Consider the following 55872-nt stretch of genomic DNA (forward strand, 5'->3'; position numbering starts at 1 on the left):
TCGTTTCCGTCGTTTGAATGGAAGGGAGGTTATTCGGCGGCCGCTGGCGTGGCGGGCCCGACCAGGGTCACCTGCTGCTGCGGCGCCTGCGGCCGCGGTTCGACCCGTGCCCCCTTACGCCACAGCCGCAGGGCCTCCCAATGGATGGCGGCGATTATCTTCACGGTCATGAGCGGGTAGGCGAAGAAGGCCCGCAGCAGGTTGCGGTCGCTGAGGTCGCGGCGCCGGCCGCTTTGCCGCGCCAGCAGCTGGCCGCCCTCGGGCACCTCCTGGCGGATGGCCACGGCCAGCTTGTCGCCCGGCACCGTCAGACGGAAATCGTAGCGCGAGGCCATGCCGATGAAGGGAGAGACGTAGAAGCGCTTTTCGGCGCTCTGGAGAACGGGGCCGCCACCGCGCTGCGCCGCCTCGACCGGCAGCAGGTAGCTGTGGCTCTCCCCGAAGGTGTTGCTGACTTCGTACAGCAGGGCGCGCAGGCTGCCGTCGGCGTGGTGGCAGAACCAGATCGACAGGGGATTGAAGACGTAGCCGAGCAAGCGCGGATAGCACAGCAGGCGCACAGGGCCGCCGGCCAGGTCGATCCCGGCCTCTTCCAGGCGGGCGTCGATCCAGGGCCTCAGGGGCTGGCCGTCGCGCGGCCCGTGATCGCGGTCGTGGAAGCTGAAGAGGTTCCAGCGGTTGTGGGAGAGGCAACGCAGCCGGCGGCCGCAGGCCGCCAGGTCGTCGAGGTCCAGGTAAAGCGAGAAGACACGGTAGCTGAAGACATGCTCGAAGGGCCGCAGGCGCTTGTGCACGACCTTGCCGAAATAGAGCGCGGAGTTGGCGGGGAGGGGCGATCGCGACGCCTGCAAGGGTCACTCCGCGGCTTGCAGCGGTTCGAGGGGCTGTACGGTCGCGGCCGCCGGGCTGGCCGGCTCGACCTCGTCGGCCCAGGGGGCGGCGGCGCCGAGGGCCCGGGCGACGGCGAGGCCGGCCTGCAGGCCGTCCTCGTGGAACCCGTGGCCGCAATAGCTGCCGCAAAACCAGGTGCGCTGCTCGCCCTGGATCACAGGCAGGTTCCGCTGGGCCCGCAGCGCCGAGGCATCGAACTGCGGGTGGTCGTAGGTGAACTCGCCAAAAACCTTGTCGGCGGCCGGTTCGTGCAGCGGATTCAGGGTGACGATGATCGGTTGGGTCCCGGGCAGGTTCTGCAGGCGGTTCATCCAGTAGCTGACACAGGTCGCCGCGTCGCCGCCGCGCGTCCGCGATGCCGTCTCGGCCAGGTAGTTCCAGCTCGACCAGACGCTGCGCCGGCGCGGCATAAGGCTGATGTCGCTGTGCAGCACGGCGCGGTTTTCCTGGTAGCGGAAGGCGCCCAGGATCTCCCGTTCGCGCTGGCCGGCATCGTCGCCCAGGATCTGCAGCGTCTGGTCCGCGTGGGTGGCCAGGACGACATGGTCGAAGTGCTCCTCCCCGCCGTAGGGACTGCGCAGCAGGACGCCGGCGGCGGTGCGGCGCAGGCCGGTGACCGGCGACTTCAGCCGGACGCGGTTGCGGAAGCCGGCGCTCAGGCGGCGGACGTATTCCTGGCTGCCGCCGGTGACCGTGCGCCACTGCGGACGCTCGCCGAGCAGCAGCAGCCCATGGTTGACGAAGAAGCGCACGAAGCTGCGGGCCGGGAAGTTGCGCATGTCCGCCAGGGTCGAAGACCAGATGGCCGCGCCCATCGGCAGGATGTGCTCCTCGGCGAAGGCACGGCTATAGCCGCCTTCCTCCAGCATCTCGCCCAGGGTCTTCTCACACCCGGAGGCGTCTTCGAGTATCGCCGGCGCCGAGCGGTAGAAGCGCGCCACGTCGTACAGCATGCCCAGGTGGCGCGGCCGCAGCAGGTTGGAAGGCTGCGCCAGCAGGCCCGGCAGCGAGCCCGCGTACTCCCTGCGGCCCCTGTCCAGCGATACCGAGAAGGACATGTCGCTGGCCTGGGTCTCCACGCCGATATGGGCGAAAAGCTTGGTGAGCTGTGGGTAGTTGATCTCGTTGTAGACGATGAAGCCGGTGTCGACCGGGCAGCGGCGGCCGTCAAGGCAGAGGTTGCGCGTGTTGGCGTGACCTCCCAGACGGTCGGCGGCTTCGAAGACGGTTACCCTATGTTTCTGCGAAAGCGCCCAGGCCGCTCCGAGGCCGGCGATCCCGGCGCCCACAACCGCAACTTTCATTGCCTCTAGTGTCCTTCTCCAACGTCCCAGAAGCCCAGTCCGGCAAAGGCGCGGACGTCGATCGGCTCATGCAGGGGATTACGTCGAGGAGGGGGCGCTGGATCACAAAAAAGCGCATTCCGCAGTGGGTTTTAGCAGAATTCTAGGAGGAGAAAATGCCGCCCGGCGGAGTGATCCAGCCGGGGCGGGGCCGCGTATCATACGCAGGTAGGAAGGGATTACCCGGTATGGACCTGGAGCAAAGCCTCGCCCGCGAGGCCCCTGGATGCGAGGACCGTCCGCCCGTCGCCCTGGCCCCTGGTCACAACGGGGTTTGCCGGGCGGAAGCGGCAGGGACGGCGGGAGCCGCCGTCGCGGCGGATCCGGATCCGGCGGCACTTCTCGCGGCCATCGCCACGCGCCGGGATCGGGAGGCCTTCAAGCAGCTCTTCGCGCAGTTTGCGCCCAGGGTGAAGGCCTTCGCGCGGCGCAGCGGCGCCGATGGTCAGGTGGCGGAGGACCTGGCCCAGGACGTCATGCTGACGGTCTGGCGCCGGGCCGGGCAGTACGACCGCGACAAGGCGGCCGCCAGCACCTGGATCTTCACCATCGCGCGGAACCGGCGCATCGACATGCTGCGGCGGGAAGCGCGGCCGGACTTCGATCCGCAAGATCCGAGCCTGAAGGCGGAAGAGGGGCCGCCCGCCGACGAGCGGCTGCACGGCCGCCGCCAGGCGCGCGCCCTGCGCCGGGCCGTGGACCGCCTGCCGGAAGAACAGGCCGAGCTCATGCGGCTCGCCTACTTTGAGGATAAATCGCACGGCGTTATCGCCGAGGAATTGGACTTGCCTTTGGGGACGGTGAAATCCCGCCTCCGACTGGCGATGCGCAAGCTGCGCGACATGATGAAGGATAGAGACTGATGCCCGCATATCATCCGGAGTCCGAACTCCTGATGGACTATGCCTCCGGCGCCCTGCCGGAGCCGGTGGCCCTGCTGGTGGCGAGCCACGTGTCGTTGTGCCGCGACTGCCAGGCGGAAGTAGCACGCCTGGAGGCGCTGGGCGGCGCTCTCTTCGATGGACTTGAGGGCGAGGCTATGGCGCCCGGGGCCATGGACCACGCCCTGGCGCGCCTGGAGGTGACCGACAACCTGGAGGCTGCGTCCGCCACCACATCGCCGCCGTCGCGGGCCGGGCGTCTGGTGCCGCGTCCGCTGCGCGACTACCTGGGCGACGATCTGGAAGCGCTGTCCTGGAAGACCCGCGCCGGCGTGTCGGAGGCCGCCTTGCTGACCTCTTTCCCTGGCTTCAGGACGCGTCTTCTGCGCATCAAGGCCGGCACCACCCTGCCGCAGCACACCCACGAGGGGAGCGAGTATACGCTGCTGCTGGCCGGCGGGTTTACCGACGCCTCGGGGCACTACCTGCGCGGCGACGTCGCGGTGGCCGACCCCAGTGTCGACCATCGCCCCGTGGCCGACGACGGGGAGGATTGCCTTTGCCTCGCCGTGACCGATGCGCCGCTGCGTCTGACCGGCCCGGTCGGCCGCTACCTGAACTTTCTTGCGCGCCTCTAGCGGGGGGATTGCCGCCGCCGACCGCAGGACTACGAACGTTCTTGCGCTCATTGCCACAAATTCACATGCTTATTGTTGACTAATGTGGGTTTTTCGGCAGAGTTTCCAGGCTGGGTTTTTCACTCGGGTTGTCTGGGGGCTAGGACGTGTCGGGCGCGACTCACTGCAGGTTTCTGATCATCGGCGGCGGCATCATCGGCTGCTCCATCGCCTACCATCTGGCGAAAGCCGGCGAAAAAGACATCGTTCTGCTGGAAAAGGCGTCCCTCACCGAAGGGGCGACCTGGCATGCGGCGGGGTTGGTCGGCCAGCTGCGTTCCTCGCGCAATACCACCCGCATGTTGCAGCGCTCAGTCGAGCTCTACGATCGGTTGGAATCGGAGACCGGACAGGCCATCGACTGGAAGAAGGTCGGCAGCCTGCGCCTGGCCTGCTCGCCCGACCGCATGATGGAGGTGAAGCGCCTGGCGACCATGGCGCGCAGCTTCGGCCTGGAGATGCAGGTCATCACCGCCCAGGAAGCCTATGACCTCTTCCCGCTGATCGATCCCAAGGGCGTGCTGGGGGCGGCTTTCATCCCGACCGATGGCCAGGTCGACCCGGCCAGCCTCTGCCAGGCCATCGCCGCCGGCGCGCGCCGCCAGGGCGTGACCATCGTCCAGGGCAAGAAGGTGCTGGATGCCACGGTGACCAATGGCCGCATCACCGAGGTGCAGACCGACGACGGTGACTACAGCGCCGAGACCGTGGTGCTGGCCGCCGGCATGTGGAGCCGCGAGCTGGGCAAGAAGCTGGGCGTCAACGTGCCGGCCTGCGCGGTGGAGCATCAGTATCTGGTGACCGAGCCGATCCCCGACATGCCCAAGGGCCTGCCGACCCTGCGCGATCCCGACCGCCTGGTCTACTACAAGCCCGATGCCGGCGGGCGGCTGGTCATCGGCGGCTACGAGGACGACACCGTTCCCTTCGGCGATCACGGCATTCCCGGTGAATTCGCGCGCCAGCTGCTGCCGGAGAACTTCGACCGTTTCGAGCCGCTGGCGACCTATGCGGGGCAGGTGACTCCGGTGGTGAACACGGTGGGCGTGCGCCAGCTCATCAACGGGCCGATCCCTTATTCGGCCGACGGCGATTTCGTCATGGGCAAGGCGCCGGAGCTGGACAACCTCTTCGTCGCCACGGGCTTTCTCTACGGCATCGCCGCCGGCGGCGGGGCCGGGGCCATCATGGCCGAGTGGATCCTGGAGGGCCGGCCGAGCCTGGACCTCTGGCCGCTGGACATCCGCCGCTTCAGCTACCACCACGGCACCCGCGCCTTTATGTACCCGCGCGCGGTGGAGCACTACGCCCATCACTACAAGATGCGTTATCCCGGCCAGGAGAGCGAGGTGGCGCGCGGCATCCGGCGCTCCCCACTCTACGAGATCCTGAAGGCCCGCGGCGCGGTCTACGGCTCCAAGAACGGCTGGGAACGGCCCAACTGGTTCGCCCCGGAAGGGGTGGAGCCGGTGGACAAACCCGGCTTCGCCGAACAGAACTGGAAGCCCTACGTGGCCGAGGAGCACCGGTCAGTGCGCGAGGGAGTGGCCCTCATCGACCAGTCGAGCTTTTCGAAGTTCGAGCTGCGCGGTCCCGGCGCGCTGGACGCCCTGCAGCGCCTCGCGGTCTCCAACATGGACAAGCCGGTGGGGTCGGTCATCTACACCCAGCTCTGCAACGAGCGCGGCGGGGTCGAGGCCGACCTCACCGTGACGCGCCTGGGGGAAAATCACTTCTACATCGTTACCGGCTCGGGCTTCGGCGTGCATGACGCCCACTGGATTGAAAGCCACCTTCCAGCGGACGGCTCGGTTTTCCTCATCGAGGTCACCTCCGGCAAGGCGGTGGTGAACCTCTGCGGCCCCAAGGCGCGCGAGGTGCTGGCCCAGGCCGCCGAGGAAGACGTCTCCAACGAGGCTTTCCCCTTCGCCACGGCGCGGCGGATCACCATCGCCGCGGCGCCGGTGCTGGCCATCCGCATCGGCTACGTCGGCGAGCTGTGCTGGGAATTGCACATTCCCACCGAGTACGGGGCGCACGTCTACGAGACGCTGCAGGCGGCAGGCGCACCGCTCGGCATCCGTGACGTCGGATACCGCGCCATCGAGAGCCTGCGCCTGGAAAAGGGCTACGTCTACTGGAGCGCCGACGTGACGCCGGACTACAGCCCCTACGAGGCGGGGCTCGGCTTCCGCGTCCACCTGAAGTCCAAGGGCGACTTCATTGGCCGCGCGGCGCTGGAGCGGCAGAAGGCCGAGGGAGTGGCGCGCAAGCTCTGCACCTTCACGGTGGACGACGCCCTGCCGGTCTTCGGCGGCGAGACCATTCTGAAAGACGGCCGGACGGTGGGCCTGGTCTCCAGCGCCGGCTTCGGCACGACGCTGGGCAAGACGGTGCTCTACGGCTATCTGCCGAGCGGCTTGTCGGAAGAGGAAGACTTCGATATCGAAGCCTTCGGCGAACACTACAAGGCTCGGCGCGCAGCCGGGCCATTGTATGATCCGCAGAACGAGAGGCTGAAAGCCTGAGGGAAGAGCAGAAAAGGGGGCAGGCATGACCGATGGGGGTGTCATGACGGAGGCGAGTGACGGCAAGCAGGTGGCGCTGGAGACGCTGCGGAAGATTCCCGGCTTCGAGGCCACGCGCGCGGAGGACTTCACCCTGGAGCGTCAGGGCGGGATGACCAATTTGGTCTACAAGCTGGATTTCGGCGGAGACCGCCGCTTTATCCTGCGCATTCCCGGCAAGGGCACCGAGGACTACATCGACCGTGAGGTGGAGCTGCACAACGCGCGGGTGGCGGCGGAAGCCGGGGTCTCCGCCGAGGTGATCCACGGCGATGCCAAGACCGGCGTCATGATGACCCGCTTCATAGACGGCATCGTCACCATGTCGCCGGAGCAGTTCCGCGCGCGTCCGGGCTCTCCCGCCCGCGCGGCCCGCGCCTTGAAGCAGATGCACGGCTGCGGCAAGGAATTCCGTTTTCGCTTCGAGCTCTTCGCCATGATCGACGACTACCTGGGCATCCTCGACAAGCAGAAGGCCGAACTGCCGGAGGGCTACCACGCGGTGGTCGAGGCGGCGCAGCCGGTGCGCGCGGCGCTGGACGCCAATCCGGCGGCGTTGGCGCCCTGCCACTGCGATCCGCTGTGCGAGAACTTCCTCGACGACGGCGAGCAGATGTGGGTCGTCGACTGGGAGTATTCCGGCATGAACGATCCCCTCTGGGACCTCGGCGACCTCTCCGTCGAGGCCGGCTTCGACGCGACCCAGGATGCCGAGATGATGGAAGCCTACTGCGGCGGCGCGCCTTCAGCCGCGCAGATGGGGCGCATGGTCATCTACAAGGCCATGTGCGACCTGCTGTGGACCCTCTGGGGCCTCATCCAGCATTCCAACGGCAACCCCGCCGAGGACTTCTGGGCCTACTCCGTCGGCCGCTTCGAACGCTGCCAGAAGCTGATGAACGATCCGGCCTTTGCCGGGCACGTGGCAGCGGTGAAGGCGGGATGACGGCAGGGCTTTCCAGCCGCGGGTCGGTTCTTGGCTGACGCGACAAGCGCGCTGTGCGAACCTGGGCCGGGGTCAATGAACAGCAGTCGTCTCTTTGCAGGGCAAGGGGGGTGACACATGCCAATGCCAAGCAATCCGCTGGTCGGGACCTGGCAGTTGATCCACTGGTACAACGTTACAGACGAGGGCGAAAAGACCTTCCCGCTGGGCGAGGGGGCGACGGGCTATATCAGCTATTCCGGCGACGGTTTCGTCTTCGTCCATCTCTCGGCCGCGAACCGCCGGCTCTACGCGGCAAACGATCCCTTCGGCGGCACGCCGGAGGAAGATACGGCGGCGATGAAGTCGCAAATCTCCTACGCCGGCCCCTACGACTATCGGGGAGACGTGGTCGTCCATAAGGTGACGCAGGCCTCCTGCCCCAACTGGGTCGGGAGCGAGCAGATACGCCGGGTGCGCTTCGACGGCGACCGGCTGGAGCTGAGCGCGACCGGTGCCACCTTCCACGGGCACCCGGGCACCGCCTATGTTCTCTGGGAGCGCGCGGCCCCTGCCTGATCTGCGAGCGGCCACGAAGTGGTCAGGGATGGAAGTTGATGAAATTCCGGCCATTCGATCACGGTACTCACGAAGGGATGACGGTTGGCTAGGGGTTGATGCGGGCGTTAGGCTGACAGTTCTCAGACGCGATATCGGCTTGGCATGCCCTGATTGCGGAGATGTATTTCCGCAGATACTCCGGCGCGCCGGGGGCCTGTTCAGCGAGCTTCAACCTCTCCTTCGACTCTTCTATCCGCCCCACGTATGCCAAGGCATAGGCGAGTACGGAGTTTATATATGGCTTTGTGTTCTCGGGCGCTCGCTTCAGCTCAAACTCGGCTTCGTGAAGCAGTTGATCCAGCGCGATCCGGCTCTCAAAGAAAGAAGCCGTTTCATACCACATCGAATTCTGCAGCAGCCAGAATGCTTCCTCCGTTTCCGATTGGCCGAGATGAACGGCGAGGGCATACGCCCTTTGCCACGGTGGAAGCGCCTTGATTTCCTTAAATTCGGAGGATTTCAGGAACGATGTTAGCTCGGCAATCTGGTCCTCGGTAAATTCATCAAATATCGGAAGCCCGTTCGACGGGCAGACGGGAAGTCTGGTGATGAAATCGCAGGAAGTTTGTGGCCGAAATGACATGGTCCGGCCCATGGTGGTGCAGCTTGCCGTGCCTGTAATTGTGAATTCCTCGCCACCGACAGGGCAGGTTACGGACTTGTCGATAGGTATGCCCGCCCAGGCCGAGCTTCCTGATAGTAGGAAAAGGAGGCAGAAGCGCAGCGTTCTCAGCATCTCAGAATCACTCCAACAGGAACCGGAGGGTTGTGAGTTGAGAGGTCGATTGCGGCGATTGTTTGTTCAGCCGCAGGTAACAATAAGATTACGAAAGCGAGCCAGCGACGGTCCGTAGCAACGCCTCGTGAATCTCCGCGCTGGCCGCCGCGACCACGCGGCCATCGGACTGCAGCGTCAGCGGCCGGCCTTCCCAGTCGGTGATGACGCCGCCGGCGGCTTCGACCACCGGGACCACCGGCAGGTAGTCATAGGGCTGCAGGTTGTAGTCCACCACGGCGTCGATCTGCCCGCCGGCGAGCTGGGCGTAGGGATAGCAGTCGTAGGTCAGGCGCTGGTAGGCGCCGAACTGCATCAGGCGCTGGAAGACGGCGGGGTGGTCGGCCATGAGGCCGTTGGCCTCGTTGATGCAGAGGAAGGCCTTTTCCGGCGGCACGCCCCGGCGGCAGGCGATCGGCGTGCCGTCGCGGTCGCTGCCGCTCTCCAGGGCGCCGCCGTAGCATTCATTCAAGGCCGGCATGCGGATGATCCCGGCGACCGGCTTGCCCGCCTTCAGCACCGCCACCAGCATGCCGAAGAGGGGCGAGCCGGAGATGAAGGACTTGGTGCCGTCGATGGGGTCGACGACCCAGACGAACTCGCGCTCCAGCCCCTCGCTGCCGTACTCCTCGCCGAAGATGCCGTGGTCGGGAAAGCGCGCCGCGATGGCCTGGCGCAGCGCCGCCTCGGTCTCGCGGTCGGCGATGGTGACCGGGCTCTCGTCGGCTTTCTGCTCGACAGAAAAACCGGCGCGGTAGTGGTGCAACGGCTCGGCTGCGGCAGCGGCGGTAATCTCACGGGCGGCTTGCAGCAGCTCCGCGGCGGTGGGCGCGCTCACGGGAGGGACTCCTCTAATCTTAGGCTTTGGTCCGTCGGCTGATCTGAATTGCGGCTATTGCTCCGCCGGCTCGGCGACGACCACATTGACGCCGGCCTCGCCCAGGAAGCCGGCGACGTCCGCTGGCGGTGGCGCGTCGGTGACCAGGGTATCGACCACGCTGGGGTCTTCGATGCGCACCGGGGCGCGGCGGCCGAACTTGGTGGCGTCGGCGGCGATGATGGAGCTCTCGGCGTGTTGCAGGATCTCGCGTGAGAACTCCGCCTCCTGCAGGTCGAAGAGCATGAAGCCGGTCTCGGCGTCGATGGCGGCCGCGGAAAGGACGGCGTACTGCACCGAGAACTGGCGCACGAAGTTGATGGCCTCGCGCCCGAAGGCGCCGGCGTCGTGGGCGCGTAGCTCGCCGCCGGCCATGAAGACACGGTTGTTGTTGCGTGTCGCCAGCATCTGCGCCACGGCCACCGAGTTGGTGACCACGAAGAGGTCGTGGTGGCCGCGCAGGGCGCGGGCGACGTAGGCGGTGGTGGAGCCGATGTCGAGGATCAGCGAATCCCCGTTTTTGATCATCCGCGCCAGTTGGCCGGCGATCAGGCGCTTGGCGTCGGGGTTCTCGTCCATGCGTTGGGCGAAGGGGGCTTCCTGCACCGCATCGGGCAGGTAGACGCCACCGTGCACCTTGCGCACCAGGCCGCGTCCGGCGAGCTTCTTCACATTGCGCCGGATGGTCTCTTCGGAAACGTCGAGGCGCCGCGCCAGGTCCTGGATACGGCAGGACCCGGAGACTTTCAGTTCGTCGAGAATCTCCATCTCGCGGTGGGTTGAATGCATTCCTTGAAACCCATGGGCAGGTAACGACAGCGGCTGCCCCGGGCGTGACGGCCTCCCGCGTGGCATTGCCGCCAGTATTTCGCATCCTGGCCCCGGCGGGCAACTAAAAATGCCTCAAAACCCACAAAACCACATATCCAGCGTTGACAGATGTGGGTATCGGCAGAAGAATATTCCCGCTCCCGGCCGCAACCTCTGCCGGGAGCCGGGGAATATGAGGCTAAGAAGAATCGGAACGGGAAGGACGGTAGGATGCGGACACATCTGAAGATGCTGCTGGGCGCCGGGTTGGGCCTGGCGGTCGGTCTGGGGGCCGCCGGGGGCGCGCTGGCGGAGGTGGAATCCAAGGATCCCATCAAGCTGACGCTGCACGACTGGACGGGCCAACTCATCACCACGAAGCTCATGGGCGAGGTGCTGAAGAAGGCGGGCTACAACGTCGAATACGTTCAGGCCGACTACATCGCGCAGTTCGCGGGCCTGAAGACCGGCGACCTGCACGTCGCCATGGAAATCTGGGAAACCACGGGCCGTGAGGCCATGGATGAGGCCACGGCCACCGGCAAGGTCGAGAACCTTGGCGAGACCGGCATGCAGGCCATCGAGGAGTGGTGGTACCCCGCCTATATGAAGGAGAAATGCCCGGGCCTGCCCGACTGGCAAGCGCTGAACGACTGCGCCGAGGCCTTCTCCACGCCGGAGACCGCGCCCAACGGCCGCTACCTGGGCGGCCCCGTGACCTGGGGCGGCTTCGACGACGAGCGCGCCGAGGCCTTGGAACTGGACTACGAGGTGGTGCACGCGGGCACCGACGCCGCGCTCTTTGCCGAGCTCGAGTCCGCCTACCAGCGTAAGGCCCCGATTCTGCTGTGGGTCTATGCGCCGCACTGGGCGCCGATCAAGTACGAGGGAGAGTGGGTCGAGTTCCCGAAGTATACGGCCGAGTGCTACGGCGACCCCGCCTGGGGCGACAACCCGGACATGGCCTACGACTGCGGCAAGCCGCGCGGGCCGATCTGGAAGGTCTCCTGGGCCGGCGTGAAGGACAAGTGGCCGGGCGCCTACGCGGCCATCAAGGCCTTCAAGGTGAGCAACGAGGAAATGGGCGCCATGGTCGCCGCCGTCGATCTGGACGGCAAGGACCTGGACGGCGTGGTCGCCGACTGGATCGCCAAGAACGAGGCGACCTGGAGCGGCTGGATTAAGTGATCCGCGACGAGATGCGCAGCAGGACCCCCTGCGTGTGTTGCCCCTGAGCGATCAGGGGTCTGGGAGGCGACCGGCGTGATCCCGCGGGAGACGCCGGCCGCCCTCCGGGGGCCGGGCGGCCCGCCGGGGCGGCGGCCGCGGTCAGAGCATCCATCACAGAAAGATTTGGGTTCGGCCATTGAGTTCGGGTGCCGGGTATCTCATCGTTCCCCGGAACAGGGGAACTTCGAGGGTATGATGCAGGAAAAACCCGTCAAACTGGCGTGCCGCGACGTCTGGAAGCTCTTCGGGGAGGGGGCCGAGCGCTTCCTGGCCGCGCAGGCGACGGCCCCCGGCCTGCCGGAAATCCAGGCCGCCGGCCTCGTCGGCGCGGTGCGCGCGGCCAACATCGAGGTCCGCCAGGGCGAGATCTTCGTCATCATGGGCCTTTCCGGGTCCGGCAAGTCGACCTTGGTGCGCTGCCTGTCGCGGCTGATCGAGCCGACGGCCGGCGAGATCCTTTTCGAGGATACCGATCTGCTGCGCGCCAGCGAGCGCGAGATGATCCAGATCCGGCGTCACAAGATGGGCATGGTGTTCCAGCACTTCGCCCTGCTGCCGCATCTCACGGTCTTGCAGAACGTGGCCTTCCCGCTGGAGGTCCAGGGCGTCGCCCGCACCACCCGCGAAGCGCGCGCCCTGGAGATCATCGAGCTGGTCGGCCTGAAGGGCCGCGAGGCCTACTACCCGCGCGAGCTCTCCGGCGGCCAGCAGCAGCGCGTCGGCATCGCCCGTTCCCTGGCGGTGGAGCCGGAGATCTGGTTCCTGGACGAACCCTTCTCGGCGCTCGACCCGCTGATCCGCCGCGAGATGCAGGACGAGTTCCTGCGCCTGCAGTCCATGCTGCAGAAGACCATCGTCTTCATCACCCACGACTTCGACGAGGCCATCCGCCTGGCCGACCGCATCGCCATCATGAAGGACGGCGCGGTGATCCAGGTCGACACGCCCGAGCAGCTGGTGCTGGCCCCGGCCGACGACTACGTGGCCGAGTTCACCCGGCATATCCCGCGCGCCAAGGTGCTGAGCGTGCGCGCGGTGATGCAGCCCGGCCCACCCGGCGGTGAAGTGGCGGGGCAGGTCGCCGCCGGCGACCGCATCGAGGCCGTGGCCGACCAGGTGGAAGCGGCCGGCAAGCCTTTCGCCGTGGTCGACGAGACGGGTGCCGTCGTCGGCAGCCTCGACCGCCGCGCGGTGATCGACACCCTCATCGGCCGGGAGAAGGGCTGATGGCCGAGCCGGCGCTGGACACCACCGCCCCCAAGCCGAAGGCGCTGCCGGTCTCGCCCGCTGCGCTCACCTGGCTGCTGCTCGGGCTGGCCACCTTCGTCCTGGCGCACACCAGCCGCGACCTCTCCAAGGCGCTCGACGCGCGCTGGCTGGTCAAGGTGCCGCGCGAGCTGCGCATCTCCATGAAGACCGACATCAGCGCCTTCATGTCGTGGCTGGTGGAGGATGCCCACTTCGGGCTCTTCAGCTTCACCGACCTGACCCGCGGCATCGCCTGGCTGCTGGAGCAGCCTTACGACCTGGCCAAGGCGGTGCTGGTCAGCGGCTTCGTGCAGGGCCTGGGCAACGAGGCCGTGCAGTGGCTGCCGCCGCTTTCCTGGATCGCCGTCGTCTTCGTGGTCGCGGCCATCGGCCACTACGCCAAGAGCATCGGCCTGGCGGTCTTCGTCGGCCTCTGTTTCCTCTACCTCGCGGTCTTCGGCCAGTGGGACAGCGCCATGGTCACCCTGGCCTCGATCCTCATCGCCGTGCCGCTGGGCGTGGGCGGCGGCCTGCTGCTGGGCATCGGCGGCTACCGTTGGCGCTGGTTCGACCGCGTGCTGACGCCGGTGCTGGACCTCATGCAGACAGTGCCGATCTTCGCCTACCTGGTGCCGATCCTCTTCCTCTTCGGCTTCGGGCCGGTGTCGGCGCTGGTCGCCACGGTGATCTACGCCATGCCGCCGATGGTGCGCATCACCACCCTGGCCCTGCGCGGCGTGCCCTCGGAAATCCGCGAGTTCGGCACCATGGTCGGCTGTACCGGCCGGCAGATGACCTGGCGGGTGCTGGTACCCTCGGCGATGCCCGGCCTCATGGTGGGCGTGAACCAGGTGATCATGCTGTCCCTGAACATGGTCATCATCGCCTCGATGATCGGCGCCGGCGGCCTGGGCTATGACGTGCTGACCTCGCTGCGCCGCCTCGACATCGGCGGCGGGCTGGAGGCCGGCGTCGCCATCGTGGTGCTGGCCATCGCGCTGGACCGCCTGAGCCAGGCCTTCGTGAACCGCCCGCCGCCCGAGCACGGTGAGACTGCACCGTCTTTCGCGAAGCGCCATCCCTACACCCTGGCGACCCTGGCGGTGATCCTCGCGACCGGCCTGTTGGGCCTTGTGCTGCCGGTGCTGCAGAGCTATCCGGCGACGGCGCAGATCACTACCGGGGCCTTCTGGGAAAACCTGGTCCAGACCATCAACGTCAACTACTTCGACCAGCTGGAGGCGGTGAAGACCTTCATGGTGCTGAACCTTCTGGTGCCGGTGAAGCGCTTCCTGGTGGGCGTGCCCTGGCCCTGGTTCATCCTGCTGGTGACGCTCGCCGGCTGGCAGCTCGGGCGCTGGAAGCTGGCGCTGCTCTGTTTCCTGCTGTCCGGCTTCATCCTGGTGAACGGCCTCTGGACCGATGCCATGGAGACCATCTATCTCTGCGGCGTCTCGGTGTTGATCGCCGCGGTGATGGGTATCCCGCTGGGCGTCGTGGCGGCGCAGAACCAGAAGGCCGGGCGCTTCATCGGCGGCTTCATCGACACCCTGCAGACACTGCCCAGCTTCGTCTATCTGATCCCCGTGGTCATGTTGTTCCGGGTCGGCGACTTCTCGGCGATGATCGCCGTGGTACTCTATGCCCTGGCGCCGGCGGTGCGCTACACCGCCCACGGCATCCGCTCCATCGACCCGCAGCTCATCGAGGCCGGCACGGTTTCCGGCTGCACCCGCTGGCAGTTGCTGTGGCGCATCAAGCTGCCGCTGGCCCTGCCGGAGATCATGCTGGGCATCAACCAGACCATCATGCTGGCCCTTTCGATGCTGGTGATCACCGCGCTGGTCGGTACCCGCGACCTGGGCCAGGAGGTCTACATCGCGCTGACCAAGGCGGACACCGGGCGCGGCATCGTCGCCGGCGTCTCCGTCGCCTTCATCGCCATCATTGCCGACCGCCTGATCGCCGCCGGGGCCCGGCGCGCCCGCGCGCGCCTCGGCTTGGCCGCGGAAGGAGGCCGCTGACATGACCGATCCGCGCAAGAAAGTCACGTCGCTGAAGCTCTGGCAGGGCAAGGTCGAGCCGCAGCCGCTTTCCGGCGGGATCACCAACGTGAACTTCCTGGTGGAGGACGCCGGGCGCAGGTACGTGGTGCGCGTCGGCGACGACATCCCAATCCACCAGGTCATGCGCTTCAACGAGCTGGCGGCCAGCCGCGCCGCAGCGGAAGCCGGGATCTCCCCGGCGGTGGTCTATCACGAGCCCGGCGTGCTGGTGATCGACTTCATCGCCGGCAAGACCCTGGGCGAGGAAGACCTGCGCCGCCAGGAGACCCTGGAGCGCGCCCTGCCGCTGGTCATCAAGTGCCACCGCGAGCTGCCGAAGTTCCTCCGCGGGCCAGCCCTGGCCTTCTGGGTCTTCCACGTGATCCGCGACTACGCCTGGACCCTGAAGGAAGGCGACAGCGCCCATGCCAGCCTGCTGCCGGCCCTGCTGACCCTGGCGCAGAAGCTGGAGGAAGCGGTGGGCGACGTCTCCATGGTCTTCGGCCACAACGACCTGCTGCCCGCCAACTTCATCGACGACGGCGAGCGCCTGTGGCTCATCGACTGGGACTATGCCGGCTTCAATTCGCCGCTCTTCGACCTCGGCGGACTGGCCTCCAACAACGGCCTCTCGCCCACGCAGGAAGACTGGATGCTGGAAACCTATTTCGAGAAGCCGGCAGACGACGGCCTGCGGCGGCGCTACCAGGCGATGAAGTGCGCCTCCCTGTTGCGCGAGACCCTGTGGTCCATGGTCTCCGAAATCCATTCCGACATCGACTTCGACTACGCGGCCTACACCGCCGAGAACCTGGCGCGCTTTCAGGCCGCCGTTAAAGAATTTCAGCAAAGCTGATAAGGCTGAGGATAAAGATGGCAGAGTTTCCTTCCACGGCAAAAGCGGTCGTCATCGGCGGCGGCATTGTCGGCTGTTCCACCGCCTACCATCTCGGCAAGCTCGGCTGGACCGATACGGTCCTGATCGAGCGCCACAAGCTGACCTCCGGAACGACGTTTCACGCCGCCGGGCTGGTCGGCCAGCTGCGCTCCAACGCCAATATCACGCAGCTGCTGGGCAACTCAGTGGAGCTCTACAACACTCTGGAAGGGGAGACGGGACTCGCCACCGGCTGGAAGATGAACGGCGGCCTGCGTCTGGCCTGCAACGAGGAACGCTGGACGGAGGTCAAGCGCCAGGCCACCACCGCGCACTCCTTCGGGTTGGAGATGCACCTGATGACGCCGAAAGAGGCGCAGGAGCTCTGGCCGCTGATGACCGTCGACGACGTGGTCGGCGCCGCCTTCCTGCCGACCGACGGCCAAGCCAATCCCGCCGACATCACCCAGGCCTTGGCAAAAGGCGCACGCCAGAACGGCGTGAAGATCTTCGAGGATACCGCCGTGCTCTCCGTCGAGGTTGCGGACGGCAAGGTGAAGGCGGTGGTGACCGACAAGGGGCGCATCGACTGCGAAGTGGTTGTCTGCTGCGCCGGGCAGTGGTCGCGCAGCCTGGCCGCCACCGTCGGCGTCAACGTGCCGCTGGTCTCGGTCGAGCATCAGTACATGGTGACCGAGCCCATCGAGGGCGTGCCGTCGAAGCTGCCGACCCTGCGCGATCCCGACCGCCTGACCTACTACAAGGAGGAGGTCGGTGGCCTGGTCATGGGCGGCTATGAGCCCAACCCCATTCCCTGGGCCATGGACGGCATTCCCGAGGGCTTCCACTACTCGCTGCTGGATTCCAACTTCGACCATTTCGAGCAGCTCATGGAACTGGCGCTGGGCCGCGTACCGGCGCTGGAAACCGCGGGCGTGCGCGAGCTGATCAACGGGCCGGAGAGCTTCACCCCCGACGGCAACTTCATCCTGGGTGAAGCGCCGGAGCTGAAGAACTTCTTCGTCGGCGCCGGCTTCAACGCCTTCGGCATCGCCGCCGGCGGCGGCGCGGGGCAGGCGCTGGCCGAATGGGTTCACGCCGGCGAGCCGCCCTACGACCTCTGGCCCGTCGATATCCGCCGCTTCGGGCGCCCGCACTTCGACACCGACTGGGTGCGCACCCGCACCCTGGAGGCCTACGGCAAGCACTACACCATCGCCTGGCCCTCGGAAGAGCACGACAGCGGGCGGCCCTGCCGCCGCTCACCGCTCTATGCCATCCTGAAGGAGCAGGGCGCCTGTTTCGGCGAGAAGCTGGGCTGGGAGCGGCCCAACTGGTACGCCGATGCGGCCAAGGGCGAGGAGGCCAGGGACCGCTACAGCTTTGGCCGCCCCAACTGGTTCGAGCCGGTGGGGCGCGAGCACAAGGCGGCGCGCGAGGCCGCCGTGCTCTTCGACCAGTCGAGCTTCGCCAAGTTCGTCCTGAAGGGCCCCGACGCCGAGGACGCGCTGTCGTGGATCTGCGCCAACAACGTGGCCAAGCCGGTGGGCTCGCTGACCTACACCCAGATGCTGAACGACAAGGGCGGCATCGAGTGCGACCTGACGGTGGCGCGCACGGCCCACGACGAGTTCTACATCGTCACCGGCACCGGCTTCGCCACCCACGACTTCGACTGGATCAAGCGCAACATCCCGGATGGCATGAACGCGCAGCTCTTCGACGTCACCTCGGCCAACGCGGTGCTGTCGCTCATGGGCCCCAGGTCGCGCGACATCCTGGCGCAGGTGACCCGCGACGACGTCAGCAACGAGGGCTTCAAGTTCGGCACGGCGAAGCGCATCGGCATCGCCGGCTGCCCCGTGCTGGCCCTGCGCGTCACCTACGTGGGCGAGCTGGGCTGGGAGCTGCACCTGCCGACCGAGTACGCGGTCAACGTCTACGAGGCATTGATGAAGGCGGGCGAGGGCCACGGCCTGGCCAATGCCGGCTACCGCGCCATCGAGACCCTGCGCCTGGAAAAGGGCTACCGCGCCTGGGGCAGTGACATCGGCCCTGACCACACGCCCGTCGAGGCCGGGCTCGGCTGGGCGGTGAAACTGAAGAAGAATATCGACTTCAAGGGCCGCGCCGCCATCGAGGCGCAGGTCTCCGGCGGCGTGAAGAAGATGCTGGCCTGCTTCACCGTCGAGAACCCCGAGGTCGTGCTGCTGGGCCGCGAGACCATCTACCGCGACGGCCAGCGTGTCGGCTGGCTGACCTCGGCGGGCTACGGCCACACCGTCGGCAAGCCCATCGGCTACGGCTACGTGCGCAACTCGGCGGGCGTCGACGAGGGGTTCCTCACCTCCGGCAGCTATGAGTTGGAGGTGGCTGCGGAACGGGTTCCCTGTGCCCTGCACCTGGCGGCGCTCTATGATCCCCAGATGGCGCGGGTGAAAACCTAGGCGCTTCACTGGCGGCCCGGGCGGCGCGACGGACGTCGCCTACCTGCACGCCGACCACCTGGGCACGCCGCAGGCCATGACGGATGCCAATGCGCAGGTGCTGTGGTGGCGCGACCAGACGCCCTTCGGGCAGACGGTGACGGCGGGCGGCTTCAGCCAGAACCCCCTGCGCTTCCCCGGCCAGATCGCCGACGCCGAAAGCGGCCTCGCCTACAACTACTTCCGCGACTACGACCCGGCGCTGGGCCGCTACATCCAGAGCGACCCGATCGGGCTCGGGGGTGGGCTGAATACCTATGGGTATGTGGGGGGGAATCCGATTAGGTTTGTGGACCCGCAAGGGACGATATTATTTGAAATCTGTTCCATTATTCCGCAGCTTTGTTTTGGACCGGACAAGGGTGGTGGCGGGGGAAGCTGCCCAGCGCCCGATTGTGAAAAGGTGCGTCAGGAGTGCCTGAAGAAATGCTCCCGGCAGTTCGCAGATGATCCTAGTTCGCTCCCTGGTGGACGCAGCAATACACCCAGCGGCATGAGAGTCTGTATTCGAGACTGTATGGCCGAACAGGGATGTTTCGACTACTAAATGGGAGAAGTGGAATGTGACGGGGATTGAAGATGGAACGAAAGACCGCAATTAAGCTCCTTGCTACAATCGAAGCAATGGCACCACAGTTTGACGAAATCACTTCGTTGACCTATGAGATTGTTGATGAGACGGAGCGTAAGGAATTTAGGGAGAAAGTTGCAGAAGCAATGAGTCTCTTGGCGTATGATCTCGTGATGCAGATTGTTCGACAGTACCCAGATCTAGATCCGGACAAAGAACGCTATAGCCGTTCTTCGTCCAGCAATGAACCCTAACGTGTAGGTCTGCGCGGCGGGCAGTGGAACGAGCTGGGGGTCTTCAGCTTCACCGGCGGGCAGGACTACGCAATCACCCTCACGGACGACGCCAACGGCACGGTGGTGGCCGACGCGCTCTACATCGTGAAGGTGGAGCCGCTGAGCGACGCCGTCACCTGGGCGCCGTCCCTGCCGGCCAGCGGCACTTACCAGGTCTATGCCAAGTGGACCGCCGATGAGACGCGGGCCACGGACGCAAGCTACTCAATCGTCCACAGCGGCGGCACGGCGGCGGTGACCGTGAACCAGCGGGTCGGCGGCGGCCTTTGGCACTACCTCGGAAGCTATGCCTTCGATCCTTTGAGCAACCCGACGGTGACGCTGGCGGCCAAGGCCAACGGCAGCGTGGCGGCCGATGCGATCCGCTTCGTCGGCGGGCCGGGCGGGGCGACGGACGTCGCCTACCTGCATACGGATCACCTGGGCACGCCGCAGGCGATGACCGATGCCAATGCCCAGGTGCTGTGGTGGCGCGACCAGACGCCCTTCGGGCAGGCGGTGGCCACGGGCGGCTTCAGCCAGAACCCCTTGCGCTTCCCCGGCCAGATCGCCGACGCCGAAAGCGGCCTCGCCTACGACTATTTCCGAGACTACGACCCGGCGCTGGGGCGATACATCCAGAGCGACCCGATTGGACTGGGGGGCGGGCTCAACACCTATGGGTATGTGGGCGGGAATCCAATTGGAAGGATTGACCCGCGAGGACTCGATCTCATTCTCATAGGCGAGAATGGTGGGTTGGGCAAATTATTCGAACTGGCAGCCAAGACGTGGGATAGAGAGAACTGCGGTTGCAATGAAATCGTACACGTTGGGACCGGAGATGAAGCTGTTGAAGCGATTGAGAGCTATGCATCTAGAAACAATGGTGTCGACGGCCTTCAAGTATTTGCGCACAGCGCGTCGGACGGCGTCTATTTTAACCAAGGGGTAACGATTAACAGTCTCTATTCTGATGGTGCGGGGTGGTGGCTCTCTTATGTTCCCGGCGGCCAGGCGAGAATCGAGGAGATTGACCCAGATTTGTTTAAGCCCGGCGCGACGATTCAGCTCTTTGGCTGCAACACAGGTGATGGAGATACTTCATTCGCTGAAGCGCTTGCAAAGCATCTTGGAAGGCCGGTGACAGGTTCGCAGAGTCCAACTCATTTTGAGCCGAGTAACATTCGGAGCGACTACAAGGGGGCCGTTCGCATGGTCCCCGATAATCCGAAAAAGGGATGGACGACCTACAAACCTTAATGTTGGTGAGGAATAATGAGAGTCTCCGTTTTCCGACAGGTGCTTTGTGTGATTGCTGTGACGTTCCTTCTCGCAGGGTGTACGCGGCCGCCAGGAGACCTTTTCGACAAGATGATGGCGACAGACAACAATGAGGATTTCAGGTTTCTTTCGGCACAGGCGATGGAGCTTGGAAAGGATTCAATTCCAATTTTTCTTGCCATCCTATCTCGCGAGATCCCGCCAGAACGCAAGCTCTCGGTCATTGAGTTAAGCAAAAATGGCGTTTGCTTGACTCGCTTAAATGATCTGGCCAAGGAAGGAATCTATAGCATCTTTGAGATCCCAATTTTGCTCAGGCATATGGAGCAAGAACCTTTCGACCTCCATGCATCGCTCATTCCGGCGGAGACCCTGAGGTTGATCACCGGGCTGGATGTCGGTTATAGCGAACAGTTCGTGGCAGGCTACACTAAAGCCGATGAGCCGAGACGGAAAAAAATGCTCTCTGCTTGGCGAAATTGGTACGAGGAGAAGATAGCAAGTGAAGGTTAGTGCTGAGTTGTGGGCAGCAATATTACATTGCTGAAGGGCAACGATTTCTACGCCATGGTCACTTGTGAGCCGGTTGCGGCCAATTCTATTCCCCGGCGACGGCTCAGGCTCGGTGGTGCTGACCGACCAGGCGGACGGCAGGGTCATCGCCGATGCCGTGCGCCTGACCGCCGATCCCTCGGCAGTGCGCACGGCGAGCTGGACCTACAGCGCGGCCGAGAGCGGCGACTACCGGGTCTTCGCGCGCTGGCCGGAAGGCGAGGGGCATGCCACCAACGCCCCCTACACGATCGAGCACGACGGCGGCAGCAGCCTGGTCACGGTGAGCCAAGCCCAGCGCTGTGGGTGTTGACGAGGCCTTCCTGACCTCCGGCAGCTATGAGCTGGAGGTGGCTGCGGAACGGATTCCTTGTGCCCTGCACCTGGAGGCGCTCTATGATCCGCAGATGGCGCGGGTGAAAACCTAGCCTGTGCCAAGCCATTCTTCAGAGGAAAACCTCCGTGCGCCTGCTGTGCCTGCTTTTCCTTCTCCTTCTGCCCTGCGCCGCCGCGGCGGAGAGCACCGGCACGCCCAGGTTTGTCGTTTACTACAATTCCGATGTCAGCCCGGCTGAGGATCTGATCGGGCTGCCGTACAGCCATGTCATCCTTTCCTTCGTGACCCTGTCGGGCGGCCTTAAGCTGGCGCCCGATCCACGCCTGGAGGCGCCTCTGGCGGCGGTCGGCAGGTTGCAGGCGGACGGCAAGAAGGTGCTGATCTCCTTCGGCGGCGGCGACATGCGCTTGGAGGCCTACCGTCCGGCCGTCGGCCGGGAAGCCGCGCTGGCCGCCGTGCTTGCCGGCTTTGTTGCCGAGCACGGCCTGGACGGCGTCGACATTGACTTCGAGATTGACGCGGCCTTGCAGCGCCCGCCCGCGAAGGGCGCCTTCGACGGCCGGGCCTTTCTCGTGGCTCTGAGCCGGGAACTGCGCAAGGCCCTGCCGGAGGGCGCGCTGATCACCCATGCCCCGCAGGCGCCCTATCTGGATCCGCGCTGGCACGGCGGTCCCTACCTCGACATTCTGCGCCAGGCCGGGACCGACATCGACTGGATCATGGTCCAGTACTACAACAACCCGGATTTCGACCTCCCCATCGCCAGCCATCTTGTCGGTGCCGAAAAGGACCCTTTCCCGGTTTCCTATGCGGGGATCACCGGCGGCGTCCTGGGCTTTGCCTGGCCGGCGCAGAAAACTCTCGTCGGCCTGCCGATCTACCGGGATGATGCGAGCAACGGTTTTCAGCCGCCCGAGGTGGTGCGGGATCAGATCGTGGCGCCGCTGGTGTCCCGCTATGGCGCGGACTTCGGCGGGCTCGGCGGCTGGCAGTTCTCGACGCACACCGCCGATCATCGCTACTGGAACGAAAGGTTGGCCCCGGCGCTTAGGCCTTGAGGTGAAGCTGTGTCGGCGTTCGTGAAGATCGAGCGGATCACGCGCGGCCCTCGGCCCGCGCGCGTAGCGCCCCGGTGATGAAATCGATGAAGACGCGCAGCTTTGCCGGCTCGAAGGGGGTTGGCGGGCGTACCAGGCTCAGCATGCCGTGGTCGGCCTCGCAGTCCGGAAGGACATGGACTAGGCGGCCCGTCTCCAGATCTTCCCGCACCGTGATCAGCGGCAGCACGGCGAGCCCGATTCCGCGGCGCGCGGACTCCAGCAGAGCGGCGAAGTTGCTGACCCGCAGGCGCGGCCGCAGGGGCGCCTGGACCGGCACGCCGTCGCGGGTGAGTGGCCAGTTGCCGGGCATCGCGCCACCGCACCAATAGACGCAGCGATGGGCCGCGAGGTCTTCCGCCTGCTGAGGTGCGCCGTAGGTCTTCAGGTAGGCCGGACTGGCGCAGAGCACGTAGCGCATCTCCACGATGCGGTGGGCGATCAGCGAGGAGTCCGGCAAGGGGCCGCTGCGGATGGCCGCGTCGTAGCCTTCCTCGACCAGGTCGACCATGCGCTCGGTCAGGTCGAGTTCCAGCTCGATCTCCGGGTAGGTCTCCACGAAGTCGACCGCCAACTCGGTGATCCAGTCGTTGCCGACCGCCGGCGGAGCGGTGATGCGCAGCCGGCCCTGCGGTGTCGCGTCGGCGCTGCTGACTTCGGCGTTGAGGCTGGCCAGTTCCTCCAACAGGGTCGCCGCCCGCGGCAGGTAGCGGTTGCCCGCTTCGGTCAGGCTGACGTGGCGCGTCGTGCGGCGCAGCAGGGTGACGCCCAACTCGCTTTCCAGGTCGGCGACGTGGCGGCTGACCGCCGTGGTCGACATGCCCAGCTTGCGCGCGGCCTCGGCGAAGCCGCCGGCCTTGGAGACCTCGACGAAGACGGACATGGCGGTGTGCAGGTTCATGATTAGTGTCCCAATTTTCGGGATTATCTATTTCGAACGTACCATATTATCCTGAATACGCGGAACGCCTAGATTCCTTCCAAGCCCGATTTCAGTGATGGAGGAAGCCATGTCGCGCTTCGCTTTAGCCCAGGAAACCAACGGTTTCGCCGCAGCTTCGCAGCGGAGCCGCATCACTGCGCAGCTGGCCGCTTTGCTGCGCAGCCTTTCCGGCATAGGCAGAGAGAAGCCGCGGCATTTCGGGAGTCTGGGCCTGGCGGCCCGCCACGACAGCGGCGCCGGGCGCGACCTGCAGGACTATGCCGTGGCGCCAACGACGGCATCGTCGCGGCGTCTGCACGCGATCGCTGAAACCGCGTCCTGGACCTCGCCGCGGCTCTAGTCGCCCGCCGCCTGTGGCCAGAGGTGCCGTCCGGCGAGGTCGAGCAGGGCTTTCACGCCGGGTGCGGTTTCGCGCTCCGGCAGATAGGCCAGCTCGACGCTGCGGTAGAGCCTGGGCTCGACCACCGGGCGCCGGGCGAGGTCCGGCTGTAGCACAGAGAACTCCGGCAGCAGACCGATCCCCATGCCGCTGGCGATCATCGCCTGGATCCAGTCCTCGCGCTCGCTGGCATAGGGGAAGCTGAGTTCCATCTTGTGGCCGCCGACCTCGTCCAGGAAGGTGGAGCGGAACTCGCAGTGCAGGCGGTCGATGTAGCGCTCCCCGTCCAGTTCCTCGAAGCGCACCTGCTTTTGCGTATTGAAGCGGTGGTCGCGGGAAAAGGCGATCATCATGCGCTCGCGGTAGAGCCGTTTGCCCTTCAGCGGCGCCGGCAGCTTGCCGGCGGGGCAGGCGAGGATGGCGCAGTCGACCTCGCCGCCGGTCAGCTTCTCGACGGCGTTGGCCGCCGTGACGTCGCGCAGGTGCAGTTCGATGTTGGGGTGCTCCAGGCGGAAGCGGTCGAGGAAGCCGAGCAGGGGCTTGGGGCCGAGGGTGCACATGACCCCGGCGTTGAGGCGGATCTCAGCCGGCTTCAGGAACTGGCGCGCGGCCTCTTCGGCCTCCTCGCGCGCCGCCACCACCCGCTCCAGCTTTTCGCGCATCACGCGGCCGAAGTCGGTCAGCAGCACCTGGCGGCCCTGGCGCAGGAAGAGGGGCGCCCCCAGTTCCTCCTCCAGCTTCTTCACCGCCTTGGTGAGGGCGGGCTGGGAGACGCCGGCCTCCTCCGCCGCCTGGGTGAAGTGCAGGCTGTGGGCGACGGCGAGGAAGTAGCGGACCTGGTAGAGCTCCACGAAAAGGCCTTTCTGACGATAACTATCAGTTATCGATATGTGAGAAACTTATATTTGTAAAGGCGGGTTTTCGGGCACAGCTTCTGGAGTGGAGTTCCCCCTGTTCAGCCAAGAAAGCCCCCAAAATGCGTACATTTTCCTCAAGATTTCTGGCCCTGGCCCTGGCGCTCATCCTGCTGGGCATCTTCATCGTCGCCGCCGCCACGGCGGCCCAGGAGCGGGGCCCGGCAGGCGCCCAGGAAGGCGGCTATCTGCCCGGCTACGAGGCGGCGGTCGACGCCGAGGGCAACATCCGCGTGCCGGCGGTCGACTACGGCGCCGACTGGCGCCTGCTCGGCAGCTGGTCCATCGCTGGCGAGGAGCCCGGCGGCGGGGCGGCGGAATTCCACGTGGTCTACGCCCAGCCGGGCGTCATCGAGGCCTATCGCCGGACCGGTGACTTCCCCGAGGGCAGCGTGCTGGTGAAGGAACTGTTCTCCACGGTCAGCGAGGACATGACGACGGGCCATGTCTCCCGCGCCGCCGCGCGCGCCGGCTGGTTCGTCATGGTGAAGGATTCCTCCGGACGCTTTGCGGAGAATCCGCTGTGGGGCGAGGGCTGGGGCTGGGCCTACTTCGACGCCACCGATCCCGCCACGCCGGTCACCGAGGACTTCCAGGCCGAGTGCGTCGCCTGCCACGAGCCCGCCAAGGCGAGCGACTGGATCTACGTGGAGGGCTATCCGGTCCTCGGCACGGTCAAGGAAGCGAAGACCGGCCTGCCGGCCCGCATGGTGCAATAGGGTCTGCCCTCTTCCGGGTGTATCTCCTCTACCCCTCGGCTCGACAGCTAGATCTTGCCGGCTTCCGTCAGCACCTTGCGGGCGGCGCGGAAGCACTCCATGGCCTGAGGCACGCCGCAGTAGATGCCGATGACGTGGCAGACGGCGCGGATCTCCTCGACGCTGCAGCCGTTATTGAGGGCGCCGCGGCAGTGGGTCTCCCACTCGTGCATCTTGCTGAGGGCGCCGATCATCGCGAGGTTCATCAGGCTGCGGGTCTTCGGGTCGATCGCCGGGTCGCCCCAGCCGAAGCCCCAGCACCACTCGGTCATGGCTTCCTGAAAGGGCCGGCTGAAGTCGTCGGCCTGGTCCAGGGCCTTGGTGACATACTCATCGCCCAGGGTCGCCTTACGCTGCTTCAGGCCGAGTTCGAAACGTTCCTTGTCCACTGATGTCCTCCCGGTTTTGGCATTGCTACCGTTTTGCTCGTGCAGCCGGATTGTATGGTTTCGTCAGTCCGGGTCGAGGGCCATTTCTCCCCGGTCGCACCGGGCGGCCGCGGAAGGGATGGCAAGGCCTTGAGCGCAGGCGTTTTGATGTTGCAAATGAGAGTCACTCGCAGTATCAAGAGTGAAGCGGCAGACGGCGGGCCGGGCACAGCCCGCTGGAGCTGCCCGCGACGGACGCCATGGCCGGCTGAGTGAGGCCGCCACGCGGGCCGCCGCAGTGGGGACAGTGGAAAGCGCATGAACGTCAAATCTCAGCAAGTCCCGGCAGGGGACGGGCGGCCGGTCAAGGCCGCGCCGCGCCGGCTCCGCAGCCGTGAACTGCTGGCTGACGCCCAGGAAGTCATCATCGAGCATGACGGCGATGACTACCGCCTGCGCTGCACCAGCAAGGGAAAGCTGATCCTCACGAAATAGCCGTCGTTCCGGCTTGCGTGCCGGATAGGGATACATCTGAACAGTCCCAGCCAGCCACCCGGCCTCACCGCCTTTGGCAGCCAGCCCGGACTTTCCGCAACAGCCCGAACCAAGGGGCCGAGGGGGAGTTTACATGGTTGGTCGAAATCGATTCTGGGGGGCGAGCCCCCTCGCGCTGGGCATGGCCCTGGGTCTGGCCGCTGCGGCGCTGACGCCGGGCGCCCGGGCCGCCGCCGGGAGCGCGCAGCCGACGCCGCCGGGCGAAGCGGCGGAGCAGGTGGCGCAGGAAACACCGGTGGCGGAAAGCGGGGAGGCGGCGGAGGCCGAGGCGCCCAGCGACACCATCTCGGTCACCGCCACGCGCAATCCGCTGAAGTCGTTCGAATATCCCGGCATGGTCACGGTGCAGGACCGCGAGGACATCCAGCTTCTGCAGCCGTCCTCGCCCGACGACATCCTGCGCTTCGTGCCGGGCGTGGAATTCTTCGGCGGGCCGCGGCGCACCGGCGAGGCGCCCTCCATCCGCGGCTTCTCCGGCCCCGACGTGATCATTCTCTTCGATGGTGCGCGGCAGAACTACGATTCCGGTCACGACGGCCGCTTCTTCATCGATCCCAGCGTCCTCAAGTCGGTCGAGGTGCTGCGCGGTTCCTCTTCCTCGCTCTACGGCAGCGGCGGCACCGGCGGCGTCATCGAGTTCCGCACCATCGACGCGGGCGACCTGCTGACCGGCGACGAAACCGTGGGCGCGACGGTCTCCGCCGGCTACCAAACCGCCAACCGGGAACGCGCCGGCACCTTTACCGGCTACACCAAGCCGGTCGAGGGCCTGGACATTGTCGGCAGCGTCACCAAGCGGGACTCCGGCTCCATTGAGCTGGGCGACGGCAGCGAGCTCGACAACAGCGACGACGACATCCTCTCCGGCCTCGCCAAGGCGAGCTACACCTTCGCCGAGCACCATCGCATCGAAGGTTCCTTCCTTTCCTTCAACAACACCGCGGAGGAGCCGAGCAACGGGCAGGGCCTGGGCAGCGACGACATCGTCGAGAAGGACATCCAGTCCAACACCTTCCGCGCCGCCTACGGCTACCACAATCCGCAGGACCACCTCTTCGACCTGGACGTCCTGGCCTACTACACACAGGCGCAGGCCGACGAGCTGCGCCTCGACGATCTGGGGGCAGGCCCGGAAGGCGAGGTGCTGAAACGCGACGTCGACACCGTCGGCTTCCGCCTCGACAACCGCTCGCGCGCCATGCTGAGTGACGACATCGGCGCCACCTTCACCTACGGCGGCGAGTTCTACCGTGACGTCCAGGACGGCGCCTCGGCCAGCGGCGACCGGGACGGCGTGCCCGATGCCGACACCACTTTCTTCGGCCTCTTCGCCCAGGGCGAGTTCGCCATCGCCGAGCCCTTCGGCGTGCTGCCCGGCGACGTGCTCATCATTCCCGGGCTGCGCTTCGACTCCTACCGCTCGACCAGCGACCTGGCGGCGGACAACCAGGACCAGGCGGTCTCGCCGAGCATCAAGCTGGCCTACCTGCCGGTCGAGTGGCTGAACTTCTTCGCCAGCTACGGCCACGCCTTTCGCGCGCCCTCGGTGGACGAACTCTACATGAGCGGCGTGCACTTCGAGATTCCGGTGGGCGCCGGCGTCACCAACCGCTTCGTCAGCAACCCGGACCTGGATCCCCAGCGCACCCAGACCTTCGAGTTCGGCGGCGGTTTCAGCTTCGACGATGTCCTGCAGGACCGCGACAAGCTGGAGATCAAGGCCTCCCACTTCATCATCTGGGGCAAGGACTTCATCGATCTCAGCGTCAACCAGCCGGAACTCTTCATCGACTGCAATCCCTTCATCCCCGGGGACTGCGACGGCACCACCAACTCCACCAACGTACCCAAGGCGAAGCTCTGGGGCAGCGAGATCGAGCTGGGCTACGACGGACAGCGTTTTCTGGGGTCGCTCGGCTGGTCGACCATCGACGGCGAGAACCGCGAGACCGGCGAGAAGTTGGGCGTGCTGAAGGCTGACCGCCTGACCGTGATCGGCGGCGTGAAGGTGCCGGAGATCGACTCGCTGGTCGGCTGGCGCAGCACCTTCGCCGCCAAGTTCGACAAGGTCGACGACCCCAGCGAGGAGCGCGACGCCTACAACGTCCACGACATCTTCTTCGCCTGGCAGCCGGCGGAAGGTCCGCTGGAGGGCCTGCGGGTCGACCTGGGCGTCGATAACCTTTTCGACGCCGACTACGAGCGCGTCTTCGTCGGCGTGCCGGAGCAGGGGCGCAATTTCAAGGCACTGGTCTCCTACTCATTGAAGTGGTGACCGGTAGAGGAACAGGAGGAAGAGAAAACCATGCAGGAAGCGGAACTGCAGGGCGGCGGCCCGGCATTGAGGCAGCGCTGGCTGGCGCTGAGGGATGAAGAGCCGGGGCTCAGGGCCCGCGACGCCGCCGCCCGGCTGGGCGTGTCCGAAGGGGAACTTCTGGCGGCGCGCTGCGGAGAGGGGGTGCGCCGGCTGGACGGCCCCTGGCCCGATCTGCTGAAGGAGTTGCCCGGGCTCGGCACCGTCATGGTGCTGACCCGCAACGAAAGCGCGGTGCACGAGAAGACCGGCCGCTTCGACAAGGTCTCGGCCTTCAAGGACATGGGGCTGGTGCTGAACGGGGAGATCGACCTGCGGGTCTTCTTCAATCATTGGCACTTCGGCTTCGCCGTGACCGAGGAAGCCCACGGCAAGGCGCGCCACAGCCTTCAGTTCTTCGACCGCGACGGCATGGCCGTGCACAAGGTCTATCTGCGCGAGGACGACAAGGCCGCGGCCTACGAGGCCCTGGTCACGAAGCATCTGCATGGCGAGCAGTCGCCGGGGATCGAGGTCGCCCCGGCGGCTCCGGCGCCGGCTGACCGCGCGGACCACCTGATCGACCGGGCGGCGCTGCGCGAACGCTGGGAAGCGCTGCAGGACGTTCACGATTTCCGCGAGATGCTCATCGATCTGGGCGCCGGCCGCCTGCAGGCCTTCCGCCTGGCCGGTGGGGACAAGGCCTACCGGGTTGCCCCCGGCAGCTTCCGCCAAGCCCTGGAGCAGGCCGCGGCGGCGGCACTGCCGATCATGATCTTCGTCGGCAGCCCGGGAGTGGTGCAGATCCATAGCGGCCCCGTGAAGACTCTCAAGCAGGTCGGCCCCTGGTTCAACGTGCTGGACCCGGGCTTCAACCTGCACCTGCGCGAAGACGGCGTTGCCGAGGCCTGGGTGGTGCGCAAGCCGACGCGCGACGGCATCGTCACCTCGCTGGAAATCTATGACGGCGAGGGCCGGCAGATCGCCTGGATGTTCGGCGAGCGCGGCGAGGGCCAAGCGGAACTGGCCGAGTGGCGTGCCCTCGTCGACGCCCTGCCGCCGCAAGGCGTGGCCGTCCAATGATCCGCAAGCTCGCGGGGGGCCTCCTGGCCGCGGCCGTCCTGCTGACCGTGCTATCCGGTGTCGGCGCGGCCGGCGCGGGGACGCTGGTCGATGCCACCGGCAAGGAGACCACCGTCACCGGCGCACGGCGCGTTGTCGCGGTCGGCGGCTCGGTGACCGAGATTGTCTATGCCCTGGGCCTGGGCGAACGTCTTCTTGCCGTGGACTCCACCAGCCTCTATCCGGCGGCGGCCAGGCAGCTTCCCAACGTGGGTTACATGCGCCAGCTTTCGGCAGAACCGATCCTGGCCTTGGGACCGGACCTCGTGCTGGCCATCGAGGACGCCGGGCCGCAGGCGGCGCTCGACCAGCTGCGTGATGCCGGGCTGCCGGTGGTGCTGATCCCGGACGAGCCGACGCCGGAAGGCGCATTGGCCAAGATCGATCTCGTGGCGGCGGCGCTGGACGCCGGCCCGGCGGGCCGGGCTCTGCGTATCGAACTCGAGGTGAAGCTGCAGGCGGTGCGCGAGGCCTTCGCGCAGGTCGACGCGCGCCCGCGGGTGCTGTTCCTGCTGTCCATCGGCAACGGCCGCGTGCCCATGGCCGCGGGACGGGATACCTCGGCGGCCGGAATCATCGAGCTGGCCGGCGGTGAGAACGCCATCGACGCTTTCGAGAGCTACAAGCCGCTGTCGCCCGAGGCGGCGGTGGCGGCGGCGCCGGAGGTGCTGCTGGTCACCACGCGGTCGCTGGACCTGCTGGGCGGCCGGGAAGGCCTGCTGCAGATCCCCGAGATCGCGCTCACCCCGGCCGGGCGCAAGGGCAACATCGTGGTGATGGACAGCCTGCTGCTGCTCGGTTTCGGGCCGCGCACGGCGGCAGCTGCGGCCGAGCTGGGCAAGCGCCTGCACCCGGCGATCACCGTTCCTCTGAGATCTCCCTAGCATGGCGATGAGTTCCCTGGCGGTGGATATTTCCGTGGTGGCCCGGGCCCGGCAGCGCCGCGCCCTGCTGGCGCTCTGGCTTTTCGGCGCCGGGCTGGCCGCCGCCTTCCTGCTGGCGGTGGGCTATGGCGCCCTGGCCATCGGGCCGGAACAGGCGGTCACGATCCTTGCCGCCCAGGCGGGGGTCGAACTGCCGTGGGGTTTCACGCGCCAGCAGGAAGCGGTGCTGCTGGCCATCCGGCTGCCGCGCGCCGTCGCCGGCATCCTGGTCGGTGCTGCCCTGGCGGCTTCCGGCGCGGCGTTGCAGGGCCTGTTCCGCAATCCCCTGGCCGATCCGGCGTTGATCGGGGTCTCCAACGGCGCGGCCCTGGCGGCCGCGGCCATGATCGTGCTGGGCGGCAGCCTTTCCGGGGTGACGGCCGTCGTGCCGCTCGCACTGCTGCTGCCGCTCGCGGCTTTCGGCGGCGGGCTGATCGCCGTGTTCCTGGTCTACAGCATCGCCAGTCGGGACGGCCGCACCGACGTGGCGACCATGCTGCTGGCAGGGGTGGCGGTGACGGCCATGACCGGCGCCGGCATCGGCTTCATGGTTTTCCTCAGCGACGATCAGCAGTTGCGCGACCTGAACTACTGGATGCTGGGCAGCCTGGGGGGCATCACCTGGAGCCGCCTCGGCGCCGCGGCGCCCTTCATTCTGGCCGGCACCTTGTCGCTGACCTTCTTCGCGCGCCCGCTGAACGCGCTGCTGCTGGGCGAGAGCGAAGCCGGGCACCTGGGGTTTCGGGTCGAGCGGGCCAAGCGCAGCATCGTCGTGATGGCGGCGCTGGCGGCCGGCGCCGCGGTGGCGCTGACCGGTGTTATCGGTTTCGTCGGTCTGGTGGTGCCGCACGTGGTGCGCCTCGTCGCCGGGCCGGACCACCGGCTGCTGCTGCCCGCCTCGATCCTCTTCGGAGCGGCGCTGATGCTGCTGGCCGATCTCTTCGCCCGCACCCTGGTGCTGCCGGCGGAGCTGCCCATCGGCATCCTCACCGCCTGTGTCGGCGGGCCGTTCTTCATCTGGCTGCTGCTGCGCCGGCGCGGGAGTGGTGGCTGGTGACGCTGCGGGCCGACGACATCCACGTGCGCTTCGGCACCGCCGAGGTCCTGAAGGGACCCTCGCTCGCGGTGGCGCCGGGCGAGGTGGTGGCGGTGCTGGGCCCCAACGGTGCCGGCAAGTCGACGCTGCTCTCGGTGCTGTCCGGCGCGCTGACGCCGCAGGGCGGGCAGGCGGCGCTGGAGGGCAAGGCGCTGGCCCACTGGCCGCCGTCGCGTCTGGCGCGGCGCCGCGCCGTGCTGCCGCAGCACTCCGAGCTTTCTTTCGGCTTTCCGGTGCTGGAGGTGGTGCTGCTCGGCCGCTCGCCCCACGCCGGCACCTCCTCGCGGGAGGAGGATCTGTTCATCGCTCAGGCCTGCCTCGCGGAAGCCGAGGTGACGCATCTGGCCCAGCGTGTCTACACCACGCTGTCCGGCGGCGAGCGCCAGCGGGTGCAATTGGCCCGGGCACTGGCGCAGATCGATTTCCCCGAAGGCCAGCGGCACCACCATGACCGCTACCTGCTGCTCGACGAGCCGACCTCCAGCCTGGACCTGGCCCACCAGCACGCCACCCTCAGGACCGCCCGGCGGGCCGCCGCGCGCGGCATCGGCGTCCTGGCCATCCTGCACGACCTGAACCTCGCCGCCATGTACGCCGACCGCCTGGTGGTGCTGCACGGCGGCGCCCTGGCCGCCGCGGGAACCCCCGAGGCGGTGCTGACCGAGGACCTGGTGCGCCGGGCCTTCGACCTGCAGGTCGTCCTTTCCCGCCATCCCACCCGCGGCTGCCCCCAGATGATGCCGGTCTGAGCGCCGCCGCCGCTATGGCGAAAGCGGGCTGAACGCGGTATATCCTTGGGTTCTTCGGGGCCTGGCGACCGGGCTTCGGGCAGAATCAAAAGGCGCCCGCCAAGGCGCCTCTCGGGGAGAACCGGAGGTTTAATATGAGGAACGGATACAAGGGCGCCGTGCTCGCCCTGGCGGCCGGCACGGCCTTGGGGCTGGGTGTGGCCCTGGGCGCGGCCCAGAATACGGCCCAGGCCGCAAACCTGAAGATCGGCATGATCACCACCCTGTCCGGCGGCGGCTCCAGCCTGGGCATCGATGTGCGCGACGGCTTTCAGCTGGCGCTGAATGAGGCCGGCGCCGGCGATGTGGAGCTGCTGGTCGAGGACGACGCCCGCAAGCCGGACATCGCCAAGCAGATCGCCACCAAGTTCATCCAGCGTGACAAGGTCGACATCCTGACCGGCATTATCTGGTCCAACCTGGCCATGGCGGTGGTGCCGGCGGCGGTGAAGGACGGGGTTTTCTACATCAGCCCCAACGCCGGTCCTTCGGCCTTGGCGGGCAAGGGCTGCAATCCGAACTACTTCAATGTCGCCTGGCAGAACGACAACCTGCACGAGGCCATGGGCGGCTACGTTCAGGACAACGGCTACAAGAAGCCCTTCATCCTGGCGCCGAACTACCCGGCGGGTAAGGACGCGCTGACCGGTTTCAAGCGCTACTACACCGGCGCACTGGCGGGCGAGATCTACACCAAGCTCGGCCAAAGCGACTACGCCGCCGAGATCGCGCAGATCCGCGAGGCCGATCCGGACTCGATTTTCTTCTTCCTGCCCGGCGGCATGGGCATCGCCTTCATGAAGCAGTACGCCCAGTCGGGCCTCGATGTGCCGGTCTTCGGCCCGGCCTTCTCCTTCGACCAGGGTATCCTGGGCGCGGTGGGCGAGGCGGCCCTGGGGGTCAAGAACACCTCCCAGTGGTCCAAGGACCTCGACAATGCGGCCAACAAGGCCTTTGTCGCGGCCTTCCAGAAAGAATACGGCCGCCTGCCGTCGCTCTACGCCAGCCAGGGCTATGACGCGGCCAACCTGATCCTCGCGGCCTGGAAGAAGGCGGGCGGCATCGGCGACAAGGACGCCTTCCGCAAGGCGCTGGAGGAAGCCGACTTCGCCTCGGTCCGCGGCGCCTTCAAGTTCGCCAGCAACCATCACCCGATCCAGGACATCTACGTCCGCGAAGTGGTGAAGGAAGGCGACGTGCTGACCAACAAGATTGTCGGCGTCGGCCTGAAGCAGCACGCCAATGCCTACGTCGGCGACTGCAAGATGTAGCCTGCGAAGGCAGTGACCTGCGAGGGGCCGCTTTACAGCGGCCCCTCGCGTTTTCAACCAACGGAGCGACGGCGGTCCCTTGTCCGCGGCCTTCTTCATCGAGCAGCTTCTGAACGGCGTGCAGCTGGGCGTCATGCTGTTCCTCATGGCCGCCGGGCTGACGCTGGTCTTCGGCGTCATGGGACTGATCAACCTGGCGCACGGCTCGCTGTTCATGGTCGGCGCCTTCTTCTGCTCCTGGATCGCGGGGCAGACGGGCTCCTTCTGGCTCGGCCTCGGCGGCGGCTTCCTGGCCGCGGCGGCGGCGGGAGCCCTGGTCGAGGTGCTCGTCATCCGCCGGCTCTACGACCGCGATCACCTGGACCAGGTGCTGGCGACCTTCGCCCTGATCCTCATCTTCTCGGAGCTGGCGCGCTGGGTCTTCGGCGACCGGCCGCTCTATCTCGATATCCCGCCGGTTCTCTCGGGTGCGGTGCCGCTGCCCGGGGGCGGCGGCTATCCCGCGTACCGCCTGGCCATCATCGGCGTCGGCCTGGTGACCGCCGTCGGGCTCTACCTGCTGATCGCGCGCACGCGCCTGGGCATGCAGATCCGCGCCGGCGAGTCGGACCGGGAGATGATCGGCGCCCTCGGTGTCGATATCCGCACGCTCTATACCGCCGTCTTCGCTCTCGGCGCCGCGCTGGCGGGACTGGCCGGCGGCATGGTCGGCGCCCTGCAGTCGGTCCAGGTCGGCATGGGCGAGCCGGTGCTGATCCTCGCCTTCGTGGTCATCATCATCGGCGGCATCGGCTCGGTGAAGGGGGCGCTGGTCAGCGCCGTGCTGGTGGGCGTCACCGACACCCTGGGACGGGTCTTCCTGCCGCAGCTCTTCGGGCTCATCCTGCCGCCGTCGGAGGCCACCTCGGTCGGCGCCTCGCTCTCGGCCATGTCGATCTACCTGCTGATGGCCGGCGTGCTGGCCTTCAAACCCAAGGGACTCTTCCCGGTGGACGCTTAAGTTATGGGGCCTGAACTCAGCCGAGAGAACCTGGTCAATGCCGTGCTGGCCCTGGCCCTGCTGGCCGCGCCGCTGATTGCCGTGGCGCTGGACGAGCCTTTCTACGTGACGCTCGCCAGCCGCGTGGCGATCCTGGCACTGGCCGGCGTCGGCCTCAACCTGGCGCTGGGGACCGGCGGCATGGTGAGCTTCGGCCACGCCGCCTTTTTCGGATTGGGCGGCTACGTCGCCGGCGTCGCCGCGCTGCACGGCTTCGAAGGCTCGCACTTCATCGCCTGGCCCTTGGAGATCGGCGGCAGCGAACACATGCTGGTCATCTGGGCGGTCGCTCTGGTCGTGACGGCCGTGGTGGCGCTGGGCATTGGTGCCGTCTCGCTGCGCACCTCGGGTGTCTACTTCATCATGATCACCCTGGCCTTCGCCCAGATGATCTACTACTTCGCCATCTCGCTGCCGACCTACGGCGGCGAGGACGGGCTTTCGATCTATCTGCGCAGCGGCCTGCCGGGCATCGAGGCCGAAGACCCGCTGACCTTCTTCCTGGTCTGCTACGCGCTGCTGCTGGGCGTCATCTACCTGCTGCACCGCCTGGTGGACTCGCGCTTCGGCGCCGCTTTGCAGTGCGCGCGCATGAACCCGGAGCGCCTGGCCACCCTGGGCATCGCGCCCTTCCCGGTGAAGCTCACCGCCTTCACCTTGTCGGCCATGATCACCGGTTTGGCCGGCGCGCTCTTCGCCGAGCTCAACGGATTTGTGAGTCCGGCCATGCTGTCCTGGCAGCTTTCCGGCGAGATCATCATCTTCGTCATCCTGGGCGGCGTCGGGCGGCTCTTCGGGCCGTTGGCGGGCGCGGCGCTCTTCATCCTGCTGGAAAGCTTCATCGGCGGCCTCACCGACCGTTGGCAGCTGGTCCTGGGCCTCGTCCTGCTGAGCGTGGTGCTCTTCGCCCGCGGCGGCGTCATCGGCCTGCTGGCCGGGAAGGCACGCCATGACTGACGCGCTTCTCGACCTGAAAGGTCTGCACAAGGCCTTCGGCGCGCTGAAGGCCACCGACGGTGTCGACCTGACGGTGCGGCCCGGTGAGATCCACGCCCTTATCGGCCCCAACGGCGCCGGCAAGTCGACCCTCATTTCCCAGATCGCGGGCGGCCTCACCCCCGACGCCGGGGAGGTCACCCTGCTGGGCGAGGCGGTCACCGGCTGGTCCGTGGCGCGGCGCGCGCGGCTGGGGCTGGGACGGACCTTCCAGGTCTCCTCCCTGGCCTGGGAGTTCTCGGTGCTGCGCAACGTGATGCTGGCGGTGCAGGCGCGCGCGAGCGGAGCCTTTGGCTTCTGGCGACCGGTGCGCCGCGACGAGTCCCTGCGGGCCGAGGCGCTGGGCGTGCTGGACCGGGTGCGGCTCACCCTGCGCGCCGACGATCCGGTGAGCGCGCTGTCCCACGGCGAGCGCCGCCTGCTGGAGGTGGCCATGGCACTGGCACTGCGGCCCAGGCTGTTGCTGCTCGACGAGCCCATGGCGGGCCTCGGGCCGGAAGGCACCAAGGAGCTGACGGCCTTTCTCGCCAGCCTGAAGACCGAGGCCGGCATGCTGCTGGTCGAGCACGACATGGACGCGGTCTTCGCCCTGGCCGACCGCATCTCGGTGCTGGTCTACGGGCGCATCATCGCCACCGGCACGGTGGCGGAGATCCGCGCCTCCGCCGCGGTGCGCGAGGCCTACCTCGGCGACCACCTGCACCGGAAAGCGGGGGTTCCATGATGCTGCAGGCCTGCGGCCTCGAAACCTTCTACGGCGCCTCCCAGGCGCTGTTCGGCGTCGACCTGAGCGTGGGCGAGGGGCAGCTCGTCGCGCTGCTCGGCCGTAACGGCATGGGCAAGACCACCACCATCCGCTCGCTCTGCGGCCTGACCCCGCCGAAGCGGGGCAGCGTGCGCTTCCAAGACAGGGAGATCGCCGGCCTGCCGGCTTTCCGCGTCGCCCGGCTCGGCATCGGCCTGGTGCCGGAGGGCCGCCGCTGCTTCCCCAACCTCACGGTGCGCGAGAACCTCGTCGCCACGGCCAGAGGCGAAGGCTGGGAAATGACGAGCGTCACCGCGCTGTTCCCGCGCCTGGGCGAGCGCGCCGGGCAGATCGCCCGCACGCTCTCCGGCGGCGAGCAGCAGATGCTGGCCATCGGCCGCGCCCTCATGACCAACCCGAAACTGCTCATCCTCGACGAGGCCACCGAGGGCCTGGCCCCGGTGATCAGGCAGGAGATCTGGGCTGCCATCCGCGACGTGAAGGGCGGGGGCCAGGCCATCCTCATCGTCGACAAGAACCTGAAGGACCTGCTGCCGCTCACCGACGCCTGCGTGATCCTGGAGAAGGGCGCCTCGGTCTGGCACGGCAGCGCCGCCGACCTCGCCGCCGACGCGGCCCTGCAGGACAGGTTTCTGGGCGTCTAGCCACCCCACAGATGTCATCCCGGGGCCTGTCCCCGGGATCCACGTCAATGCAGAACTCCGTTCGCCGGAGCTATGGGTCCCGGCAACAACTGCCGGGACGACAGCTTCAATTCGGCAGCGACCGTGCGACACTCTTCTCTGTCATTGCCGGGCTTGCCCCGGCAATCCACCTCGACGACATCCTCGGGTGTCCGCACTAGTAGATGATGCTGTGGACCTCCAGGAGACGCAGATCGCCATCGATGAAGTCGACTATGAGCAGCCACCCCTGTTTCGACACATTCACTTGTATTGAATAGTGTATTGGCTCCCTGATGGGATCAGGAGCGAAACGACTGATGCTAGCGGGCTTCCACGAGTGCTGCTTTTGGCGATCGGTCTCAAGCGCCGCCATGAGTGTCTTGAATCCTGGAGTGGACTGAACTTCGGAAGAGGCGATGCTTGCATCGACGGTGTCTCCGGACGACATCCGCTCCCAAAAGCGCATTGCCGCCATGAAGAGCCCCTCTGATATGTCGTTTGTTACAACGTATCTTCGGTCGGTGTAGGACGGACACTCCTCTTCCGAGGCCATCATGCGCACCGTGTCACGCTGAACTGTTAAGCGGTCCGAGGAGGGACGATATGTCCAGGCTCCATTTTCTCTGACTACCGGGCTGGTGACGTACTGGCAGACGCCGAGATCCCCGCGAAAGGGCGGCAGGATTAATCTGTATGTGGCGTTTGCCCAGTCCCCGGGGAGGGCACAGGCCCGGACAGGGATATTTGGATTCTGTGCAAAGATCTCTCTGATCTCAGGCGGAACATCGCTGTCATGCTCATTGTAGACATGGCACAGTTCGCCGGACACGCCGGCCTGTGCCGGCCCGACCGCGAGCCAGAAGGAGAGGGCCGTCGCCCACAAGGCCATTCCTGGCTGCTGCCGCAGCAGACTGCGCGATAGGGGCAAAGGGCGCATCTCCACGCGATCTTTGAATGGGTGCGGTCTTACCTGCCCCAACAAGATGGCGAGACTATGACGTTGCGCAACCCCTCACCCAGCTCCGCCTAGGCTCGTGCCTCGCCAAGGCTGCGCGACCCTCTCCCCTCGTGGGAGAGGGAGGGGGCGGCGTTAGCGGGAGGGTGAGGGGGCCGCCGGGTGTCGGCTCCTGGAAGCTACGCTTCCGGTACCTCTTCCGTCACCACCTCGAAGCGGGCGATGAGGGCGGGGCCGAAGATGGTGGCGAGGGCGACGTCGGTGGCGTCGCGGCCGCGGGCCATGAGGATGCGGCCGATGCGCGGCTTGTTGTGGCGGGCGTCGACCGTGTACCAGCGTCCGCCGAGGTAGACCTCGAACCAGGCGCTGAAATCCATGGGCTCCCCGTCGGGCGGCACGCCGATGTCGCCGAGATAGCCGGTGCAATAGCGCGCCGGGATGTTCATGCAGCGGCACAGCGTGATGGCGAGGTGCGCGAAGTCGCGGCAGACACCGGTCCTTTCGCTGTAGCCGCCATAGGCCGTCCGCCAGGAATCCGCGTTCATGTAGTTGAAGACGATGTGCTGGTGCACGTAGTCGCAGATGGCCTGCACCCGCGCCCAGCCCGGCGGCGTGTCGTTGAACAGGGTGCCGGCGAGGTTCGCCAGCCGGTCGGTGTCGCAATAGCGGCTGCCGAGCAGGTATTGCAGCACCTCGTCCGGCAGTTCCATGATCTCGTGCTGCCGGGCGTCCTCGGCGACTTCGTCGGGCTTGCCGCTGTCGTAAATCTCGAAGGCGCTCGAGATGGTGGTGACGCCGGCGGGGGCCACGATCCGCGTGCAGATATTGCCGAAACTGTCGGTGTAGTCGGCCGCCTCGATCGGCGGGTCGAAAGTCAGGCTGTCGGAGGTGAGGAGGTCGGGCTGCCGCGAGGGATGGACATGGAGGGTGAGCAGCATCGGCGTCGGCTGCGGACAGTCATAGCCCAGGGAGAAACCGGCCCGAATTTTCATCTCGGCTTCAGACTACCTTTTCCTCGGCGTCTTCGATAGCCGGAATTCCCAGCGCCTTTTCCAGCAGGGCGAGGCCGCGCAGCATCTCGGCGCGCTCCTTGGGGGAGAGGCGGGCCATGATCTGCTCCTCGAAGGCCAGCATCTTGGGCGCCAGGCGGCGGAAGGCGCTCTTGCCGGCTGACGTGAGCGACAGGTGCTCGATGCGGCGGTCGAGATCATCGGTCTCGCGGCTCACCCAGCGGCGCTGCTGCAGGGAGGCGACGGCACGGCTGACCTTGGTCTTGTGCATGGCGGAATCGCGGCCGATCTCCTTGGCGCTGGCGGTCCCCAGGGCGCTCAAAGTCGCCAGCACCCGCCATTCCGGCACCGTCAGGCCGAATTCGTCGCGGTAGATGCGGGAAAACTGCTTGCTTGCCACCGCCGTGGCCCTGTTCAGTCGATAGGGCAGGAAGCGTTCGAGTCGCAGGTCCATAGGGCTTCTGGTGCCTCTCGGGAGGGGTTCTTGATAGTTACAAATGTAACTATCACAACAGGGCCGTCGCCAGCAAGCCACGCCGCTGACTGGCCGCAAACTTATTGGGAGTCCGCCATGCCGCTCAGCTATTTCTCCGGTTTCGGCAACGAATTCGCCAGCGAGGCGCTGCCCGGCGCCCTGCCGGAAGGCCAGAACTCGCCGCAGCGCTGCCCCTACGGGCTCTATGCCGAGCAGCTCAGCGGTTCGGCCTTCACCGCGCCCAGGGCGGAGAACAAGCGCTCCTGGCTCTACCGCATCCGCCCCTCGGTGAAGCACCAGGGGCGCTTCGCCCTGCGCGACCTGCACTACTGGATCTCGCCGCCGGACCCGGCCTGGGACCGGCTGCCGCTGGGCCAGCTCAGATGGGGCCCGGTGCCGCTGCCCAAGGGGGAAGACCTGACCTTCCTGACCGGCCTGCGCACCATGACCACTGCCGGCGACATCACCACGCACACGGGCATGGCCGCGCACGTCTACCTGGTCACCGCCGCCATGGAGCGGGAGTACTTCTATAACGCCGACGGCGAGCTGCTGGTGCTGCCGCAGCTGGGCAGCCTGCGCTTCGCCACCGAGTTCGGAATGCTGGAGGTCGGGCCGGGCGAGGCCCTGGTCATCCCGCGCGGCGTCACCTTCCGCGCCGAGCCCATCGAGGGCCCCTCACGCGGCTACGTCTGCGAGAACTACGGCGCGCCGCTGACCCTGCCCAACCTGGGGCCGATCGGCGCCAACGGCCTGGCCAACCCGCGCGACTTCCTGACGCCCGCGGCCGCCTACGAGGACAGGGAGGAACCCTCGAGCCTCACGGTGAAGTGGGGCGGGGCCTTCCATACCTGCGCGATCGCGCAATCGCCTCTCGACGTCGTCGCCTGGCACGGCAACTACGTGCCCTACAAGTACGACCTGAAGAAGTTCTGTCCGATGAACGCGGTGCTCTTCGACCACGCCGACCCCTCGATCTTCACGGTGCTGACGGCGCCGACCGCGGTGCCGGGCACGGCCAATGTCGATTTCGTGATCTTTCCCGAGCGCTGGATGGTGGCCGAGAACACCTTCCGCCCGCCGTGGTATCATCGCAACGTGATGTCGGAATTCATGGGCCTCATCGAGGGCGTCTACGACGCCAAGCCGGGCGGTTTCGTCCCCGGCGGCATGAGCCTGCACAACTGCATGCTGCCCCACGGCCCCGACCACCAGGCCTTCGAGAAGGCCTCCACCGAGGAGCTGCAGCCGGAAAAGCAGAGCGGTACGCTCGCTTTCATGTTTGAGACGAGATTGCCACAGCAAATTACTGAATTTGCTGCGAGATTGGAGACTCTTGATCCGCTATATCAAGACTGCTGGGCGGGCCTGGAAAAGCACTTCAACGGTGAGCCGTAAGGAGCTGACGTCGTGAAGCTGGCGAGCCTCAAGGACGGGTCGCGTGACGGCCGCCTGCTGGTGGTGCGGGCCGACCTAGAGCGCGCGGTCATGGCCGAGACGGTGCACACGCTGCAGGCCGCGCTGGACGACTGGGCGGAGGTCGCACCGAAGCTGGCGCACGAGGCCGACGCCCTGGCCCGCCACGCCCGCGAGGACGCCTTTTCCTTCGATGCCAACCACCTGATGGCGCCGCTGCCGCGCGCCTACCAGTGGGCCGACGGCTCGGCCTATGTGAACCACGTGGCCCTGGTCAGGAAGGCGCGCGGCGCCGAGATGCCGGAGAGCTTCTGGAGCGAACCGCTCATGTACCAGGGCGGCTCCGACGTCTTCCTGGGGCCGCGCGAGCCCATCGTGATGGCCGAAGAGTCCTGGGGCATCGACTTCGAGGCCGAGGTGGCGGTCATCCTGGACGACGTGCCCATGGGGGCAAGCCGGGAGCAGGCCGCCGCGGCCATCCGCCTCGTCCTGCTGGTCAACGATGTCAGCCTGCGCAACCTCATTCCCGGCGAACTCTCCAAAGGCTTCGGCTTTTTCCAGTCCAAGCCGTCCTGCGCCGCCTCGCCGGTGGCGGTGACGCCGGACGACCTCGGCGACGCCTGGGATGGCGGCAAGCTGAAGCTGCCCATGTTGGTCAGTCTCAACGGGGAGGCTTTCGGCAAGGCCGAGGCGGGGGAGGACATGACCTTCGACTTCCCGGCGCTGATCGCCCATGCCGCGCGCACCCGGCGGCTTTCCGCCGGCACCATCGTCGGCTCCGGCACCGTCTCCAACCGCGATGCCGAGGGCGGCCCGGGCAAGCCGGTGGCCGCGGGCGGGCGCGGCTATTCCTGCATCGCCGAGCAGCGCACGGTGGAGACCCTGCTGCACGGTGAAGCCAAGACGCCCTTCCTGCGTTTCGGCGATACCGTTCGCATAAAAATGCTGGACGCCGAGGGGCAGTCGATTTTCGGCGCCATCGAGCAGAAGGTGGCGCCACCCGCGTGAGCTTCCTGCGTTGCGGCCGGCGGGCAGATAAGCCCAAATAGGTATCGCAACAGCAGGGAGCCGGCGATGACGCTGCCGACAAAGTTGCCGACACACGGGCGCTACGGCTACAGCGCCATCACCGACCGGCCGGTCTACGACTGGCCGAACGGCAAGCGCCTGGCGGTCTACATCGGCGTGAACCTGGAGCACTTCGCCTTCGGCGAGGGACTGGGGGCCAAGCTGGCGCCGTCTCTGGGCGAGCCGGACGTGCTGAACTACGCCTGGCGTGACTACGGCAACCGGGTCGGCGTGTGGCGTCTGCTGGAGATCCTGGACACCTTCCGCCTGCCCGGCAGCGTCCTGGTGAACTCGGCGATCTACGATTATTGTCCCGAGGTCGTGGCCGCCTTCCGCGCCCGCGGCGACGAGATCGTCGCCCACGGGCGGAGCAACTCGGAGCGCCAGGCGGCCTTCGACGAGGCGGGTGAGCGGGCGCTCATCGAAGAGGCCACGGCGGATCTCACCGAGGCCGAGGGCAGGGCGCCGGCCGGCTGGCTCGGCCCCTGGATCTCCGAGAGCCCGGTGACGCCGGACCTGCTGCAGGAGGCCGGCTACCGCTACCTGCTGGACTGGTGCGGCGACGACCAGCCGATCTGGCTGAAGACTCGGGGCGGGCGCCTTCTCGCCGTGCCCTATCCGCAGGAGGTCAACGACATTCCAGCCATCCCGCTGCACCGCCTGAGCCCGGGTGACTTCACCGACCTGATCCTCGACAACTTCGAGGAGATGCTGACCCAGGCCGAGGCCCAGCCCCTGGTCATGGGCATCGCCCTGCATCCCTACCTGGTGGGCCAGCCCTACCGCCTGCGCCACCTGCGCCGCGCCCTGGAGCACATCGCCGCCCGCCGCGACGCCGTCTGGCTCACCACCCCCGGCGCCATCGCCGACCACGTGATCGAGAACGATCTGGCGGTGTAGGGCTGGTCAGCGAAGGGCGGCAGTTTCCTGGCGGTCGCCGGTCACGAGCGCCTTATAGAGCGCCGGGTCGGCCAGAATGGCCTGCGCCACCTCCAGGCTGATGTCCGTATCGCCGCTCCGGGGCGGGCAAAGCGCGCGAAAAGCTTCGATGGCTTCTGCGTCTTCCGGGTCTATGTCGCGGGTTCGCGTGGCCCGGTCGATGGTGCCGCGACCGCTGCCCAGTTCAGCCAGCACCGCGTCGGTCGTTGCGCTTCCGCCGGTGCAGACCGTTGGCATCACGCCGCGCTTGTCGAGGCGGTAGCCGCCGGCGGTGTGCACCTCTCCCCAGGTGAGGATGAGCTCGCCTAGGTTCGGCAGCGGCATTACGGTCTGGATCGTGCCGGATCCGTAGGTGATGCTTCCGACCACCAGCGCGGCGTGGTTTTCCTGGAGCGTTGCCGCCAGGATTTCCGCCCCGGCCGCTGAACTTTCATCGACGAGCACAATCATCGGCCGCATTGCCACGGGAGATGGTTTGGCCTTGAAGCTCTGATGGCTGTCCTTGTGCCGCCCGTGAATCGTGGCGACCGGGCCGCTCGCGAGAAAATCGTCGGCGGATTCGACGACAGCACTCAGAAGCCCGCCGGGATTGCCCCGCAAGTCGAGGATGACTGCCGCTGTTTCAGGGGCTCTTGCCTCCTTGAGCAGCAGTTTCCTCAGGGCTTTTTGACCGAGATCGTCGAACTGGATCATGACGATGCGCAGGATGTCGCCTTCAAGGCGGCCGGCGACGGAGTGGGCGCCCCACTTTTCGCGCCGCACCGTCAGGTTCAGGGGCTGCGCTGCGCCGTCACGCAGAACGGATAGCTCGGCGTCACTGCCGATTTCACCACGGAACAGCTGCATGACTTCGGGCTCGGACAGCGGTTCGACCACAGTGCCGTCAACCGAGAGCAGGGTATCGCCGCGCCGCAGCGTCCCTGATTCCAATAGGTCGACGCTGTAGATGTAGTCCACATGAAACTTCCCGTCGTCGCCACGCTCAACTCCTATACTGAGCGTTCCTGAGTTCCCGTCCCGCCGCGTGCGATTCTCGCGCGCCGCTGCTGGCGATGCGTAGCGTGAAAACTCGTCGAGGCCGCCCATGACGCCCTCGACAAAGGCGTCGCTCAGGTCGGTCAGGTCTACCTCAGCCTCGTTGGAGCGGGCCTGCTCGACTTCAGCCAAAGCGGCAGCAACGCCTTCACCCCAATCGTCCCAGGCGCCTTTCGGCGGCGTTGCCTTGAACTGAAAGACAGCCTCTTCGTTGACGTAGGCGACGAAGAAGTCTCCTTCCCGGGTGAAGTCAGTTTCGGGGTAGCTTTCTTCCAGGTGTTCAAAGCCCGCCGCGACCAGGTCCGCGGGGTGGGTTTCCCGAATATAGATTTCGTCCACATTACCGAGAACGGCACTCACCAAACGGGATGTTCGGGATTCCGTCATGGGCCTGGCGCCTGGTGGCGTTCCCGCGCAGCCAGTCACTACAGTGAGCAACCCCAGTGCGGTTGCGCCCGCCGTGAAAAGTTTCCGAATTTCGGCCACCCCGAACTTCCCCTGTCGAAATTGGTTTCCCTAGGGGTCGCAAATTCCTGCTACGGTTTCAAGTCAAATGCAACCGTATCGGGTGGAGGTTGGGGCGGGAAGGAAGCTCAGGCCTTGCCGTGGACGGCTTCGGAGAAGGCGCGGAAGAGGCGGGTGGAGAAGTCGTTTTCAAGGGGCTTGTACTCGGGGTGCCACTGGACGCCGAGGGCGAAGCGCTTGGCGCCCTTCACGGTCACGGCCTCCGGGGTGCCGTCGGGGGCGAGGCCCTCGACCTCGATGCCCGGGGCGGGTTCGTCGATGCCCTGGCCGTGCAGGGAGTTCACCTGGATCTCCGTCGCGCCGGCGATCCGCGCGAACTGGCCGCCGGGTGTGAAACTCATCGAATGGCGCAGGCCGTAGCGCACGTCCGGGTCGTCGTCCTTGGGCTGACGGTGGTCCAGGCGGCCCTCGACCTCCTGCAGCTTGGGATAGAGCGTGCCGCCCAGGGCCGCGTTCAGCTCCTGGAAGCCGCGGCAGATGAAGAGGGAGGGCAGGCCCTTTTCCAGCGCTGCCTCGATGAGCTGGAAGGTCATGGCGTCGCGCGCCTCGTCGTGCGGCTCGTAGTGTTCGCTGGGCGTGTGGCCGTAGCGCGTCGGGTGGACGTTGGAGGGGCTGCCGGTGAACAGCAGGCCGTCCAGGGAGTCCAGCAGCTCCGCTGTCTCCTGGCTCTCCGCCATGGCCGGGATGATGATCGGCGTGCAGTTGGAGGCCTCCCAGACCGCGCGGAGGTACTTATCGCCGACCACGTGGTAGGGCGCGTTGCTGTAGGTGCGGTAGTCGGCGGTCACACCGACGAGGGGGCGCTTCATGCGGCCGACGCCCCTTTCGCACCGAGCTCCTTCAGCACCTCCACCGTCGTGGCAACCCGGGCGTAGGCCTTCATGCCCTCGGCGGTAGTCGCTTCCTGCTCTTCCGACTTGGCGGCGCAGGCATCGGGCACCAGGGTCACCAGGAAGCCGCGGTCCGAGGCATCGCGCACGGCGCTTTCGACGCACTGGTGGCTGTAGACGCCGAAGACGCAGAGTCGCTCGACGCCCAGGTTGCGCAGGATGTACTCGATGTTGGTGGCGTTGAAGATGCCGGAGGCCGTCTTCGGGATCACAATCTCGTCGCCCTGAGGCGCGACCTGCGCCATCACCTCGCCGCCGGGCGAGCCCTTGGGGATGAGGAAGTCGGAGCGCTTGTGGTCCAGGCTGCGGTCGCGGCCGTCCTCGGTCAGGGCCTCGATCACCGTGTAGATGACCTCGACGCCCGCCTCGCGCGCCGCCTTGATCAGCTTTCCGGCGTTGGGCAGCACCAGGTCGTCGACCCGGTACCAGAAGTGGTCGCTGCTGGCGAAGCCCAGGGCCTCGCTGACCTTGCGGTCGCAAAAGCCGCGCTGCAGGTCGACAACCAGAAGAGCCGCGCGTCCGGCCGAGAGGGAGAAGTCGTAGCCCATCGAGATCAGCTCTTGCTCAATGCTTGCCGGTCTTTTCCCGGTGATAATCGAAGGTGGCGTTGATCATGTCCAGCAGATGCTGGCCGCCGGTGGTAGGCGGGAACTTCGGCGGATTTCCAGGCGTGACGCAGGTCGGCAGCGCCGTCACCTCGGCGGAGAAGTTCGGATCGAAGAAGAAGGGGATGGAGTAGCGCTCGCCGCCGGAGGTGTTGATCACCCGGTGCAGGGTCGAGGCAAAGAGGTTGTTGGTCCAGCGCGCCATCATGTCGCCGATGTTGATGACGAAGGCGCCGGGCACCGGCGTGGCGTCGATCCAGGTGCCGGCGGCGTTCTTCACCTGCAGGCCGCCGTTCATGTCCTGCGCCAGGATGGTCAGGCAGCCGAAGTCCGTATGCGCGCCGGCGCCGATCTGCTTCTCGGTGATGCTGCCCTGTTGCGGCGGGTAGTGCAGGGGGCCGAGCGTCGCCATGGGGTCGGTCAGCTGGCGGTCGAAGTAGCACTCGTCCAGGTCCAGCGACAGGGCGAAGGCGTGCATGATCTGCTTGCCCAGGCCGACCAGGGCGTCGAAGTAGGACTGCATGGAGCCCTGCCAGCCGGGCAGGTGCTGCGGCCAGAGGTTGGCGCCGTGCAGCGGCGTGCCCGCCGCCACCAGCGGATGGTCGGGCGCCAGGTCGCGGCCGATCTTGATGCCTTCCTTCAGGTCGCCGGCCTCCCTCTGCTTGGCCGGGTCCAGGTTCTCGCCGCCGACCTTGAAGAAGCCGCGGTGGCAGGGCGACTTCTCGATGTCGATCTCCAGCTTCTTTTCCATCGGCTGGTCGAAGAAGCGCTTGGCCTCGGCGAAGGTGCGCGCCAGCAGGGCCTCTGAGATGCCGTGATTGGTCAGGTAGAAGAAGCCGATGTTGCGGCAGGCGTGGCCGATCTTGTCCGCCACTTCCTTGCGCGCGGCCAGATCCCCGGTCAGGAAGGAGCCGAAGTCGATCAGCGGGATCTCCTCCAACGCGATGCGCTGGCCGCGCAGACTTTCTTCCAGTTCGACGGCAGACATCATCGGTTATCTCCCTTGTGCACGCCTCATGAACACCCAGGACAGATAGCCCACCAGCAGCACCACGGCCGCGCTGGCCGTGGTCAGCGCGCCGAGGGTCGGCACCAACGGTGTGTAGCCGGAGACCATCTTGGCATAGAGCCATTCAGGCACCGTCTGGTCCGCGCCGGTGGTGAAGAGCGAGAGGGGGAAGTTCCCCCAGGACAGCAGAAAGGCAAAGAGCGCGCCGGAGACGACGCCGGGCCAGAGCACCGGCAGCGTCACTTCCTTCAGGGTCTGCCAGCGCGTCGCGCCGAGGTCGAAGGCGGCCTCCTCTAAGGCGGGGTCGAAGGAATAGGCCTGGATGGAGATGACGAGGGTCACGATCGGCACGATCCACACGAGATGGGCGATCACCGCCGTCCGCCAGTCGGGGATGATCCCGACCGTCGAGAACCAGATGAGCAGGGCCAGGCCGAGCACGGCCTGGGGAAAGAAGATCGGCAGCAGCACCAGGCGCTGGTAGATCCGCCGGCCGCGCCAGTCGAAGCGGGCGAAGGCCAGGGCCCCGAAGAAGGCGAGGACCACGGAGACCAGCGCCACCAGCAGGGCGATGGACAGCGAGGTCGAGACCAGGTCGCGCACGGTCAGCGACTCGAAAGCTTTCTCGTACCAGCCGCTGTCGTAGCGCGGGATCGGAAAGCGGAAGTAGCGCGCCTTGGAGAAGGAGGCGAGCACCACGCAGAGGATCGGCAGGTAGAGGAAGACCAGCAGCGCCCCGGTCCAGGTGATGATCAGGCCGTGGGTGACCCGCTTCTTCTGACGCTCAGTCACCGTTGCCTCCCTTGCCGCGGCCCAGGATCTTGTCCAGGTCGATCCAGTTCAAGAGGGTCAGCACCAGGGTTCCGGAGAAGAGAATCAGCAGCATCGAAAGCGCCGAGCCCAGCGGCCAGTTCTGCCCGAAGGTAAAGGCGGTCTCGATCTCGTCGGCGATCATGATGACCGCCTGGCCGCCCAGGATCTTCGATTCCGCAAGGGAGCCCAGCGAGAGGATGAAGGTCAGGAGGCCGCCGATGAGGATGCCCGGCATGGCCAGCGGCAGCTCCACCTCGCGGAAGACCTGCCAGCGCGAGGCGCCCATGTCGAAGGCCGCCTCGGTCACTTCGCGCGGCACCATGGAGACGCCGAGCACCATGGGGAAGAGGGCAAAGGGCAGGTAGACGTAGACCAGCCCCAGCACGATGGCCGGCACCTCGTAGAGCATGGACTCTCCATCGATGCCGAACCAGGCCTTGAGGCCGCCCAGCATGACGCCGCCCTTGATGAGGAACAGCACCCAGCCGAAGAGGCGGATGTTCTCCGAGACGAAGAGCGGGATGATGATGGCCAGCGTCAGGAAGTTGGCCCAACGCCCGAAAATCTTGGCCATGCCGTAGGCGATGGGCCAGGAGATCACCAGCAGCAGCACGACGGTGGTGAGCGCGAGGCCCAGGGACTTGGTGAAGGAGAGGTAGTAGCTGTTGGAGAAGATGGCGAGGTAGTTTTCCAGCGTCGGCGCCTGGGTCAGCTCGAAGGTTTTCTCCGGCATGAAGCTGTAGCCCAGCACGGCCAGCAGCGGCGCGGCAAAGGCGACGCACAGAAAGATGATTACCGGCAGGGCGGCCAGCAGGCCGGGGCTGACGAGCCGCCGCCGCCGCGGTATCTTTTGGGTGGCGATGGTGGGCTGTGCCGTCATGGTGTCGCTGGCGCTGCTCATCTGCGGCTCATTCCGGCGCCAGCACGCTGTCGCGTGCGTCCCAGCCGATGGCCACTTTGTCGTCCAGCTGGCCGCCGTAACGCTGCTCGCGCAGCTTTTCGACTAGGAAAACCTGCTCGCCGACGCGCACCTGGTACTGGATGCGGCTGCCGAGGGCATATTCGTTGTAGAGCACGCCCTCGACGCGGTTCTCGGCCTCTTCGCCGGGGGCGAGGAAGCGAAGGTATTCCGGCCGGATCACCAGGAAACCGCTGTCGAAACCGTTGATGTCGGGTGCGGCGAGGTCGGTGCCGAGGGCCGGGCAGTGCAGGCCGCCGCCGTTGCGCTTGACCTCCAGCACGTTGACCTCGCCCATGAACTCCGAGACGAAGCGGTTGGCGGGCCGGGAATAGATCTCGTCGGGGGCGCCGACCTGGACCAGCTCGCCGGCGCGCATGATGCCGATGCGATCGGACATCACCATGGCCTCTTCCAGCGAGTGGGTGATGTAGATGAAGGTCTTGCCGGTTTCGCGGTGGATATCCTTCAGCTCCTTCTCCAGCGTCTTGCGCAGGCGGAAGTCGATGGCCGAGAGCGGTTCGTCGAAGAACAGGATCTCCGGGTCGAAGGCCAGGGCGCGGGCCAGGGCGATGCGCTGGCGCTCGCCGCCGGAGCACTGGTTGACCTGCTTCTTGTAGTAGTCCTCGGGCAGGCGTAGCTGGCGCATCAGCTCCAGGGCGCGGTTCATGCGCTCGTTGGCGGGGATGCCGCGCATCTTCAAGGGAAACTCGATGTTCTGGCCCACCGTGCGGTGAGGGAAGAGGGCCAGGGACTGGAACACCATGCAGGTGGGGCGCCGGTTGGCCGGGGTCTCGTTGAGGCGCTGGCCGCGCAGCGCGATCTCGCCGTCCGAGGGCTCCTCAAGGCCGGCAAGCATGCGGATCAGGGTGGTCTTTCCGGAGCCCGAGGGCCCGACAATGGTGAAGAACTCGCCCTCCTCGATGGCGAGGTCGATCTCCTTGACGGCCTGGAACTGACCGAAGCGCTTCGATAGCTGGGACAGCCTCAGGATAGGGTCGGCCACGGCACCTCTCTCTGGCTCGAAACTGGAAAACGCCGCCTCAACGGCAGCCGCCGCGGGAGCGGCCGGAGCCGGACCCGCGGCGGCCATAGCCATCTTAGGCCTCTCGCTTGGCCTCGTTGTAGATTTTGTTCATCACGTCGTAGTCGGGGTTGATCTGGTAGTCGACGGTGTTGGACAGCTCTTCCTCCAGGCTGTCCCACTGGATGGCGTCCAACTCCTCGCTCGAGAACTTCTCGAAGACCTTGGGGTTGCCCATCTGGGTCACCGGGTTGTAGGTGCCCTCGGCGAAGGCGACCGCGTGGCAGACTTCCGGGTTCTGGACGTATTCCAGGAAGTCGTAGGCCAGGGGCGAGCCCTGCGGGTTGTTGACCACCGAGGTGACCTCGACCCAGGTGATGCCGCCCTTGCCGCCGGCCATGGGACCCTTCTTCGGGGTGATGCCGCGGATGTTGGAGTAGCCGTCCAGGCGCGCCGGACTGGAGGTATAGGTGCCGCCGGTCAGGTAGAAGTCGATCTCGCCGTTGATCAGGGCCAGGTTCATGGCCACAAGATCGTCGGTCAGCAGCTTGGCGCCCTTGAACCAGGCGCGGGCGACCTTCTCGTAAGCCGCAATGTCGGCCTCACTGTGCTTGACGAAAGGGTCCAGCCCGGCGCCGATGCACATGTGGTAGATGTTCCAGTTGTCGTAGGTGAGGATGCCGTACTTGCCGGAATTGGAGGCCTCGTTGAAGAGGTTGAAGCCTTCGTCCTCTGCGGTGGCGCGGCTCACCTTGTCGGTGTTGACGACGAAGTTGAAGGGGCCGAAGCGCTGCACCATGCCCAGCAGGTTCTCGCCGTCGGCCGTGTAGCACCACTCGTAGTCCTTGTTGAAGGGCGCCATCATGTTGGCGAAGTAGGGCTCGAAGCGGTCCTTCGGCAACGGCTTGATGAGCTTTTCCGGCCACATCTGGTCGCGCGCCCAGGGCTGGTTCAGGTTGATCACGTCCCAGACGTTGATCTCACCCGCGCGCAGCTTGTTGATCATGTCCGGATCGGAGGTACCGCTCTCGGCGCTGACGTTGGCGTCGGTCTGGCGGCGGAAGGGGTCAAGCACCTCGTCGGAGTTGTATCCTTCCCAACAAAGGATGTTCAGTTCCTTCTCACGCGCGGCGAAGGCCTGTCCCGCGAAGGGGCCGGCGAGGCCCAAGGCGCCCGCGGCGGCGGAGTACTTCAACAAACTGCGACGGTCGAACTGCATGATCACGCCTCCCGAATTGTGTCGTAAACCCATGAATCCCTGTTCCTTCGTTGTGATGAAGGTACCACGCAAAATTTGGTAATTCCAACATGATTTGTTGTACTCGCCACGAACTTGGGGCATAACCGATGCAAGGCGCCCGGCGAGAGTCCCGGCCAAGAGGCGCTTGCACCTGCCGCCTTCGGCGCCTTATCCGGATGCCGGATTGGCAGGTCCCAGTTTCGATGTGGAGAACGGCCCTTCATGACGCGACCCCCGATTGATTTCATTTTCATGTTTACGCGCGCCGACCAGACGGTCGAAGATTGTCTCGAGGTATTCGAGACCGTGGCGCGGGCTGGTGTGAAGCACATGGGGTTCAAGGATATCGGTGTCGACTTCGACACCCTGGTGGAGCTGAACCGCCGCATCAAGGATGCCGGCGCGGTCAGTTACCTGGAGGTCGTCTCCTCGACCAAGGAGGCCTGCCTGGAGTCCGCCCGCGCCGCGCGCAAGATCGGCGTCGACCGGGTGATGGGCGGCACCGAGGCCAAGGAGATTCTCGAAATTCTGGACGGCAGCGGGATCGACTACCTGCCGTTTCCCGGCAAGCCGGTCGGCCATCCCACCGAACTGGGCGGCAAGCCCGGCGACGTGGAGGCGGACTGTCGCCGTTTCGAGGCCATGGGCTGCGCCGGCGCCGACCTGCTGGCTTACCGCGCCACCGAGGCCGACCCCCTGGACCTGGTGCGCGCCGCGCGCCGCGGCACCAAGGGCACCCTTGTGGTGGCCGGCAGCGTCGATTCCCCCGAGCGCATCCGCGCCCTGGCGGAGGCCGGGGCCGACGCCTTCACCATCGGCTCTGCCGCCTTCGACGGCTCCTTCAGCCCGCGCAAGGGCGCGCTGGGCTCGCAACTGCAGGACATCCTGGCTGCGGCCGCCTTGAGAACGGCGGCCTGACGGTATCTGCATGGCGGTATCCACGAAGACCGGCGGCAAGCCGGGCAAAAGCGGGAGCAGGGGCGCTCCGAAGGCGGAGTTGAAGCCGGTGAAGACCAACGGTCGGCTCGACCGCGATGAGCGTCATCGCCGCATCATCGCCGAATTGAAATCCAATCCCACCGTGCGCATCTCGCACTTGGCCGAGGCCTTCAACGTCTCGACCGAGACGGTGCGCCGCGACATCGACGACCTCTCCTCGCGCGGCCTGGTGGAGCGCACCTACGGCGGTGCCGCCGCGCCCATGGGCCGCGAGCCCTCGGTCGGCGAGCGTACGGCCGCCATGGTCGCAGAGCGCCAGCGCATCGTCACGGTGGCCATCCAGGCCATCGCGCCGGGCGACGTGGTGATGATCGATTCCGGCGCCACCACCCATCACCTGGCCGAGAAGATCGCCGCCGAGCGCATCGAGGCGACGATCATCACCAACGGCCTGGATATCGCCGAGGCGGTCGGCGTCTCCAACCGGGTCAAAGTCATCCTCTGCCCCGGCGCCTATTCGGCGCACGAGAGGGGCGTCTACGGCCAGGACACCTGCGAGTACCTGGAGCGCTTCCACGCCAACGTCGCCTTCACCTCCGCCGGCGGCATCACCGAGGGCGGCATCACCGACGTCGACTCCCAGGCCTGTTGGATCAAGCGCACCATGTTCCGCCGGGCCGAGCGTCGCATCTTCATGATGGACCACACCAAGTTCAACATCCGCTTGTTGGAGGTCGTAATGCCGCTCAGCGGCCTGACGGACCTGGTGGTCGACAAGCCCCTGCCGGCCCCCCTGGCCGAGGCGGCCAAGGCCGCCGGTGTGACGACGGTGGTGGCCTAGGCGCAGCCTAGAAGCCGCGTTCCCTGAATCTGACCAGGCCCACGAGGGTCGCGTTGACCGGCGCCCGGCGGCCGAGTTTTTCCGCCTCGCGCGGGATGGCGCCGTTGATGAAGTCGATCTCGCCGCGCCGCCCGGCCTCGAAGTCCAGCAGCAGGGAGGGCTTGGCGTTGGGGATGGCGGCGCCGAAGGTCCGCACGTGGTCGACGGGATCCTCGATGGTCAGCGCGATGCCGGCGGCGCGCGCCACCTCCCAGGCCTCCGTCGCGGCGGCGCGGCTGATCGGGCCCATGTCCGGGTCCTCCATCACCTGGCCGATGGTGAGGCCGGTCAGGGTGCAGGGCGCGCTGTAGGCGACGTTGCAGATCAGCTTCTCCCACTGCATCACCGCGATGTCGCGCGCGGGCTCGGCGGCAAAGCCGGCGTCGCGCCAGACCTGCACGGCTGCTTCGACGCGGTCATAGGGCAGGCCGGCGTAGGCGCCCATGCGGATGGTCTTCATGCCGTTGTGATGGACGTGCCCGGGGCCTTTGAACGAGGCGCCGAAGCCGCCGGCGATGCCGACCATGAGGCGATCGGCGCCCAACGCGGCGGCCACGCCCTCGGCGCTGCCCAGGCCGTTCTGGATGGTGACCACCAGGGTCTCGGGGCCGAGCAGCGGCCTGGCCGCTTCCGCCGCCGCGGCGGCGTCGGCGGCTTTCACGGCGACGACGATCATATCGACGGGCCCGGCCGGCGGCGCGGTGGATGCCGCGACCTTTACGGTGCGGTCGCCGCTGGCGCCCTCGACGTGAAGGCCCCCGGCGTTCATCGCCTCGACGTGCTCTTCCCAGCGGTCGATGGCCAGCACCTCGTTGCCGGCGTCGGCCAGCAGGGCGGCGTAGACCGAGCCCATGGCCCCGCAGCCCACAATCGCGATCCGCAAAGCGCTTCCTCCCTCTCGTGTTCTGCTTCCTGTCTTACACGAGAAGGGGAAGGCACGAGAAGGGGAAGGAGGGGCGACCCTTGGCGCCGGTGTCAGCTCTCGTAGCGGGTGTTGCCGCGGCGCTTGGTGTCGATGGGCAGTTCGGTGAAGAGCGGCTGGTGCGCGCGCTGGGAGCAGGCCTGGCGCGGGCAGAGATGGCAGTTGATGCCGATGGGGCTGAACAGGCCGTCGTCCGCGATGTTGAAGGGCGCGGCGTAGCCCAGGCGGTGGGCATGCTCCAACTCGCAGCCCAGCGAGAGGGCGAGGCGGCGGTCCTGGGAATCGCGGCTGAAGACCGGGCGGTCGGTGGTGCGGCTGATGGTGAAGAAGCGCTCGCCGTCGGGCAGCTCGACGAACTGCGGAACGATGACCCCCGGCGTACGGAAGGAGGTGTGGATATTCCACACCGGGCAGGCGCCGCCGTATTCGGCCAGGTTGAAGGAGGTGGCGTTGAAGCGCTTGGTGACGTTGCCGGCCTTGTCGACGCGCAGGAAGAAGAAGGGCACGCCCTTGGCGCCTTCGCGCTGCAGGGTGGTCAGGCGGTGACAGACCTGCTCGAAGGAGACGCCGAAGGCCGCGGCGATGCGGTCGACGTCGTAGTTGGTACGCTCGGCGGCCGCGTGGAAGGGTTCGTAGGGCATGAGGAAGGCGGCGGCGAAGTAGTTGGCCAGTTCCACATGGCAGCGCGCTAGGCCGCTTTCCGAGCGGATGCCGCTGCCGGCGGTGAGGCTCTCCAGCACCTCGGCCAGTTCCACCAGGCAGAGCACATGGGCGAGCTGAAAGACCCGGTTCTGGTGGTCCAGCGCCTCGGAGAGGTGCACTACCGAGTCCGCCTCGTCGTAGATGCGCAGCGCCTGGCTCATCTCCTCCACCGGGGCCGTGTGCACCTCGATGCCGTGCACGTTGTAGAGCCGCCCCTTCAGCATGGCGTAGACGTCGTCGGCGTCGCAGGGCTCGGCGGCGCGCAGCTTCTCGGCTGCCTGCTCCAGCTCGTCGAAGTAATTGGCGTGGTCGCGGAAGAAGTCGTGGATGATGGTCTCCGGCGAGGAGGACAGCAGGTTGTCCGGCATGCGCTCGCTGCCCAGGCGCATCATCTTCTCCAGGGCCGAACGGTGGCTGCTGTAGAGCTTCAGGAAGTGGCCGACCACGCGCGGGGCATGGTCGATGGCCGCGCGCAGCTCCTGCAGGTCGGGGGCGCTGCCGCCGAAGATCGGGTCCTGGACCGCGTTCCTCAGGTCGGTCAGCAGGGTGGAGGATTCGTCCTTGATCAGGTCGCGCCAGTCGACGCCGTAGGCGTCGGACAGGGCCAGCAGCATCTTTACAGAAAGGCTGCGCTGGTTGTTCTCCAGCAGGTTCACATAGGCCGCGCTGACGCCCAGCGCCTTGGCCATTTCCGCCTGGGTCTGCTTGTGCTCGCGCCGCAGCTGGCGAAGTCGCGGGCCGATCAGGGTCTTGCGCATGGGCCTGAGTCTGAAATTAACAAATTAACAGATTATATAAATTGTTGTGTCAACACACAACACATAAACCCGAGAATCCTCGCGCGCTGCCCCGGACGCGGTTAGGTTGTTCGTCATCAACCAAACTTGGCAGAGCCCCCAAAAGACAGTTCCCCGGGGGTCGATACAAAACAAAACGGAAAAGAACAGATGGCCCACAAGATCCTCATTCTCGGCGCTTCCTATGGCTCGCTCCTCGGCACCAAGCTGCTCATGGCCGGTCACGACGTGACCCTCGTCTGCCGCTCGCAGACGGCCGAACTGATCAACGCCGAGGGCACCGAAGTCCGCATCAAGCTGAAGGACGAGGACGCGCACCGCGCGATCCGCTCGGCCGACCTGCCGGGCACCCTCGACGCCAAGACGCCGGAGGAGGTCGACCCCAGCGAGTACGATCTGGTGGGCCTGGCGATGCAGGAGCCGCA

57 protein-coding genes (1 of these 57 only partly in view) are annotated in these 55872 nt (G+C 66.6%); 36 read left to right on the forward strand and 21 right to left on the reverse strand.

Annotation, left to right across the window (positions count from 1 at the left end):
* Positions 1-29: 29 nt before the first annotated feature.
* Both H7X47_RS12485 and H7X47_RS12490 read right to left on the reverse strand, forming a co-directional pair.
* Entirely contained in the window at positions 30-851 is an 822-nt protein-coding gene (locus H7X47_RS12485; protein ID WP_193369017.1) for a DUF1365 domain-containing protein, read from the reverse strand.
* 3 nt (positions 852-854) lie between these two features.
* Entirely contained in the window at positions 855-2195 is a 1341-nt protein-coding gene (locus tag H7X47_RS12490) for an NAD(P)/FAD-dependent oxidoreductase (protein ID WP_193369018.1), read from the reverse strand.
* 227 nt (positions 2196-2422) lie between these two features.
* On the opposite strand from H7X47_RS12490, the gene H7X47_RS12495 reads away from it, so the two are divergent.
* The 5 genes from H7X47_RS12495 to H7X47_RS12515 all read left to right on the forward strand — a co-directional run bounded on the left by H7X47_RS12495 (position 2423) and on the right by H7X47_RS12515 (position 7863).
* Positions 2423-3097, forward strand: a complete 675-nt coding sequence (locus H7X47_RS12495) for a sigma-70 family RNA polymerase sigma factor (RefSeq protein ID WP_193369019.1) — start codon at positions 2423-2425, stop codon at positions 3095-3097.
* Complete coding sequence (locus H7X47_RS12500; RefSeq protein WP_193369020.1) at positions 3097-3753, forward strand: ChrR family anti-sigma-E factor; 657 nt, start codon at positions 3097-3099, stop codon at positions 3751-3753. The genes H7X47_RS12495 and H7X47_RS12500 overlap by 1 nt, the downstream gene beginning before the upstream one ends.
* A 146-nt stretch (positions 3754-3899) precedes the next feature.
* Complete coding sequence (locus H7X47_RS12505) at positions 3900-6320, forward strand: GcvT family protein (protein ID WP_193369021.1); 2421 nt, start codon at positions 3900-3902, stop codon at positions 6318-6320.
* Positions 6321-6345: 25 nt separating this feature from the next.
* Positions 6346-7305 carry a choline/ethanolamine kinase family protein gene (locus H7X47_RS12510; protein ID WP_227010434.1) on the forward strand — a complete coding sequence of 320 codons (960 nt, stop codon included), beginning with the start codon at positions 6346-6348 and terminating at the stop codon, positions 7303-7305.
* Between the two features lie 117 nt (positions 7306-7422).
* Positions 7423-7863 carry a lipocalin-like domain-containing protein gene (locus H7X47_RS12515; RefSeq protein WP_193369022.1) on the forward strand — a complete coding sequence of 147 codons (441 nt, stop codon included), beginning with the start codon at positions 7423-7425 and terminating at the stop codon, positions 7861-7863.
* 88 nt (positions 7864-7951) lie between these two features.
* On the opposite strand, the gene H7X47_RS12520 is transcribed toward H7X47_RS12515, so the two are convergent.
* The 3 genes from H7X47_RS12520 to H7X47_RS12530 all read right to left on the reverse strand — a co-directional run bounded on the left by H7X47_RS12520 (position 7952) and on the right by H7X47_RS12530 (position 10346).
* Positions 7952-8641 (reverse strand): hypothetical protein, encoded by a 690-nt coding sequence (locus H7X47_RS12520; RefSeq protein ID WP_193369023.1) that lies wholly within the window; start codon positions 8639-8641, stop codon positions 7952-7954.
* A gap of 88 nt (positions 8642-8729) precedes the next feature.
* A complete protein-coding gene (locus tag H7X47_RS12525) occupies positions 8730-9518 on the reverse strand; it encodes an inositol monophosphatase family protein (RefSeq protein ID WP_319633595.1) in 789 nt (262 codons plus the stop codon).
* Between the two features lie 54 nt (positions 9519-9572).
* Entirely contained in the window at positions 9573-10346 is a 774-nt protein-coding gene (locus H7X47_RS12530; RefSeq protein ID WP_193369024.1) for a DeoR/GlpR family DNA-binding transcription regulator, read from the reverse strand.
* Positions 10347-10598: 252 nt separating this feature from the next.
* Between H7X47_RS12530 and H7X47_RS12535 the strand changes: the two genes are divergently transcribed.
* From H7X47_RS12535 to H7X47_RS12585, 12 genes are all read left to right on the forward strand, one after another.
* Positions 10599-11555 (forward strand): ABC transporter substrate-binding protein, encoded by a 957-nt coding sequence (locus H7X47_RS12535; RefSeq protein ID WP_193369025.1) that lies wholly within the window; start codon positions 10599-10601, stop codon positions 11553-11555.
* 234 nt (positions 11556-11789) lie between these two features.
* Entirely contained in the window at positions 11790-12824 is a 1035-nt protein-coding gene (locus H7X47_RS12540) for a quaternary amine ABC transporter ATP-binding protein (protein ID WP_227010435.1), read from the forward strand.
* Positions 12824-14869, forward strand: coding sequence for an ABC transporter permease (locus tag H7X47_RS12545; protein ID WP_193369026.1), 2046 nt, complete (start codon positions 12824-12826; stop codon positions 14867-14869). The genes H7X47_RS12540 and H7X47_RS12545 overlap by 1 nt, the downstream gene beginning before the upstream one ends.
* Before the next feature lies 1 nt (position 14870).
* Positions 14871-15746: a choline/ethanolamine kinase family protein gene (locus tag H7X47_RS12550; RefSeq protein WP_193369027.1), complete on the forward strand. Its 876-nt coding sequence runs from the start codon at positions 14871-14873 to the stop codon at positions 15744-15746.
* A 17-nt stretch (positions 15747-15763) separates the two neighbouring features.
* Complete coding sequence (locus H7X47_RS12555; RefSeq protein WP_193369028.1) at positions 15764-18214, forward strand: GcvT family protein; 2451 nt, start codon at positions 15764-15766, stop codon at positions 18212-18214.
* A gap of 43 nt (positions 18215-18257) precedes the next feature.
* Complete coding sequence (locus tag H7X47_RS26320; RefSeq protein ID WP_319633610.1) at positions 18258-18800, forward strand: RHS repeat domain-containing protein; 543 nt, start codon at positions 18258-18260, stop codon at positions 18798-18800.
* 32 nt (positions 18801-18832) lie between these two features.
* On the forward strand, positions 18833-19078 hold the full coding sequence (locus H7X47_RS12565; protein ID WP_193369030.1) for a hypothetical protein: 246 nt from the start codon (positions 18833-18835) through the stop codon (positions 19076-19078).
* 9 nt (positions 19079-19087) lie between these two features.
* On the forward strand, positions 19088-20362 hold the full coding sequence (locus H7X47_RS26325) for a golvesin C-terminal-like domain-containing protein (protein ID WP_437126582.1): 1275 nt from the start codon (positions 19088-19090) through the stop codon (positions 20360-20362).
* A gap of 111 nt (positions 20363-20473) precedes the next feature.
* The gene (locus tag H7X47_RS12575) at positions 20474-20896 is read left to right on the forward strand and encodes a hypothetical protein (RefSeq protein ID WP_193369031.1); all 423 of its coding nucleotides are present in this window, start codon (positions 20474-20476) and stop codon (positions 20894-20896) included.
* Positions 20897-20969: 73 nt separating this feature from the next.
* Positions 20970-21248 carry a golvesin C-terminal-like domain-containing protein gene (locus H7X47_RS12580; protein ID WP_193369032.1) on the forward strand — a complete coding sequence of 93 codons (279 nt, stop codon included), beginning with the start codon at positions 20970-20972 and terminating at the stop codon, positions 21246-21248.
* The gene (locus tag H7X47_RS26115; RefSeq protein WP_264373087.1) at positions 21238-21363 is read left to right on the forward strand and encodes a hypothetical protein; all 126 of its coding nucleotides are present in this window, start codon (positions 21238-21240) and stop codon (positions 21361-21363) included. The genes H7X47_RS12580 and H7X47_RS26115 overlap by 11 nt, the downstream gene beginning before the upstream one ends.
* 34 nt (positions 21364-21397) lie before the next feature.
* Positions 21398-22330, forward strand: coding sequence for a glycoside hydrolase family 18 protein (locus H7X47_RS12585; protein WP_193369033.1), 933 nt, complete (start codon positions 21398-21400; stop codon positions 22328-22330).
* A gap of 37 nt (positions 22331-22367) precedes the next feature.
* Here H7X47_RS12585 and H7X47_RS12590 read toward each other — a convergent pair whose 3' ends face one another.
* On the reverse strand, positions 22368-23270 hold the full coding sequence (locus H7X47_RS12590) for a LysR family transcriptional regulator (RefSeq protein WP_193369034.1): 903 nt from the start codon (positions 23268-23270) through the stop codon (positions 22368-22370).
* A 109-nt stretch (positions 23271-23379) separates the two neighbouring features.
* Between H7X47_RS12590 and H7X47_RS12595 the strand changes: the two genes are divergently transcribed.
* A complete protein-coding gene (locus H7X47_RS12595) occupies positions 23380-23652 on the forward strand; it encodes a hypothetical protein (protein ID WP_193369035.1) in 273 nt (90 codons plus the stop codon).
* On the opposite strand, the gene H7X47_RS12600 is transcribed toward H7X47_RS12595, so the two are convergent.
* On the reverse strand, positions 23649-24542 hold the full coding sequence (locus H7X47_RS12600; protein WP_193369036.1) for a LysR family transcriptional regulator: 894 nt from the start codon (positions 24540-24542) through the stop codon (positions 23649-23651). The genes H7X47_RS12595 and H7X47_RS12600 overlap by 4 nt on opposite strands.
* 125 nt (positions 24543-24667) lie before the next feature.
* Here H7X47_RS12600 and H7X47_RS12605 point away from each other — a divergent pair, with 125 nt between their 5' ends.
* Positions 24668-25324, forward strand: a complete 657-nt coding sequence (locus tag H7X47_RS12605; RefSeq protein WP_193369037.1) for a cytochrome P460 family protein — start codon at positions 24668-24670, stop codon at positions 25322-25324.
* A gap of 47 nt (positions 25325-25371) precedes the next feature.
* On the opposite strand, the gene H7X47_RS12610 is transcribed toward H7X47_RS12605, so the two are convergent.
* A complete protein-coding gene (locus H7X47_RS12610; protein WP_193369038.1) occupies positions 25372-25752 on the reverse strand; it encodes a carboxymuconolactone decarboxylase family protein in 381 nt (126 codons plus the stop codon).
* 297 nt (positions 25753-26049) lie between these two features.
* Between H7X47_RS12610 and hemP the strand changes: the two genes are divergently transcribed.
* The 11 genes from hemP (at position 26050) to H7X47_RS12665 (ending at position 37224) form a co-directional block, all read left to right on the forward strand.
* Positions 26050-26226, forward strand: a complete 177-nt coding sequence (hemP, locus tag H7X47_RS12615; RefSeq protein ID WP_193369039.1) for a hemin uptake protein HemP — start codon at positions 26050-26052, stop codon at positions 26224-26226.
* A gap of 133 nt (positions 26227-26359) precedes the next feature.
* Positions 26360-28561 carry a TonB-dependent receptor domain-containing protein gene (locus tag H7X47_RS12620; RefSeq protein ID WP_193369040.1) on the forward strand — a complete coding sequence of 734 codons (2202 nt, stop codon included), beginning with the start codon at positions 26360-26362 and terminating at the stop codon, positions 28559-28561.
* Between the two features lie 30 nt (positions 28562-28591).
* A complete protein-coding gene (locus H7X47_RS12625; RefSeq protein ID WP_193369041.1) occupies positions 28592-29662 on the forward strand; it encodes a hemin-degrading factor in 1071 nt (356 codons plus the stop codon).
* A complete protein-coding gene (locus tag H7X47_RS12630) occupies positions 29659-30585 on the forward strand; it encodes a heme/hemin ABC transporter substrate-binding protein (protein ID WP_193369042.1) in 927 nt (308 codons plus the stop codon). The genes H7X47_RS12625 and H7X47_RS12630 overlap by 4 nt, the downstream gene beginning before the upstream one ends.
* A gap of 1 nt (position 30586) precedes the next feature.
* Positions 30587-31681: a FecCD family ABC transporter permease gene (locus tag H7X47_RS12635; RefSeq protein WP_227010436.1), complete on the forward strand. Its 1095-nt coding sequence runs from the start codon at positions 30587-30589 to the stop codon at positions 31679-31681.
* A complete protein-coding gene (locus H7X47_RS12640) occupies positions 31678-32469 on the forward strand; it encodes a heme ABC transporter ATP-binding protein (protein ID WP_319633597.1) in 792 nt (263 codons plus the stop codon). The genes H7X47_RS12635 and H7X47_RS12640 overlap by 4 nt, the downstream gene beginning before the upstream one ends.
* Positions 32470-32603: 134 nt before the next feature.
* Entirely contained in the window at positions 32604-33779 is a 1176-nt protein-coding gene (locus H7X47_RS12645) for an ABC transporter substrate-binding protein (RefSeq protein ID WP_193369043.1), read from the forward strand.
* 79 nt (positions 33780-33858) lie between these two features.
* Entirely contained in the window at positions 33859-34779 is a 921-nt protein-coding gene (locus H7X47_RS12650; protein WP_193369044.1) for a branched-chain amino acid ABC transporter permease, read from the forward strand.
* Positions 34780-34782: 3 nt separating this feature from the next.
* On the forward strand, positions 34783-35775 hold the full coding sequence (locus H7X47_RS12655; RefSeq protein WP_193369045.1) for a branched-chain amino acid ABC transporter permease: 993 nt from the start codon (positions 34783-34785) through the stop codon (positions 35773-35775).
* Entirely contained in the window at positions 35768-36538 is a 771-nt protein-coding gene (locus tag H7X47_RS12660; protein ID WP_193369046.1) for an ABC transporter ATP-binding protein, read from the forward strand. The genes H7X47_RS12655 and H7X47_RS12660 overlap by 8 nt, the downstream gene beginning before the upstream one ends.
* Positions 36538-37224 (forward strand): ABC transporter ATP-binding protein, encoded by a 687-nt coding sequence (locus H7X47_RS12665; RefSeq protein WP_193369347.1) that lies wholly within the window; start codon positions 36538-36540, stop codon positions 37222-37224. The genes H7X47_RS12660 and H7X47_RS12665 overlap by 1 nt, the downstream gene beginning before the upstream one ends.
* Positions 37225-37420: 196 nt before the next feature.
* Here the strand turns inward: H7X47_RS12665 and H7X47_RS12670 are convergent, their stop codons facing one another.
* The 3 genes from H7X47_RS12670 to H7X47_RS12680 all read right to left on the reverse strand — a co-directional run bounded on the left by H7X47_RS12670 (position 37421) and on the right by H7X47_RS12680 (position 39664).
* Positions 37421-38134 (reverse strand): hypothetical protein, encoded by a 714-nt coding sequence (locus H7X47_RS12670; RefSeq protein ID WP_193369047.1) that lies wholly within the window; start codon positions 38132-38134, stop codon positions 37421-37423.
* Positions 38135-38379: 245 nt separating this feature from the next.
* Positions 38380-39192, reverse strand: coding sequence for a transglutaminase-like domain-containing protein (locus H7X47_RS12675; protein ID WP_193369048.1), 813 nt, complete (start codon positions 39190-39192; stop codon positions 38380-38382).
* 7 nt (positions 39193-39199) lie between these two features.
* On the reverse strand, positions 39200-39664 hold the full coding sequence (locus H7X47_RS12680; protein WP_193369049.1) for a MarR family winged helix-turn-helix transcriptional regulator: 465 nt from the start codon (positions 39662-39664) through the stop codon (positions 39200-39202).
* Positions 39665-39781: 117 nt separating this feature from the next.
* Here H7X47_RS12680 and hmgA point away from each other — a divergent pair, with 117 nt between their 5' ends.
* From hmgA to H7X47_RS12695, 3 genes are all read left to right on the forward strand, one after another.
* Positions 39782-41083 carry a homogentisate 1,2-dioxygenase gene (gene hmgA, locus H7X47_RS12685; RefSeq protein ID WP_193369050.1) on the forward strand — a complete coding sequence of 434 codons (1302 nt, stop codon included), beginning with the start codon at positions 39782-39784 and terminating at the stop codon, positions 41081-41083.
* 12 nt (positions 41084-41095) lie between these two features.
* On the forward strand, positions 41096-42109 hold the full coding sequence (locus H7X47_RS12690) for a fumarylacetoacetate hydrolase family protein (RefSeq protein ID WP_193369051.1): 1014 nt from the start codon (positions 41096-41098) through the stop codon (positions 42107-42109).
* 66 nt (positions 42110-42175) lie between these two features.
* Complete coding sequence (locus tag H7X47_RS12695; RefSeq protein ID WP_193369052.1) at positions 42176-43069, forward strand: polysaccharide deacetylase family protein; 894 nt, start codon at positions 42176-42178, stop codon at positions 43067-43069.
* A gap of 6 nt (positions 43070-43075) precedes the next feature.
* Here H7X47_RS12695 and H7X47_RS12700 read toward each other — a convergent pair whose 3' ends face one another.
* The 8 genes from H7X47_RS12700 to H7X47_RS12735 form a co-directional block, all read right to left on the reverse strand.
* Entirely contained in the window at positions 43076-44530 is a 1455-nt protein-coding gene (locus H7X47_RS12700) for a S41 family peptidase (protein ID WP_193369053.1), read from the reverse strand.
* A gap of 206 nt (positions 44531-44736) precedes the next feature.
* Complete coding sequence (locus tag H7X47_RS12705) at positions 44737-45477, reverse strand: gamma-glutamyl-gamma-aminobutyrate hydrolase family protein (RefSeq protein WP_193369054.1); 741 nt, start codon at positions 45475-45477, stop codon at positions 44737-44739.
* A complete protein-coding gene (locus H7X47_RS12710) occupies positions 45474-46106 on the reverse strand; it encodes a cysteine hydrolase family protein (RefSeq protein WP_193369055.1) in 633 nt (210 codons plus the stop codon). Before H7X47_RS12710 ends, H7X47_RS12705 begins: the two co-directional genes overlap by 4 nt.
* A gap of 16 nt (positions 46107-46122) precedes the next feature.
* Positions 46123-47154, reverse strand: a complete 1032-nt coding sequence (locus H7X47_RS12715) for an isopenicillin N synthase family dioxygenase (RefSeq protein WP_193369056.1) — start codon at positions 47152-47154, stop codon at positions 46123-46125.
* A gap of 3 nt (positions 47155-47157) precedes the next feature.
* Positions 47158-47964 carry an ABC transporter permease gene (locus H7X47_RS12720; protein ID WP_193369057.1) on the reverse strand — a complete coding sequence of 269 codons (807 nt, stop codon included), beginning with the start codon at positions 47962-47964 and terminating at the stop codon, positions 47158-47160.
* Positions 47957-48886, reverse strand: coding sequence for an ABC transporter permease (locus tag H7X47_RS12725; protein ID WP_227010438.1), 930 nt, complete (start codon positions 48884-48886; stop codon positions 47957-47959). The genes H7X47_RS12720 and H7X47_RS12725 overlap by 8 nt, the downstream gene beginning before the upstream one ends.
* 7 nt (positions 48887-48893) lie before the next feature.
* Positions 48894-49949, reverse strand: a complete 1056-nt coding sequence (locus H7X47_RS12730; RefSeq protein ID WP_319633598.1) for an ABC transporter ATP-binding protein — start codon at positions 49947-49949, stop codon at positions 48894-48896.
* 94 nt (positions 49950-50043) lie between these two features.
* Positions 50044-51186 (reverse strand): ABC transporter substrate-binding protein, encoded by a 1143-nt coding sequence (locus H7X47_RS12735; protein ID WP_227010439.1) that lies wholly within the window; start codon positions 51184-51186, stop codon positions 50044-50046.
* A 243-nt stretch (positions 51187-51429) separates the two neighbouring features.
* Between H7X47_RS12735 and H7X47_RS12740 the strand changes: the two genes are divergently transcribed.
* A complete protein-coding gene (locus H7X47_RS12740) occupies positions 51430-52125 on the forward strand; it encodes a beta/alpha barrel domain-containing protein (protein WP_227010440.1) in 696 nt (231 codons plus the stop codon).
* 88 nt (positions 52126-52213) lie between these two features.
* On the forward strand, positions 52214-52987 hold the full coding sequence (locus H7X47_RS12745) for a DeoR/GlpR family DNA-binding transcription regulator (RefSeq protein WP_193369058.1): 774 nt from the start codon (positions 52214-52216) through the stop codon (positions 52985-52987).
* A 7-nt stretch (positions 52988-52994) separates the two neighbouring features.
* On the opposite strand, the gene H7X47_RS12750 is transcribed toward H7X47_RS12745, so the two are convergent.
* Together H7X47_RS12750 and H7X47_RS12755 are read right to left on the reverse strand one after the other, a co-directional pair.
* Positions 52995-53909, reverse strand: a complete 915-nt coding sequence (locus H7X47_RS12750; protein WP_193369059.1) for a ketopantoate reductase family protein — start codon at positions 53907-53909, stop codon at positions 52995-52997.
* 92 nt (positions 53910-54001) lie between these two features.
* A complete protein-coding gene (locus tag H7X47_RS12755; protein ID WP_193369060.1) occupies positions 54002-55408 on the reverse strand; it encodes a helix-turn-helix domain-containing protein in 1407 nt (468 codons plus the stop codon).
* A gap of 189 nt (positions 55409-55597) precedes the next feature.
* On the opposite strand from H7X47_RS12755, the gene H7X47_RS12760 reads away from it, so the two are divergent.
* Positions 55598-55872 carry the beginning of a ketopantoate reductase family protein gene (locus tag H7X47_RS12760; RefSeq protein WP_193369061.1) on the forward strand. The gene runs 778 nt beyond the window's last position, so the window shows 275 of its 1053 coding nt (coding positions 1-275); it begins with the start codon at positions 55598-55600; the stop codon falls past the right edge of the window.

The organism is Pelagibius marinus (assembly GCF_014925385.1).
GTDB classification, from domain to species: Bacteria; Pseudomonadota; Alphaproteobacteria; order Kiloniellales; family Kiloniellaceae; genus Pelagibius; species Pelagibius marinus.

Bases quoted from the DNA above. Each gene is read 5' to 3' on its own strand.
- H7X47_RS12710 (WP_193369055.1), bottom strand. From the start codon at position 46,106: ATGGGCTACGACTTCTCCCTCTCGGCCGGACGCGCGGCTCTTCTGGTT.
- H7X47_RS12545 (WP_193369026.1), top strand. From the start codon at position 12,824: ATGGCCGAGCCGGCGCTGGACACCACCGCCCCCAAGCCGAAGGCGCTG.
- H7X47_RS12665 (WP_193369347.1), top strand. From the start codon at position 36,538: ATGCTGCAGGCCTGCGGCCTCGAAACCTTCTACGGCGCCTCCCAGGCG.
- H7X47_RS12510 (WP_227010434.1), top strand. From the start codon at position 6,346: ATGACCGATGGGGGTGTCATGACGGAGGCGAGTGACGGCAAGCAGGTG.
- H7X47_RS12620 (WP_193369040.1), top strand. From the start codon at position 26,360: ATGGTTGGTCGAAATCGATTCTGGGGGGCGAGCCCCCTCGCGCTGGGC.
- H7X47_RS12680 (WP_193369049.1), bottom strand. From the start codon at position 39,664: ATGGACCTGCGACTCGAACGCTTCCTGCCCTATCGACTGAACAGGGCC.
- H7X47_RS12605 (WP_193369037.1), top strand. From the start codon at position 24,668: ATGCGTACATTTTCCTCAAGATTTCTGGCCCTGGCCCTGGCGCTCATC.
- H7X47_RS12635 (WP_227010436.1), top strand. From the start codon at position 30,587: ATGGCGATGAGTTCCCTGGCGGTGGATATTTCCGTGGTGGCCCGGGCC.
- H7X47_RS12660 (WP_193369046.1), top strand. From the start codon at position 35,768: ATGACTGACGCGCTTCTCGACCTGAAAGGTCTGCACAAGGCCTTCGGC.
- H7X47_RS12695 (WP_193369052.1), top strand. From the start codon at position 42,176: ATGACGCTGCCGACAAAGTTGCCGACACACGGGCGCTACGGCTACAGC.
- H7X47_RS12630 (WP_193369042.1), top strand. From the start codon at position 29,659: ATGATCCGCAAGCTCGCGGGGGGCCTCCTGGCCGCGGCCGTCCTGCTG.
- H7X47_RS12705 (WP_193369054.1), bottom strand. From the start codon at position 45,477: ATGAAGCGCCCCCTCGTCGGTGTGACCGCCGACTACCGCACCTACAGC.
- H7X47_RS12535 (WP_193369025.1), top strand. From the start codon at position 10,599: ATGCGGACACATCTGAAGATGCTGCTGGGCGCCGGGTTGGGCCTGGCG.
- H7X47_RS12500 (WP_193369020.1), top strand. From the start codon at position 3,097: ATGCCCGCATATCATCCGGAGTCCGAACTCCTGATGGACTATGCCTCC.
- H7X47_RS12655 (WP_193369045.1), top strand. From the start codon at position 34,783: ATGGGGCCTGAACTCAGCCGAGAGAACCTGGTCAATGCCGTGCTGGCC.
- H7X47_RS12725 (WP_227010438.1), bottom strand. From the start codon at position 48,886: ATGAGCAGCGCCAGCGACACCATGACGGCACAGCCCACCATCGCCACC.
- H7X47_RS12490 (WP_193369018.1), bottom strand. From the start codon at position 2,195: ATGAAAGTTGCGGTTGTGGGCGCCGGGATCGCCGGCCTCGGAGCGGCC.
- H7X47_RS12700 (WP_193369053.1), bottom strand. From the start codon at position 44,530: ATGACGGAATCCCGAACATCCCGTTTGGTGAGTGCCGTTCTCGGTAAT.
- H7X47_RS12670 (WP_193369047.1), bottom strand. From the start codon at position 38,134: ATGGCCTTGTGGGCGACGGCCCTCTCCTTCTGGCTCGCGGTCGGGCCG.
- H7X47_RS12645 (WP_193369043.1), top strand. From the start codon at position 32,604: ATGAGGAACGGATACAAGGGCGCCGTGCTCGCCCTGGCGGCCGGCACG.
- hemP (WP_193369039.1), top strand. From the start codon at position 26,050: ATGAACGTCAAATCTCAGCAAGTCCCGGCAGGGGACGGGCGGCCGGTC.
- H7X47_RS12530 (WP_193369024.1), bottom strand. From the start codon at position 10,346: ATGCATTCAACCCACCGCGAGATGGAGATTCTCGACGAACTGAAAGTC.
- H7X47_RS12590 (WP_193369034.1), bottom strand. From the start codon at position 23,270: ATGAACCTGCACACCGCCATGTCCGTCTTCGTCGAGGTCTCCAAGGCC.
- H7X47_RS12495 (WP_193369019.1), top strand. From the start codon at position 2,423: ATGGACCTGGAGCAAAGCCTCGCCCGCGAGGCCCCTGGATGCGAGGAC.
- H7X47_RS12735 (WP_227010439.1), bottom strand. From the start codon at position 51,186: ATGCAGTTCGACCGTCGCAGTTTGTTGAAGTACTCCGCCGCCGCGGGC.
- hmgA (WP_193369050.1), top strand. From the start codon at position 39,782: ATGCCGCTCAGCTATTTCTCCGGTTTCGGCAACGAATTCGCCAGCGAG.
- H7X47_RS12520 (WP_193369023.1), bottom strand. From the start codon at position 8,641: ATGCTGAGAACGCTGCGCTTCTGCCTCCTTTTCCTACTATCAGGAAGC.
- H7X47_RS12575 (WP_193369031.1), top strand. From the start codon at position 20,474: ATGATGGCGACAGACAACAATGAGGATTTCAGGTTTCTTTCGGCACAG.
- H7X47_RS12515 (WP_193369022.1), top strand. From the start codon at position 7,423: ATGCCAATGCCAAGCAATCCGCTGGTCGGGACCTGGCAGTTGATCCAC.
- H7X47_RS12755 (WP_193369060.1), bottom strand. From the start codon at position 55,408: ATGCGCAAGACCCTGATCGGCCCGCGACTTCGCCAGCTGCGGCGCGAG.
- H7X47_RS12550 (WP_193369027.1), top strand. From the start codon at position 14,871: ATGACCGATCCGCGCAAGAAAGTCACGTCGCTGAAGCTCTGGCAGGGC.
- H7X47_RS12595 (WP_193369035.1), top strand. From the start codon at position 23,380: ATGTCGCGCTTCGCTTTAGCCCAGGAAACCAACGGTTTCGCCGCAGCT.
- H7X47_RS12555 (WP_193369028.1), top strand. From the start codon at position 15,764: ATGGCAGAGTTTCCTTCCACGGCAAAAGCGGTCGTCATCGGCGGCGGC.
- H7X47_RS12675 (WP_193369048.1), bottom strand. From the start codon at position 39,192: ATGAAAATTCGGGCCGGTTTCTCCCTGGGCTATGACTGTCCGCAGCCG.
- H7X47_RS12740 (WP_227010440.1), top strand. From the start codon at position 51,430: ATGACGCGACCCCCGATTGATTTCATTTTCATGTTTACGCGCGCCGAC.
- H7X47_RS12565 (WP_193369030.1), top strand. From the start codon at position 18,833: ATGGAACGAAAGACCGCAATTAAGCTCCTTGCTACAATCGAAGCAATG.
- H7X47_RS12715 (WP_193369056.1), bottom strand. From the start codon at position 47,154: ATGATGTCTGCCGTCGAACTGGAAGAAAGTCTGCGCGGCCAGCGCATC.
- H7X47_RS12625 (WP_193369041.1), top strand. From the start codon at position 28,592: ATGCAGGAAGCGGAACTGCAGGGCGGCGGCCCGGCATTGAGGCAGCGC.
- H7X47_RS12540 (WP_227010435.1), top strand. From the start codon at position 11,790: ATGATGCAGGAAAAACCCGTCAAACTGGCGTGCCGCGACGTCTGGAAG.